Source organism: Pseudovibrio sp. WM33 (genome assembly GCF_001623165.1).
Taxonomy (GTDB): Bacteria; Pseudomonadota; Alphaproteobacteria; order Rhizobiales; family Stappiaceae; genus Pseudovibrio.
Window position 1 is genome coordinate 1 of sequence record NZ_LMCK01000013.1, and the last position, 57,671, is coordinate 57,671.

Consider the following 57,671-nt stretch of genomic DNA (forward strand, 5'->3'; position numbering starts at 1 on the left):
CCAATGCCGAAGAAACTAATTTACTTACAATGCGCAGGCACTGCCTGCTCGCCTTGCTCACTCCCGAACTTTCGGGAACCCATGCTTCAACACCGCCGGCAAAGCCGCGCGGTGCTAAAACCGCACCAGCTATGAGGAATTCTCAAGTCCACCTGAATAGAAACCCGCGTGGAACTCATATTCTTGCGCTAAGATAGCGGATAGCTTACTCAGAGTACGGTGTGTTCACACCATGCACGCATCAGACTCTAAATCTTTGTTTTAACGCGTACTCCTGCTCGAAAACCAAGATCTGTTTTCGAGAATGCGCTCTCATCTTTACAGAACTTAAAAATGCAGCAGGGTTGCGTTTTCACGCGTTTCCGAGACCCAGGCAGCTGCTCCCGCAAGGGGATACTATTATGGATAATATTCGCGGCAGCGCCTGGATGGTGCTTGCAATGCTGGGGTTTGCCATTGAGGATACGCTGCTTAAGACAGCGACGGCTTCAGTGCCCGTTGGGCAAACACTGATGTTGTTTGGTATCGGCGGCACATTCGGCTTTTTGCTGTTGACCTGGAGACGCGGTGAACGGGCTTTTACGCCGGAAGCGTTGAAGGCAACACTTTACACGCGTGCGGTTTTTGAAATTACGGGGCGGCTGTTTTTCCTGCTGTCACTGGCGCTGAACACACTTTCCAGCACCTCTGCTATTCTTCAGGCCACTCCAATTACAGTCACTCTGGGCGCTGCCGTGTTGTTTGGCGAGCGCGTGAACTGGCAGCGGTGGCTTGCGATTCTGATCGGCTTCATCGGCGTGCTGATGATCATCCAACCAAGTTCAGAGAGCTTTCAGGTGACCTCGATCCTTGCCATCATCGGTATGATTGGATTTGCCGGGCGTGATCTGGCAACGCGAGCGGCTCCCCCAGCCCTTTCCAACATGCAGCTTGGTGTTTACGGCTTTGCGGTGCTTATCCCAACTGGTGCAGCTTACTCATTCTGGTCTGGCGGGTTTGTCTGGCCTGATCTCTTCAGCGGATTGGTCATCGCTGCGGGCACTCTTGTCGGCATTGGCGCTTATTATTCGCTCACTGTTGCCATGCGCACCGGGCTGGTGTCCGTCGTCACCCCTTTCCGGTACTCCCGATTGCTTTTCGGCCTCCTGCTCGGCTTCCTGATTTTTGACGAGACCGCCGATGCCATGACACTGGCAGGCTCCGCGATTATCGTATTGAGCGGGCTGTATATTCTGGCCGGACACTCACGACTTAAGGCGCAGACCTCTAAGAGCGCAGCGGAGTGAGCTTGAAACAAGAAAAAGGCCGGTCCATTTCTGAACCGGCTTTTTTTTGAATTTAGCTAGAAAAGCTTAGTCTTTTGCAGGAGCTGGTGCAGCTTCTTCGCGAGGAATTTCCTTGCCAGTTTCCTGATCGACAACTTTCATGGAAAGGCGAACTTTACCGCGCTCATCAAAGCCCATCAGCTTAACGAAGACTTTGTCGCCTTCTTTGATCACGTCAGTTACTTTCGCAACTTTGCGTGGAGCCAGCTGGGAGATGTGAACCAGACCGTCGCGTGCGCCGAAGAAGTTTACGAATGCGCCGAAGTCAACAGTCTTAACAACTGTGCCTTCGTAGATTACGCCAACTTCTGGCTCAGCAGCGATGGAGTTGATCCAGTTGAGAGCAGCTTTAATCGCTTTACCGTCAGAAGAAGCCACCTTAACGGTGCCGTCGTCTTCGATGTTCACTTTCGCGCCGGTCTTTTCAACGATCTCGCGGATAACTTTACCGCCAGAACCGATCACTTCACGGATCTTGTCTACTGGGATCTTGATCACTTCGATGCGTGGAGCATGCTCACCCAGCTCAGAACGAGCTTCGGTGATTGCATTTGCCATCTCGTCAAGAATGTGAACGCGACCGCCTTTAGCCTGCTCCAGAGCGACTTTCATGATCTCTTCGGTGATACCGTCGATCTTGATGTCCATCTGCAGTGCAGTGATGCCGTTTGCAGAACCTGCAACTTTAAAGTCCATATCGCCGAGGTGATCTTCGTCGCCAAGGATATCGGAGAGAACTGCGAAGCGCTCGCCTTCCTTGATGAGACCCATTGCGATACCAGCCACAGGAGCCTTCAGAGGAACACCAGCGTCCATCAGGGACAGGGATGCACCACAAACGGAAGCCATGGAGGAAGAACCATTAGACTCAGTGATTTCGGAAACAACACGCAGGGTGTATGGGAAATCATGGTGTGCAGGCAGCATTGGGTTAACAGCGCGCCATGCCAGTTTACCGTGACCGATTTCACGACGTCCTGGGGAACCCATGCGACCAGCTTCACCTACAGAGTATGGAGGGAAGTTGTAGTGCAGCATGAATGCAGATTTGGTGGTGCCTTCGAGCTTGTCAACGAACTGCTCGTCTTCACCTGTACCCAGTGTTGCAACAACCATTGCCTGAGTTTCACCGCGTGTGAACAGGGCAGAACCGTGTGCACGTGGCAGCATGCCAACTTCAGAAACGATAGAGCGAACAGTGGAAAGGTCACGGCCATCGATACGGGAACCAGTATCCAGGATACGGCCACGAACGATTGCAGCTTCTGCCTTTTTGAACAGGTCGGAGATGACAGTCGCGTCAGGAGCGCCTTCTTCACCAGTTACAAGAGCTTCAACAACTTTCGCCTTCACAGCATCAACAGCGTTTTTACGCTCTGTTTTAACAGTGATGGAGTAAGCAGCGCCGAGTTCTTCAGCAGCCAGCTCCTGAACTTTACCGAACAGCTCAGAATGATCTGGCAGGTTCAGTTCACGTGGCTCTTTAGCAGCTTTTTCAGCCAGCTGAATGATAGCGTCGATCACTGGCTGGAAGCCTTTGTGACCGAACATCACAGCGCCGAGCATTACTTCTTCGGTCAGTTCCTGAGCTTCGGACTCAACCATCAGAACAGCGTCATTCGTACCTGCAACAATCAGGTCCAGATCGGTTTCTTCCATCTGGTCAACTGTTGGGTTCAGAACGTATTCGCCGTTGATGTAACCAACACGAGCGCCACCGATTGGGCCCATGAATGGAACGCCGGAGATGGTGAGTGCTGCGGATGCGCCAACCATTGCCAGAATGTCTGGAGCGTTCTCGAGGTCATGAGACAGAACAGTAAGAACAACCTGAGTTTCGTTCTTGTAACCATCTACGAACAACGGACGGATCGGACGGTCAATCAGACGGGATGTCAGGGTCTCGTGCTCGGAAGGACGGCCTTCGCGCTTGAAGAAGCCACCTGGAATGCGGCCAGCAGCGTATGCCTTTTCCTGATAATTTACGGTAAGTGGGAAGAAATCCTGACCTGGCTTTGCGGTCTTCGCGGACACGACTGTCGCGAGAACTTTTGTCTCGCCGTATGTTGCGATGACTGCGCCGTCTGCCTGACGGGCAACCTTGCCGGTTTCAAGGATGAGCGGACGTCCGCCCCAATCTACTTCCACGCGATGTATATCAAACATATCTTTATCCTAACGTTCGCCTCAGTGCCTGATGGTCGTCATCAAACTTGAGGCTGTCATTTGCCGGCAATGCGCGCACCAACTCCTTGAGTACCAAGGGCGCGATGCCTTTTCAGGTCGAACGATTGCAGGCAAGACAGCGAGAAGCTTTTGTTTGATTGTGCGTACCTTTGACCAAAAACCGGCCTCCACTTTTGGGAGATACGCTGTAAGCTTCTGGCAATCCTGCCAGGTCTTCATTCGCCTGCGTTCATTCTGGAAGAGAACGATCTGATCCAGAATATACCTCTCGCAATTTCCCGAAATACCTTGGAAATAGGAGAGGGTAAGGAAAACGCGGCGAGCTTTCGCTGCCGCGCTTTGAATTCTTCGTCTTAGCGACGAATGCCCAGACGCTCGATCAGGGACTGGTAACGAGCAACGTCTTTACCCTTAACGTAGTCAAGGAGCTTACGACGAAGTGCAACCATTTTAAGAAGACCACGACGTGAGTGGTTGTCTTTCTTATGACCCTTGAAGTGGTCAGTCAGAACTGTAATGCGGTGCGTAAGGATAGCAACCTGTACTTCCGGAGAGCCAGTGTCACCTTCTTTGATCGCAAATTCTTTGATCAGTTCAGCTTTTTTTTCAGGCGTAATCGACATCGATTTTTCCTTATCTAATGGCAGTCATACTGCCTCTTATTAAATGCCCATAAGGCATGCGCTCTTTTACAGAGCTATGTGTTGAGCTCGGGCCGTGCCAAGATGTCGTCTAGCAGGGTCAGGCCAACACATAATAACCGGGCAAGCAGTAGCTTCCCAGCGGCGGGACTATGACTGAAAAACTCTCAAAAAACCAGAAGAATCTTGAGAGGCTTGCAGCCATAAATCCCAATAGAACAGTTTGACTTTCAGCGACCGCGCCCCGCAATGATTTACATTCATGTGTGGAGCTTCACTTTCAAAAAGGCTTCAGAGATTGAAAACTCGTTTTGGCTTGAACTGGCCTTTTGAGACTTCACCAAAAGCAATCAGCTTACCTCCAGAAACCACATAGATTTCCTCGGGCCCAATCGGTGCATTTGCGCCACGTAGTAAAACAGGATTACCGCGCTTTACCTTCGCAGCAGCATCAGAGGTGATCGGCACCTCTGCAAACTGGTGGAGTGCGACTTCAACTGGCTTGATGTGTCCGATCAGTTCTGAATTTTCGTGAGGGTCGAAAACAGGTGGCTCTTCCCCTTCTTCAACTTCTACCGCCATAGTTTCTTTAGCAGCACGAAGTTCATCCAGAGTAACCATCTGTTCTTCACCGAATGGTCCTACCAACAACCGGCGCAAGTCAGTGACATAGCCACATGTACCAAGGCGTTCACCAAGGTCACGGGCCAGTGAGCGAACATAGGTTCCCTTGCCGCATTCAGCTTCAAAAACCGCACGGTTTTCATCTGGACACTCGACCAGATCCAAGCGATGCACCACAATCGTACGCGCGTCCAGCTTTACGTCTTCGCCTTCCCGGGCAAGATCGTAAGCGCGGTTTCCGTCAACTTTGATTGCAGAGAAGATTGGCGGAACCTGCTCAATGGCGCCACGGAACTCAGGCAGAACCTCGAGGATCTCATCTTGTGTTGGGCGCACATCGGAGGTCTTGACCGGTTCGCCTTCAGCATCATCAGAGGTGGTTTGCGTGCCCCAGGTCACCTCAAAGCGGTAAACCTTTCGTCCATCCATGATGTATGGAACCGTTTTAGTGGCCTCCCCAAAGGCGATAGGCAAGCAGCCGGTCGCAAGCGGATCAAGCGTTCCTGCGTGTCCAACTTTTTCAGGATGAAAAATCCTCTTCAACTGCCCCAATGCATCATTGGAGGTCAGGTTTAGAGGTTTATCCAACACAAGCCATCCGTTTACAGGGAAACGGGGTCTACGTCGCTGCTGTTTGCGCGCCATACTTCTCAGCTCTTAATTCTTTGCATGCGTTGCGCTTCTGAGCGCGTACTCTGGTCTGAAACCCACGACTTCTTCTTTGGCAATATGCTCTGTAAAGCTAGTCGCGGTTATCACCTTGATCATCATCGTCATCGATGCCGCCATCAGCAAAGTCCTTGCGGATGCTAGGCTCATGCAGCAGTCGAGTAATCAGATCATCATCATCAAAACGCGTATCGGCTACAAAACGTAGATCACAAGTGTATTTCATTGTGACGCGTCGAGCGACCTGCCCACGAAGGTACTTTGCATTGCGTTTAAGTGCGGTGAGGACAACATCGATATCGCGACCACCCATAGGCATGACGAGAACGTCAGCCCATCTTAGATCAGGCGACATGCGTACTTCCGGGACCGTGATAATAACACCATCTAAGTCAGGATCGGTGATCCGACCACGTGTCAAAATGTCTGACAGTTCTTTGCGGACAATCTCACCTACACGCAACTGGCGCTGAGACGGCTGACCTGCAAATTCATCGCGTGCTTTTGCCATTTTTATCTCTCAATTTGCTTTGAGTTTGGAACAACAGAGCGCCGACGGGGATAAATCCGCGCCGGCGCTGCTGAATGTTCATTTCGCTCGTTTAGCTCTCACTCTTTTAGAGGGAGCGAGCGATCTCTTCTACCTGGAAGCACTCGATGACATCACCGACGCGCATATCCTTGTAGTTTGTGAAGTTCATGCCGCATTCAACACCGGATTCAACTTCTTTGACTTCGTCTTTGAAGCGCTTAAGTGTACCCAGCTCACCTTCGTGGATGACGACGTTGTCACGCAGCAAGCGAACCTGTGCGCCACGCTGAACGACACCTTCGGTGACCAGACAACCTGCAACACGACCAATTTTGGTGATGTTGAAGATTTCTTTGATGTCTGCGTAACCAAGGAAGGTTTCGCGACGTTCTGGAGCAAGCATGCCAGACATAGTGGACTTCACATCGTCGATGAGGTCGTAAATCACGCTGTAGTAGCGGATCTCGACGCCTTCGCGACGCGCAGCTTCCTGAGCCTGTTTGTTTGCACGGACGTTGAACGCCATGATTGGTGCTTTGGACGCAATCGCCAGAGTGATGTCGCTCTCGGTGATACCACCAACGGAAGCTGCCACAACACGTGCGCCGACTTCGTCGTTGCCAAGTTCTTCAAGCGCACCCTGGATTGCTTCGGCGGAACCCTGCACATCGGATTTGATGATGAGCGGGAATTCTTTTTTGCCTTCTTCCTGCAAGCCCTTCATCATCGCTTCCAGAGAACCACGAGACCCAGCAATACGTGCTGCCATCTTGTCGCGCTTCTGGCGGTGACGATATTCGGAAATCTCGCGAGCACGGCCTTCGTTTTCTACAACTGCAACCATGTCACCAGCGGATGGTGTCGCCTGGAAGCCAAGAACTTCAACCGGTTTGGAAGGACCAGCTTCCTTAACTGGCTTGCCATTCTCATCAAGCATCGCACGAACACGACCCCATTCGGAACCAGCAATGACAACATCACCAACCCGGAGTGTACCCTTCTGAACCAGAACGGTAGCAACTGGACCGCGACCTACGTCAAGCTTAGCTTCGATAACGGTACCTTCAGCGGCACGGTTAGGGTTAGCTTTCAGCTCAAGAACCTCAGCCTGCAGCAGGATCATTTCGATCAGCTTATCTAGGTTAGTGCCTTCTTTAGCAGAGACCTCAACATCGATAACGTCACCACCCATGGTTTCTACAACTAGATCTTCACGAAGAAGGTCGTTGCGAACGCGGGAAGGGTCAGCGCCTGGCTTATCCATTTTGTTGATCGCGATGATGAGCGGAACGCCAGCAGCTTTTGCGTGAACAATAGCTTCTTTGGTTTGTGGCATCACACCATCATCAGCAGCAACCACGAGGATCACAACATCAGTGGACTTAGCACCACGTGCACGCATCTGAGTAAATGCTGCGTGACCAGGGGTATCGATGAAGGTGACCTTCTGGCCATTCTGCTCGACCTGGTATGCACCGATATGCTGTGTAATGCCGCCAGCTTCACCGGAAGCAACGTTTTCCTTGCGGAGCGCATCGAGAAGGGACGTCTTACCATGATCAACGTGACCCATGATTGTAACAACCGGTGGACGGTTGGACAGATCAGTGTCGTTGTCTTCAACGGTGAAGAGACCTTCTTCCACGTCAGCTTCAGACACACGTTTTACGGTGTGACCCATCTCTGCGGCGATCAGTTCAGCGGAATCAGCATCGATCACGTCGTTGATTTTCATCATCTGGCCCTGCTTCATCAGCAGCTTGATGACGTCAACAGCACGTTCAGACATACGCTGAGCAAGGTCCTGAATGGTGATCACTTCCGGAAGCACAACTTCACGCGCTACCTTCTCACGAACAACCTTTTGCCCCTTACGCTTTTCTTTCTCACGACGACGGCGCATGGATGCCAGTGAACGATTACGACTTTCATCACCACCAGTGGCGCGGGTAATCGTTAGTTTTGACTTACGGCGGTCATCGTTGCCTTTAGGTGTTGGCTTAGCAGCCACAACAGGCTTTTTAGGACGTAGCGCAGGCTTTAGAGCCTTTTTGCTCACTTCCTTACCAGTTTCCATGCTTTCTGCCGGAGCTGCAGAAATTCCACCTGGACGCCCGCCACCTGGACGAGGACCATTCAGGTTTGGCGGCTTGCCATCACGCATTGGTGGACGACCACCACGATCACCACCTGGACGAGGACCACGATCCCCTGCTGGGCGTGGACCACGGTCACCTGCCGGGCGTGGACCACGGTCACCACCTGGACGAGGACCACGGTCACCTGCCGGGCGTGGACCACGGTCACCTGCTGGGCGAGGACCACGGTCGCCACCTGGACGAGGGCCACGATCACCACTGCGCTGAGGGCGATCACCAGAACGTGCCGGACGCTCTTCGCGTTGTGCTGGCTTTGGAGCTTCAGCAGCTTTTGCAGCCGCTTCAGCTTCACGCTTTGCTTTCGCTTCAGCTTCGGCCTTAGCACGTACAGCAGCTTCTTCAGCTTCACGCTTAGCGCGAGCTTCGTCTTCTACACGTTGTTTTTCTGCTTCTACAGCGCGCTGTGCAGCCAAGATTTCCTGACGCTTTGCTTCTTCAGCGCGGCGTTTAGCATCTTCGACTTCGCGAACCTTAGCCATTTTAAGCGCTGCGAGACGTGCGTCTGCTTCACCCTTGGTCAAGGTTTTCAGAACGGCACCACCGCCCTGACCGCCACCACCACCGCGACGCTGACCGCCACGCTGGTTGTTATTGTTGTTACGGTTGCCACCGCGACCGCCGCCTTCACCGCGCTTCTGAGCATCACCCGCACCACGGCGAGCTTGCTGAGGACCGCGCTCTTGCTGCTGTCCCTGACGCTTTTCCGGGCGTGACTGGGAGGCTGCAGGAGTTGAAGAGGAAGCTGCAGCAGGTGCAGGTGCCGCGGAGCCTTCCTGGCCCGGCACAACTACACGGCGCTTCTTCTTTTCCACGACGACTGCCTTGGAGCGGCCGTGGGAGAAGCTCTGCTTAACAGTGCCCTTCTCAACACTGCCTCCGCGTTTGAGGCCCAGCGTTTTCTTTTCCCCGCCGGTGGGATTGTCGTGGTTGTCTTTGGTATCGCTCATATTGCCTTCAGTCCTGCGCCACTGCACCCTTTGTACCGTCGTCGTCAGCCATGACAGAAACTTCCCGGAATTGCGCAAGGCGTTGCGCGTGCTTCACGAAGTTTCTGCCTGCCTCGCCGGCCAGCAGTACAGCATGTATAACGTTATCCCGATCCAGATGCGTACTCATCTGTTCCGAGTTAAACAGGCGGATCACGCTGAGACGATCCACCTTGCCAAATCTAGAAGCGGCTAGGGCCGCCAACTTACGCACACCATCTTCAGAGGCTTCAGTGGCGTGCACCAGAGCAAGAACACTCTCCTTTTTGAGAGCTGCCTCGACTTTCGAAAAGCCAACATGTAGGTTGCCAGCTTTTCGGCTCATGGACAGTGCGCCCAGAGCTGCCTGCTCCAGCAGTTTGTCGGTGTGGTCGGCCAAACCGTCTTCAGCGTTTACCTGCTCCTTAAAGCCTCTCGAGAAAGCGCGCCTTTTTATCGCTTCCTGCAAAACAGACTTCTTTGCCGACACCCAAACCCCACGTCCCGGGAGGGTGCCTTTCACATCAACTACAACAGTTTTGTCAGGAGCCATAACGAATCTGAGAAGGTCTGTCACCGGTAGAACTTCACGCGTGACCGCGCAGGTTCGTTCTGTCGGCTCATTTTTTCTCGGCACTTCGTATTCCCAACCCTACTATTGTTGTTATTTTTCATTCAGTTACGGGGATGTAGAAACCCGCAGCCTTTTGCTGCAACTTCAACACACCCCCGTATAAAACTTTTTTCTGCAGTCAAGCGGCTACAGATTATTCAGAGGACTGCTCGCCTTTTGCGTCTTCTGCACCGCTCTCTTGCGCCAATTCCTCGTCGGCGTCAACCACAGTCTCTTCAAATGTTTCGCCTTCGAAGTCTTCTTCTTCGACTTCCAGCTCTTCTTCAGAGACTTCCACAAGGTCTTCCGCAGAGATCCATCCAGCAGCAACACGCGCTGACATCACGACAGCTTCCGCATCAGCACGAGACAGATCGAAACTGCTCAGAGTACCTTCCACGCGAATGGTTTCTTTATCCTTGCGTTCCGTCCAGCCAACAAGATCGTCAGCTGCACAGCCTGCGAGGTCTTCCATGGTTTTGATTTCGTCTTTACCCAATGCAACAAGCATTGCGGATGTAAGACCTGGGACCTGAACCAGCTCATCGGAAACACCAAGCTGACGACGCTCTTCTGCGAGTTTCGCTTCCTGCTCTTCCAGGTACTCACGTGCACGAGCTTGGATTTCGTCGGCTGTTTCTTCGTCGAAGCCTTCAATGGACGAGATTTCGTCGAGGTCAACGTACGCGACTTCTTCTACAGAAGTAAAGCCTTCTGATGCGAGGAGCTGAGAAACCATCTCGTCAACATTCAAGGTATTCTGGAAGAGATCGGAACGAACCTGGAATTCCTTCTGACGACGCTCGGACTCTTCCGCTTCCGTCATAATGTCGATGCCCCAGCCGGTGAGCTGAGAAGCAAGACGTACGTTTTGACCGCGGCGACCAATTGCCAGAGACAGCTGATCGTTAGGAACAACAACTTCGATGCGCTCGGAGTCTTCATCGAGGACAACCTTAGCAACTTCAGCAGGTTGAAGTGCATTTACGATGAAGGTTGCCGCATCATCATTCCAAGGAATGATGTCGATTTTCTCACCCTGAAGCTCACCAACAACAGCCTGAACACGAGAACCACGCATACCAACACACGCGCCAACCGGATCAATAGAACTGTCGTTAGACAGGACTGCGATTTTAGCGCGGGAGCCTGGATCACGGGCAACAGCCTTGATCTCGATAACGCCGTCATAGATTTCCGGCACTTCCTGCGCGAACAGTTTTGCCATGAACTGAGGATGTGTACGAGACAGGAAGACCTGTGGACCACGCTGTTCGCGGCGCACATCAAAGATCAGCGCACGAATACGATCACCATTGCGGAAGATTTCGCGCGGGATCAGTTCGTCACGACGAACGATTGCTTCACCCTTACCGGTGTCGACAACAACATTGCCATATTCAACGCGCTTCACAACAGCGTTGAGCACTTCACCAATACGGTCTTTAAACTCATCGTACTGCTGATCACGCTCAGCTTCGCGGACCTTCTGAACGATGACCTGCTTAGCGGACTGAGCAGCAATACGTCCAAAGTCGAGCGGCGGCAATGGATCTGCCATGAAATCGCCGACTGTTGCATCCGGGTTGCGCTCCTGCGCATCAACCAGAGCAATTTCAGTTGAGATGTTCTCGACAACATCAACGACCTGCAGCAAACGCTGAAGGCGGATTTCACCGGTTTTCGGATTAATCTCGGCACGAACTTCAGTCTCGGTGCCATAACGGGAGCGAGCGGCTTTTTGGATTGCATCCTCAAGAGCAGCAATCACAATGCTACGGTCGATCGACTTTTCGCGGGCGACCGCTTCAGCGATCTGCAGCAGCTCCAAACGGTTTGCGCTGATAGCCATTCCTCGTCAACTCCTTCCACGCCCTGCCTTCCTTCACACCAGCAGGAACATCAAAACAAAAGGGTGGCTCTTTAAAACCGGAACCGCCCATAACCCATTGCGCAACAAGAACAGCTAATCAGTGATTGAGGTAACTGTCGTCGTCCGTAGGCTCCCCACGGGCTGCTTTTGCGGCTTTATCGGCTTTCAATGCCGCATCGACCAGTTCATCAGTCAAAACCAATACGGCTGACCCAATCTCATCCAACGGAAGACGAGCTGCCTCATCCTGACCTTCCTGTACATCGGTCATTCTGATAAGCGCGCATCCATCTTCCACACCGATGATGTGTCCACGATATCTCTTACGCCCAGCTTGCGGCACAGACATTTCGATTTTCGCAACATGTCCGGTCCAGCGCTCGAAGTCGCCTGCGCGAACGAGCGGGCGGTCAATACCTGGAGATGAAATTTCGAGATGGTAGGCACCAGAGATTGGATCGTCCACATCCAGCGCCGGGGAAACTGCGTGGCTGATTTCTTCACAATCTTCAACAGCCATCGTCCCGTCCGGGCGCTCTGCCATGATTTGAAGGGTGCAGCCATTGTTTCCGTTTACACGGATGCGCACCAGCCGATAGCCCAGATCAGCAACGACCGGTTCGACAATTTCAGCTACGCGGGCTTCTAGGCCCTTTTCCTTTATAATCCGGGGATCGGTTTCGTCCACTTGGTACCTATCGTCTTAATGCAAAGACATGCTTAGTGTCTTTGGCAGTTATTTCGGATACCTGAATTTCGACAGTCAGGCATCACTACCGACTTAGCTAATAAAAAAGAGCGGGTCCTTTCGGGGCCCACTCCTCAATGCTCTTAACTGAGCCGATAGAGAACTCTTGCTCTGCAATATAGTCATTTGACCACTGTATGCAACAGAAAATCAAAGATGAGCGCAGACAAAAGCGAGTCCCCTTTAGGTTTTCGTCTCTTGAACCCGTAAAAATGTCAGGTAACGGCCAATTCTACCTTCACGGTGTGCCTTGCGTTCGTACCGCGTACCTGGCCAATTGTTCCATGGTGTACGCCAGTCAGAAGCACATTCGGCGCTCCACTCAAAAGCCGGGTGCCTGCGACAATGGGACAGCGTCCAATCCACATAGGTGTCGATATCGCTGGCAAATCGATATTCACAGCCCGGCTTCAGAGCACGTGCAATGCGCGTCAGATTGATCTGGTTCACAAAGCGACGCTTCCAGTGCTTCTTCTTTGGCCATGGATCTGGGTAAAGCTGATAAGCCATATCCAATGATGCAGCCAGAAGCCAGTCGAGCAACTTACCCGCGTCATCATCAAACAAACGGATATTCTTGAGACCGTGTTCTTCAATGCTGGAGACAGCCTTGATAATGCCAGAGCTAAATGGCTCACACCCGATAAATCCGATTTCAGGATTTTCTCTGGCGCGATGAATTAGGTGCTCAGATCCCCCAAAGCCAATTTCAAGACATACGCTCTTTACTGGGACGGGGAATAACTCTGCCAGATTTTCTGGAGGTGTTTGTGTCAGGTCCAACGCCACTTGTGGCATAACATCCTGAAGCAACTGCGATTGTCGCGGACTTGCTGGTTTTCCGACGCGGCGGCCGAAAAAAGAGCCTTTGTAGTGATCTACCATCGTTCTCATAAACACAAGCAGGCCAGAGGTTGCCCCGGCCAGCTGTTCATTCTCTAGCGTTAGAGGTTAAGCGTAGGCTTTCTCTACAGCATCACGCAGGTTATGGACAAGGTCGATTTTCTCCCAAGAGAAACCACCATCACCTTCAGCTTCGCGGCCAAAGTGGCCGTAGGCTGCTGTACGTGCGTAGATTGGCTTGTTCAAATTGAGGTGCTCGCGAATACCGCGTGGGGTCAAGCTCATGACTTCACGGATTGCAGCTTCAACACGTTCGCCATCAACACGACCTGTACCATGCAGGTTGACGAAGACTGATTGCGGTTCAGCGATACCAATCGCATAAGCCAGCTGAATGGTGCACTTGTCTGCCAAATCAGCGGCCACAACGTTTTTCGCGAGATAGCGAGCAGCGTATGCAGCAGAGCGGTCAACCTTCGTCGGATCTTTACCCGAGAACGCGCCGCCACCGTGTGGAGCTGCGCCGCCGTATGTATCCACGATGATCTTACGACCTGTGAGTCCACAATCGCCATCAGGACCACCGATAACGAACTTGCCGGTTGGGTTGATGTGCCAGATGGTGTTGCTGGTCACCCAATCACCCGGCAGTGCTGCGCGGATGTACGGTTCGACAACAGCACGCACATCATCAGATGTCATGGTTTCATCCAGATGCTGAGTGGACAGCACGATGGACGTTGCCTCTACCGGCTTACCATCCTCATAGCGAATGGAAACCTGGCTTTTCGCATCTGGACCAAGCATCGGCTCGTTGCCAGATTTGCGAGCATCTGCCAGCAAACGCAGGATCTTATGGGAGTATAAGATTGGAGCAGGCATCAGCTCTTCAGTTTCGCGACATGCGTAACCAAACATAATGCCCTGATCGCCGGCGCCTTCGTCCTTATTGTCAGCAGCGTCTACGCCCTGAGCAATATCAGCGGACTGGCCATGCAAAAGAACCTGAACATCCAGGTCCTTCCAATTAAAGCCGGCTTGCTCATACCCGATATCCTTTACAGCAAGGCGGGCAATGTGAGCCAAATATTCTTTTGTGAGAGAGGCCGGGCCGCGGGTCTCACCTGCAATAACAAGCTTATTTGTTGTTGCAAGCGTTTCACACGCTACACGGGCTTCTGGCATTTCCTTTAGAAATGCGTCTACGATCGTATCTGAAACGCGATCGCAGACTTTGTCGGGATGGCCTTCTGAAACCGATTCCGACGTGAACACGTAGTTCTGACGAGCCATTGGCAAACGTCCTTCTGGGAAGAAAAATATAATTGAAGCGACGGCATATCCGTCGCTTCTGGTGTTACATCAAACAAGGAATGTCGATTACGTCAAGAGATTTAGATCAAAATTGCCGGAGAATTGCGAAATTTTACGGATCACAAACTTAATCTTCATCCCCAGCAAGACTCTTGACGAGCTCTACAACCTTTTTGCGAACTTTCGGGTTTTCGATGCGAACGAAAGCCTTGTTGAGAGCTAAACCATCAGAAGATGACAAAAAGTCGACGACGTATGTGGTTTGTGGATTATCACCAACACCAGGCGTCTCATCCGGGGTTCCCGGAGCATCTTCGAAGAAAAAGGCGACAGGCACTTTCAGAATGGTCGCAATGTGCTGCAAGCGGCTTGCACCAATCCGGTTGGTCCCTTTTTCATACTTCTGGATTTGCTGGAATGTAATACCAAGGCTTTCGCCAAGTTTTTCCTGACTCATGCCAAGCATCATGCGGCGCAAACGTACACGGCTGCCGACATGAATATCGATAGGGTTTGGTGCTTTTTTGCTGGGCATTATCAAAGGCCCTCTTCTTTGGTTTTTTACGGTGCCTTACCGTGGGTTTTTATTTAAACGAGAGCGCATTTCAGCAACTCTCGCAAGAACGCAATTCATCAAACCTGCATTTCGACTATTGCCAAAACAACCTCTGACAGAGGCATCGGTGGCAGGCCCATAAGGTTTTTTTGAGGCCAAATCTGACGATCCAGACGAAAACCTTTACGTGTATTAGATGACGACATTTGCGTGCATTCGTCAATCTCTACGGGTAGGTAATAATTTCTCCATCACCAATAGGAGACTAACAACTACTAGAATAATTCCCCAAAAAATTGAATCACCCACCCTCACGTAAGGCGTGGGTCTTAGTATTTTAGGCAATTCACTATTGAAACTACCTTTTTTATTTAGAACAACTTCTGCGAGTATTCTACCATTGGAATCTACTAGACTGGAAATACCAGTATTTGCAGCTCGCACCAACGGCACGCCTTGTTCAACTGCTCTAACTCTTGCCTGTACCAAATGTTGGTACGGACCTGCTGTTTCGCCAAACCATCCGTCATTCGTTAGATTTACGAGCAAGTTAGGTCGCTCAGATACAGGCAGAACAGTTTGCGGGAAGATTGCCTCATAACAAATCAGGGGCTGGAAACTAAGTGAATTTTTTAAATCTATTTTTTTGTGCCGCGTCCCTGCAGTAAAATCTGCTGGAGCCGGAACGAGACGCTCCACACCAATGGATTGTAGAAGCCAGCGCTTTGGCAAATATTCCCCGAACGGAACCAGCCGCACTTTGTCATAGATATCTATGAGTGCACCTTCGTCCGACACAACAAAAGTACTGTTAAAAAAGAGATTCCCGTTCTCGGACAGTTCGCGGCGAATACCACCTGTAATCAACATAGTATTTTGGGGAAGCGTGGCTCCGATGGCCTCCAGAGCCCCTGGTTCCTCATCCAGCAGGAATGGAAAAGCTGATTCAGGCCAGAAGATGAGGGTCTCGGTATCCAGTTTCAGCTCGGAAAGCGCCTGCTGTGTTTGCTGAAGATAGAGCGGTAGAAGTCTTTGTCTGTTCTCGGGCTTCCACTTGTCCGCTTGAGGTACATTGGGTTGTATTACCAGCACCTGAAGCCCTTCAACCGTCTGTTGAGGAGCCTGCAACCTATTCGTTCCGTATGCAACCACGCCGGCCCATACCAGCACACACGCGGAGATATAGGCAGCGGCAGCCTTACGCCTCTGGTCAATCAGCACAACAGGCATCGAAAACAGGAACAACACAAGAAAACCGACACCGTAAATTCCCAAGGCAGAGAAGCTTTGCATCAGCGCCAGGTTTTCGGCAAAGGCATAGCCCCACACATTCCATGGAAAGCCTGTGAGCATGTGTCCACGCAGCCAGTTGGAAAGAGCTAAAGCAACCACAAAAAGCAGAATACGTGAGACCCCATGCGTCCAGAATAAGGACGCCCCGCCCAACACCAATGACGGGATCAATGCAAGACCACCGGGCAGTATGACCAGCGCGAAAGGGATCATCCAAGCGTAGCTCTTAGCGTCGACGAGAAACGCTTCGGCAATCCAGAACAATCCGATCAGGAAGAACCCGAAGAAAAACGTCCAGGAAACACGAAAGAACGCAAAAAAACGGGTTTTACGGTGATCTACGGTCTGACCCTTTGCTCCATCAAGCAGAAGGATCAGTAGTGGCAGCGTCACCCACAGGATGGGAAAGGCACCGTAGGGAGGGAACGCAAAGGCAGATGCTATTCCCCCTGCAAAAGCAAGAAGTCCGCGTCTCCACCCTGATAATTCCCGAAGACTGCTTATCAGAGTTCGAGACTTATCAATGGCAGAGACCATTCCCCACTCCCGAATGTCATAGGTAAAAATTCAATTTTGTGCTGCTTATTCTGCAGCTTCCGGCCTGCGTGGGCGTATTCTCTGAACTGCCGCGCGTTGATCAACCCGACGCTTGGAAATACGAAGGCGTTTGATGCGGCGCAAGTCAGCATCAATTACTTCGAACTCGAAAGCTGGCAAGGTCTTATCTATGATCAACTCACCACGAACCGGAACCCTGTCCAGAATAGAGAACAGCAGACCACCAAGCGTGTCCACCTCTTCCGTCTGCTCTTCGACGAGCTTGAAATCCGCTCCGAGCTCTTTCTGAAGGTCTTCCAGATCAATTCGAGGGTCAACTACCCAAACACCCGGGCTGACATTCATGATAAGTTCTTCTTCGTCCTTATCATGCTCATCTTCAATGTCGCCGACCACTGTCTCAACGATGTCCTCAAGTGACACGAGGCCGTCGGTTCCGCCGTATTCATCGATCACAAGCGCCATCTGCACACGGGTTACCTGCATCTTCTTCATCAAGTCAGAGGAAGACATGGATGGAGGCACAAAGTGCAGAGGCCGGATCAGGCCTGTTGCGTTCAACGGTGTTGAGAGATCAACACAAGACAAATCGAGCAGCGACTTTTCTTCTGTCGACTTCTCAGAGGAGTTCTTTTCTGGTTTCACCAAAGTCAAAGGCACATCAGTCTTCTTGGCTTTTACAGCCAACTCGACGAAGTAGGACATCAAGTCCTTGATGTGGACCATGCCTCGCGGATCATCCAGATTGTCGTGATAGACAGGCATGCGAGAGTGGCCGGATGCCCTGAACAAGGCCATCACCTGGCCGATTGTCGTTGTATCTTCCACGGCCTCAATATCGGCCCGTGGGATCATGACATCTTCAACTCGAGATTCGCGCATTTGGAGGATGTTTGTCAGCAACTCGCGCTCTTCCTTCGTGAAAGCAGCATCAGCACCTTCACTATCGCGGGCGAGTTCATCTTCCAAATCTTCGCGCAATGAAACAGCCGCGCTTCTTCGGAAACCTCTAAACGGGTTCAGTTTTGATTTCAGCCTGGTCAGGACACCAGGCTTCATCGCTTGTGGCTCAGAGGTATCTTCGGCAACAGCTGTGCCGGTACTACTTGCAGGCTCTACAGTTTCGGCCTGAGCGGAGGTGCTTGCACCTTCTGTACTTCGAGGTTCCGGGCTCATCTCTCTCTCGTTGTTCCCTGTACTCACCGTGAATACCAGGGGTTATTTATCTGCCGATAATGGCGCATCTTTGTATGGATCGGGGATTTGTAGGCTCGCCAAAATCAGGCGTTCTTCCGCTTCCATTTCTTCCGCTTCCTCATCTATCTGGTGATCATATCCAAAAAGATGAAGGGTTCCATGAACAATAAGGTGAATCAGATGGTGTTCAAATGGAATTTCAAGCTCTATAGCTTCGCGCTTTACCGTCTCTTTTGCAATAATAATATCACCTAATAGCGGGCCGAATGGCGGCTCTTCGCTATCATCTCCCGGAAAAGACAAGACGTTCGTTGGCTTGTCCTTCTCGCGCCACATCTTATTCAGTTCCTGAATATGGGCATCATCGGTGAAGACAAGAGAAACTTCTGTGTTTTCTATTACACTCAGCTCACTTGTTTCAAAAGCGGCGGCGATTGCTTTTTCAGCAATCGCTTCCAATAGTTCTTCACTCTCCCAATCGCCTGCTTCAATCAGCAGGTCAATGTGTACCGGGCAAGCTGTGTTCATTCCTGAGAGCCTTGCTCTTCGTTTGCCTTGGCAGCCTCTTCAGCTTGCCTGCGTTCTTTGGCTTCCAACCGGCGGCGGCTATCATTGTCGTAAGCGCCTACGATACGTGCCACCAGCTCATGACGAACAACATCGCTCTCTGTGAAATCCACGCGAGAGATACCTTCGACGCCACTCAGAATTTTCAAGGCTTCACGTAAGCCGGACATCTGGCCCGGAGGCAAGTCGACCTGACTCGGGTCTCCTGTCACGATCATCTTGGAGTTTTCACCCAAGCGCGTCAGGAACATCTTCATCTGCATCGTCGTCGTATTCTGGGCTTCATCGAGAATAACGATCGCGTTGGAGAGCGTACGACCACGCATGAATGCGAGGGGTGCGACTTCAATCATGCCGCTTTCCAAGCCGCGTTCCAGCTTTTCCGGTGCCATCATCTCGTTGAGGCCATCGTAAAGCGGGCGCAGATACGGATCGACCTTATCCTTCATGTCGCCCGGCAAGAAGCCGAGACGTTCGCCAGCTTCAACAGCTGGGCGAGACAGGATCATACGATCAATCTCACCACGCTCCAGCAATGCAGCTGCGTATGCAACCGCAAGGAAGGTTTTACCTGTACCAGCAGGGCCAACGCCAAAGGTAAGGTCAGAACGGTCCATTGCCCGGACATAAGCATCCTGAGCGGCTGTTCTGGCGACCAGTGTTTTGCGGCGCGTGGCGATCTGCGCAAATGCCATACGGGACTTGGGTTCCATCGTTGGCAGAGAAAGCTGCGCTTCAGCGACTTCTGCCAGACGGATTGCGCCATCAACATCACCAGGTGTGATGTCGTGACCACCCTGAAGACGCGTATAAAGCGACTCCAGAGCAAGCTTAGCCTGCTCTGTTGACGTTTTATTGCCGCGAATGGTGACCTGATTGCCGTGTGCAACTGCCTCAACCCCCAACCGCTGTTCAATCAGCGCAAGGTTCTGGTCGAACTGACCGAACAGATCGCTCACAAGCCTATTGTCTTCGAATGCCAATACCACATGCATCATATCTGATGCCGCAATGGGGCGCATGGCCGTCCTTGAAGCGGACGTTGTCTGGGCTCTGCCCTTCAAATAATGCCTCCGTTCGCTTTTACGCGAGAATCTGGGAGCATCATGCACCTAAACAAGGCGGCCTTCCAGACTATTTGCGCTGGCAGCGACAATTTCTACTGATCTGATTTCACCATACAGGTCCAACGGCGCATTTACATGAACTGGCTGGAGCCAAGGTGAACGACCTGCAAGTTGACCTTCTCTGCGGCCTTCCTTCTCAAACAGTACATCAATTGTTTTGCCAATCAATGACGCATTGAAGTCTTTTTGCTGGGTGCTGAGCAGATCTTGCAATTCTGCCAGACGCTCGGACTTCACCTGCTCGTCGATCTGCTCTTCCAGTGTTGCACCCGGAGTACCCGGACGCGGGCTGTATTTGAAGGAGAATGCAGAGCCATAGGTGACGCGGCGGATTAGATCCAGAGTGTCTTTGTGATCCTGATCAGTCTCACCCGGGAAACCAACGATAAAGTCGCCGGAGAGTGCGATATCATCACGCGCTTCGCGAATGCGGTCGATCAGACGGAAGTAGTCATCACGGGTGTGTTTGCGGTTCATTGCCTTCAGGATCGCATCAGATCCAGACTGAACTGGCAAATGCAGATAAGGCATCAGAATATCAAGATCGCGATGAGCTGCAATCAGGCTGTCTTCCATATCCCTTGGGTGGGACGTGGTGTAGCGCAGGCGCTCAATGCCGTCGATCTTTGCCAAGCGGAACAGAAGTTCACCAAGGCCCCATTCACGGCCATCCGGACCTTCACCGTGCCATGCGTTGACGTTCTGGCCGAGTAAGGTCACTTCACGGACACCAGCTGCTGCCAAGCGCTCGGTTTCCATGACAATCTGCTCTACCTTACGGGAGACTTCAGCACCGCGGGTGTATGGCACCACACAGAAGGTGCAGAACTTATCGCAGCCTTCCTGAACGGTCACAAATGCTGTGACACCACGCTTGCGGACTGCTTCCTTGGAAGGTGTCGCGAGGTGCTTGAATTTTTCCTGAATATCAAACTCTGTCTCAACGACCTTTGATCCGTTGGAGGCACGGTTCAGCAGCTCTGGAAGGCGGTGGTAAGACTGCGGGCCAACAACAAGGTCAACAATAGGCGCTCGGCGGGAAATCTCCGCACCTTCAGCCTGAGCGACACAACCAGCGACAGACACCATCATCTGCTTGCCGTCTTTGGCTTTCGCTTCCTTCAGCTTACGAATACGGCCAAGTTCAGAGTAGACCTTTTCTGCCGCCTTCTCACGAATGTGGCAGGTGTTCAGGATAACCAGATCCGCATCATCCGGATTTTCTGTTTTAACGTAACCATCGTTGCTCAGCGCGTCGTTCATACGATCGGAGTCGTAGACGTTCATCTGACAGCCATAGGTCTTGATGAAAACCTTACGGGTCGCTTCGGTTTTGTCGAGCGCCTCCGCAGTGTTTTCGGATTGGCTCTGGTTTTCGTTTTCTACTAGGTTATCCATTAAATCCTCAAGTGGATCTGCTGCCGGAGTATCTTCTTTTTCTAATGCCCAGCAATTCGAGCGCACCTGCCTATTTCATCAGCAACGTCAGCTCGTCATTTTTAGAATTTCGGAGAGCTTTACTCTGTTTTACGCTGAAAGAGAAGCCTTGTCTTGTTCAGGTTTGAGCCTGCTCTTCTTGTTTGGGACCATTTCCCTGCAATGCTTCTATGGTCATCCCTCTGACCTGCTCTTCCAAATCGCGCGTTAAGCGTTTGCGATTAGTTGCTTTTTCGATAGGAACGGGAGTTCCCCATGTCAAATCAACATCTAATCCGCCTTCTTTAATGACAGACCAGAGATGGCCAGCGAGTACCATGTCGCCGTACCAGGCAACATGCGCGCGCCAGAAACGTCCCATTGGCATGCCTTGCAGGCGCGTATAGGCAATTGAGAGAGGCTGCACATAAGCAACATCTTTTTCACCGACATTCATTGCGTGATGAACAGCCCCCACCAGTGCAGATCTGAATGGCAGTACTTCATTGCCATTGCTGGATGTGCCTTCGGCAAACAACACCATCGCATCGCCTTGAGCCATGCGCTTAGCGACTTCCTGAGCGACACGACCGGTATCAGTTCTGCGCTGTCGATTGACAAAGACTGTCCGTTGGAGCTTAGCAAACTGACCAAATATCGGCCATCCAGCAACTTCAGACTTAGCGATAAAGCTCAGTGGCTTGGTGCATCCGATAACGACAATATCCAGCCAGGAGCAATGATTGGACGTTACGAGAAGAGGGCGTTCCAACGCCATTTCCCCATGCTGCTGGATGCGCAGCCCAATCAGACGAGACGCTATTTTGTGCCAAAGCAGAGGAATTTGCCGCTGAATGCGCCAACCTAGCTTCATTGCGACCCACTGAGGGGGAACGAGGGTTAGCGTTAAGAGTGTTAGTGCGGCAAGTATGCAAACTGCCCTGACAGTTGCCATGCACGGCCCCTATTTTTCGGCTAACGGAATACCGTAGAGCTCCAGGCGATGATCAACCAGTTTGAAGCCCAGCTTACGCGCGACTTCTTCCTGCATTTTTTCGATTTCTTCGCTGCGGAACTCAATCACGTCGCCTGTGCGCAAATCGATCAGGTGATCGTGGTGTTCATCAGAAACGGTTTCGTATCTGGAGCGGCCATCGCGGAAATCGTGACGTTCAATAATACCGGAATCTTCGAAAAGCTTCACTGTGCGGTAAACAGTTGAGATAGAGATCTTTGGATCGATCTTGGAGGCTCTTCTGTAAAGCTCTTCCACATCTGGGTGGTCTTCAGCAGACTGAATTACATCAGCAATCACGCGGCGCTGTTCTGTCATCCGCATACCCTTATGAGCACACATTTCAATCAGCGTCATTTTTTCTTCTGCCGTCATTTGCCCCAATTCCTCAAAATCACACAGGCACCACAGTTCCAGTCTGCGTTGGTATCCTAGCCCTCAAAACTGTGAGAGAAAAGAACCAGTTTCACTGTAACGCGGTTTGAGCGTGAGCTAAAAGCCTCATCTCACATGCGTAGTGTCGCTTAAACGAGATCGCAACGCATAACAAGCGCTGTTCCACTGCCTTCGCTAGCCGCATAATACGCTTTTCTTTCTCCAACCTGCTTGAAGCCCAAGTTTTTATAAAGCTTCAGCGCGGAGCTGTTCGTGTCATCCACTTCCAAGAACAGTGCTTCGGAACGATCAGAGTAAAGCTGGAAGATGGCGGCTTCCATAAGTTTCCGCCCTATCCCCTTTTTTTGATGCTTCGGGGAGACTGCAATAGTCAAGACTTCGGCCTCTCCTGCAATCGAACGGATCACGACAAAGCCCAGATCGGCTTTTCCAGTCACACCAGATGTGCGGGCAGACAGGAAGAAAACGCCTTTTTGCTCAAAGATTGCGGCAAGTTCTGCTGTACCCCAATCCTGCTTGAAGCACTCGGCATGAAGTTTCGCCAGTTTAGGCAGGTCGTCTTTCTCAGCACGCTCGATAACCGGCGGCTTTTCTGATGTCCACCAGGACTTCATTGACGACGAACCTTTCCTTTCTCACCCGGAATAGCATCAGGAGCCCGAAGGTAGAGTGGCATCGGAGCTTTATCCTGACGCTTTGCACCTTTACCGAGCTTTGCGATGTAGTCAATCGATGCAGCAGCGGCATCATTACAAACGCGAGACTTATCTACGCCTGTAGCATTGGCGACAGCCTGTGCAGCAGAGCCTGCCAGAATGGTCTCAGCATCGAGACTGTGTGCGAGGTCCTTGACGGTTGAAACGCGAGCCTCTCCAATCGGAGCACCAGTTTCATCAAAATTTTGACAGTAGACTTCATTACGGCGCGCATCGAGAACCACCAGAATTGGTTTTCTGACGGGAGCAGCGTCCAAAGATTCGTGTGCGATTGCGGCCAATGTTGTGACCGAAACAACAGGCTTTTCGAGAACGAGACCAAAGCCACGCGCAATGGAAAGGCCGACACGTAGACCTGTAAAACTGCCCGGACCAACATTCACAACAATGCGGTCCAGTGAGTTAAACGTTGTCGAGGAGTCCGTCATGACACTCGCAACCATGCCCATAATGCGTTCGGCATGACCTCGTCCGAGGTCTTCGCATTGGGAGACAATATCCGGCACTCCGCCTTCATCGGTTAAAACGGCGGCAGCACAGGTACTTAGTGCGGTATCAATAGCAAGCAGCTTCATAAGTTCGGCTTATCGTTAGGGCAGCTGGTTGTCGAGCAACCAATTCGTTTAACACCCGAAGTATTTTGGGGCCTTGCAGCAAAAAGGGCAGCTGGTGCTGCCCTGTTTCAGAAGATTTACATTAGCAAAAACTACATTTGTCTAACTTCTTGAACTTCTGGGATGAAATGCCGCATCAGGTTCTGAATACCATGACTAAGCGTTGCCGTTGAGGATGGGCAACCTGCACAGGCGCCGCGCATACTCAAATAAACGATACCCTCACGATATCCCCTGAATGTTATGTCGCCACCATCTTGAGCAACTGCAGGGCGTACGCGGGTTTCGAGCAGCTCCTTGATCATGTTTACAGTCTCTTCGTCTTCCGCATCGAAGAACTCTTCTCCTGTATCGCCATCACCAGCTTCCTCACCTTTCAGGATCGGGGTGTTGGCCATGAAGTTTTCCATGATCGCACCAAGAATGGCCGGGCGCATATGCTGCCAATCAGTCTCATCCTTGGTTACGGTGATAAAGTCATGGCCAAAGAAGATGCCAACAACGCCTGGAATAGTAAAAAGCTTCTCCGCCAGCGGTGATATTGTGGCTTCTCCTGCCGAGCGAAAATCGCGTGTGCCTTCCGACAAGACTACGCGGCCAGGCAAAAACTTGAGAGTTGCCGGATTTGGTGTCGCTTCGGTCTGAATGAACATGGTTTTGTTTCCGATTTTTATGCCAAAGAGCTTTCGCAAGCAGTCGCAGCACAGTTTACACTACTTAACGCTTCAGCAATGACTGTTTTCAAGTTCTATATGATAGGTAAACCTGATCAGGCAAGAGCATCTAGTGCATCATCGTCCAAATTACCTGGTACGATGGTTGTCGGAATCGGGAATGTTCCAGCCGATTTGCCCGCAATGGATGAAACAAGAGGCCCTGGGCCTTCTTTGCTGGTTCCTGCTGCCAATACAAGAATCGCAATATCTGCATCTTCTTCAATCAGGTCAATGATCTCATCTGACTGATGACCTTCGCGCACAACCAACTCTGGTTCTGTCCGTGCAGCAGCTCTCACTCTTTCGGCAGCTTTTGCCAAAATGGTGTCTGCGTTATCACGCGCTTCCTGACGCATGATGTCCTCAACCCCTAGCCAATGCTGGAAGTTTCCGGGTGCAATGACAAAGAGCAAGAGAACGACGCCGCCGGTACGGGCCGCACGCTTTGAGGCATAAACGATGGCTCGACCACATTCTGGAGTGTCATCGACTACAACCAGAAACTTTCGGTCGTGACCTTCTTCATTACTTTTGCGAATAGCTACCATGTCGGCATGCTGCCACTTGAGGTGGTATGCGGCAAGTATTTTTCCTTGCCACATTCCGTTAGGTTTTCTTTTTCCGACTGATTTTTTCGTCAGTTAGAGGATGAACTGAGACAAATCGACATTCTTGGCCAGTTCACTCACATTCGACTTCACGTAGGCTGCATCAATTGTGACCTGCTCACCAGACTTGTCTGGTGCGGCGAAGGAAATCTCATCCAGTACACGCTCCATCACAGTCTGCAGCCGGCGAGCACCTATGTTTTCGACCGTCGCATTCAAATCAACAGCAACTGTCGCGATCTCGTCGATTGCATCCTCGGTAAATTCGATACTCACGCTTTCCGTTGCCATCAATGCAACATACTGCTTGATCAGGCTGGCTTCGGTTTCTGTCAGGATCTTGACAAAATCTTCTTTCGTCAGCGCTTTCAGCTCAACACGGATCGGAAGACGGCCCTGAAGTTCAGGCAGAAGGTCTGATGGTTTTGAGACGTGGAATGCACCAGATGCGATGAACAGAATGTGGTCTGTTTTCACCGGGCCATGTTTTGTTGAAACAACAGTACCCTCGATCAATGGCAGCAAGTCACGTTGAACGCCTTCGCGGGAAACATCACCACCATTACGGCCATCTTTCCCGCAGATTTTATCGATCTCATCGAGGAAAACAATGCCGGAGTTTTCAACCAGCTCAATTGCCTCTTGAACAACCTTCTCTTCATCAAGAAGCTTGTCGGACTCCTCTGCCAGAAGCAGCTTGTGGCTATCTTTGACGTTTGTGCGTTTCGGCTTGGTCTGACCACCAAATGCTTTGCCCAGCATATCAGAGATATTCATGACACCGACGCTGCCCCCTGGCATGCCAGGAATATCGAAGCTTGGCATCTGTGGGTTGGCACGCACCTCAACTTCAATCTCTTTGTCGTCGAGGTCGCCTTCACGCAGCTTCTTGCGGAATGTATCACGGGTGGCCGGGCTAGCATTGTTGCCGACCAACGCATCCAGAACACGCTCTTCAGCAAGAACATGTGCTTTTGCTTCGACTTCTTTGCGGCTTTGCTCGCGCACAAGTGCAATGCTGGATTCGACCAGGTCACGCACGATCTGCTCTACATCACGGCCAACGTACCCCACCTCGGTAAACTTGGTTGCTTCAACTTTTGTGAAAGGAGCATTCGCAAGCTTTGCTAGGCGACGAGAGATCTCAGTCTTACCGACACCGGTCGGGCCGATCATGAGAATGTTCTTTGGTTGAACTTCTTCACGCAACTCATCATCGAGCTGCTGACGACGCCATCTGTTGCGCAGTGCAATCGCGACCGCGCGTTTCGCGTCATGCTGGCCGATGATGTAGCGATCAAGTTCACTAACGATTTCCCGAGGAGAGAAATTTGTCATTTTCTTACTTTCTAGTTCCGGATAGGTGGCAGATATGTAGTGAGTGTGGTTCCTGCAAGAGGGCGCATGACGATCCGTCGCGCCACGTTCCAGCCTGAACCGAGTAGCAAAACAAAACTCCCAAGCAATACAAGGGAGATAGCAGTTAGCTGCGATGCAGAAAAGTCGGCAGACTCCAGCAAATAGGCTAATGCAAAGCCTAGGTAACTCAGCGCTGCAACCAGCATTGCACGACGGTCGATGATGAGAGCAACCGCACCAAATGCCAAGACAACAGCAATGGAGACCAAGGCATAAGCTTCTGTCTGCTGTTCAAAGTACATTCCACTCAAGATGGAATGAACGATAAGCGGGGCAGCAAGCAGGTGAAGCCAAAAGGCCTTGTCTGTGTTGAGTGTTTCCCGCTTGGTGTCTTTGGTGTCAAAGTTCATCGCACAAGCGAATGCAAACAGACCGCAGACCAGCGAAACCCAGGACAGATAATCAAGAATTTTCGTGTCAGTTACCAGTGTCAATGCGCCTACGATCAAGCCCATGATCCCCGCAACAATGACGGTCAGTGTGATTGGCACCTTAAAGCGCCAGTAAAACAACGAAGCGCCCACTAAAGCGAAGATGGAACTCAGAATGACCTGAGTGGCCTCGGAGTCGTTGTTCAGAACATCTGGTGTGAACAGGCCAAATCCAACAAATGCAATTGAACCTCCAAACAATCCTGTCAGTAGAATTGAAGGAAGAGCGAGATTCTTAATCTTGGTGAACCATTCAGCCAGCACCCATGTGATGATGGCAGCAGCAACAGCAACAGCAGCTGTAGGAAGACCGCCTTGAGTGAGCGGCTCACCGAGCCCAATACCGTAGCCAGCAAAAAGAATTAGGATACCGAGGCTAATGAAAATGTCATGAAAGCCACGAGTAAACCGGACTTCTTCCGGGTCGTGAAGGCTCTCAGACGTTTGTTGGTTCTGAATGTTTTCTGCTTGAAGAGATAAATAGGAGACGAGCTTATCAGCTTGATCTGCGCTGATAATTCCTGCGGAGATGGCTCCGGTAAGAGATGCTCTTGATATCATCAGTTCCTCGTCAAATCAAAATGGAACAATAAAAGCTTCAAGTATCCTTGGCTTAGCAAATTAAGCTGATCTAAAAGTGTCTTGAACGCAGAACTGGAGATCGAAAATTATTGATCTCCAGTCGTATTTTTTCGCTATAGTTACTCTTCGTCGAGCACTTCAACGGTAACGTTGCTGTTTGTGTAGACGCAGATGTCTGCTGCGATTGTCATGGACTTGCGGCAAACCTCTTCTGCGGTCAGGTCCATATCAACCAGCGCACGTGCTGCGGACAGCGCGAAGTTGCCACCGGAACCGATGCCCATGACGCCGTTCTCTGGCTCAAGCACGTCGCCGGTACCTGTCAGCACCAGAGAGTGCTTTTTGTCGGCAACCAGCATCATGGCTTCCAGACGGCGAAGGTAGCGGTCTGTGCGCCAGTCTTTCGCCATCTCAACACATGCACGCATCAACTGGTCGGGATATTGCTCAAGCTTGGCTTCAAGGCGCTCAAACAGCGTGAACGCATCAGCAGTAGCGCCTGCAAAACCGGCAATAACCTTACCGCCTGCCAGTGGGCGGACCTTACGTGCTGTGCCTTTGATGACCGTTGATCCAAGAGACACCTGACCATCTCCAGCAATTACGACTTTGCCGCCTTTGCGCACAGTCAAGATGGTTGTGCCGTGCCACTGTTCAGGTTCACTCATTCATTTTTCTCCAGAGTTCTATCGGCAACGGAGCAAACTCCCGCGCAACTCAATTTCAAATTTGTGTCTGCGGTATTATGTATGTAGTCCTTGCCGCATTGCCAATGCGGCAAGCCAAAAAAACTCAGTTATCCTGTAGCTTTACGTGACTTGCCTCACTGACGAAGCGGTCAACAAGCTTATGCAATCGCTTGATCTGATGGTCTTTTGTGAGGTCGCCATTTTCATCAAAGGACTTGCCCGCAAAATTAATAGAGACCATTTCTGGCAGTACAAGGCATCCTAAAGACACTTCCATGATCGTTCTCAGGTGCATGAGGCCTCTCAAAGAGCCATGCGCACCGGGAGAAGCCCCGCCGACAGCATATATCGACTTGTGGAAGAGCTGAAGCGGTTCTTCCTCTGGCAACTGGATGCGACTGATCCAGTCCAATGTATTCTTCAGCAATGGGGTGATTGAGGAGTTGTATTCCGGGCTGGCTATGAAGATCCCATGATGGGCCTCAATGAGCTTCCTGAGCTTGAATGCGTTCTCAGGGATACCCGTATCATCTTCCAGGTCACCATCGTAAATAGGCAGAGGATAGTCGGCAAGGCTGATTGTGGTTACTTCTGCATTGGCAATCGTCAGGTGTTTCGCCATCAGCTCTGCCAACATTTTATTGTAGGACCCTTTGCGGGTTGAACCTGAAAAAACGAGTATCTTTGGCTTCATAGGGTTATCCTCACGACATGGCTCTGCATTCTCTTGTCCAAGAGCTGCATGATCTCAGGTAAAGTCGGCACGCAGAGTACCTCATACTGCCCGAGCGTAAGGTTTATGGAAGATATGTGTTTTTAAGTGACTGGCCGCTAAACGCCTGTCTTTGAGAAATCAAAAGGGCTTTCGGAATATCCAGACACGAGCTGGAGGAATATTCTTCACGATCCATCCGGTTTTCGACCAACTGAACATTTTGGATTTCAGAGATACCGGAGACGCTAGAGAATATGAGAACTGAATAAAAGGAGCACCAGGTCTCATAAGAGCGAAGGCATCACGAATGCACTTCAAACGAAATTCCATCGGCCTGGACACAAGCGGCAAGCTCGAAACCACAGCGCACAGCGAGTTTGGGGCAATATGCTCAAGGCTGGGACGCATGTTGTAAGCATCACCTTGAACCACATTCAGCCCCTCAAATTTGTCACTGAGATGCTCGCAAAAGTCTGTGCTGTACTCCAAACAGGTAAGGCGATCTTTTGAGATACCTGCTTCCAGAATAGCTTTTGTAACCGGGCCTGTGCCAGGTCCCAACTCTAAAACCGGATTATTCGACTGAACAGGTACAAATTCTGCCATTCTCTGAGCGAGAACAGGGCCTGATGGGGCAACCGCTCCGGTCGTGAGTGGTGCTTCCACCCACGCCCGAAGAAATTTGGAAGGCTCACGAAATTTGTTCAAGGCATTTTCTGCCCGTGACCTCGTTTCGTGAAACATTCAACTCTCCGTAGCATCAACAAAGGGTACTATTGAGATATTACTGATTGGTGGCAATTTAAAGAGCTATGCCTTGAAATTCTCCAAAAAATCTTTTGCCTTTGCAAAAAATCCCGTAGATTCTGGATGATTTTCTCCAGAGGATTCACCTTCAAATTCTGAAAGAAGCTCTTTCTGCCTCTTCGTAAGATTTGCTGGAGTCTCCACGGCAACCTGAATATACATGTCGCCCTTCTGGCTTGACCGCATAATCGGCATGCCTTTACCGCGCAGTCTAAACTGCTTTCCGGTCTGAGTGCTCTCAGGAACTTTCACGCGTGCTGTATTGCCATCCAAAGCCGGAACTTCGAATTGACCACCCAGAGCGGCAGTTGTCATTGAAATCGGCACGCGGCAGAAGATGTCAGCACCGTCACGCTGGAAGAACTCATGCGGACGAATGGACAGGAAGATGTAAAGATCGCCTGCGGGACCACCGCGAGCACCGGCTTCACCTTCGCCTGACAAGCGAATACGGGTGCCATCTTCGATGCCTGACGGAATATTCACGGAGAGCGTGCGCTCTTTCGTTGTCCGGCCAGTACCGCCACAGCTGTCACATGGATCTGTAATGATCTCGCCACGACCCTGACAAGTCGGACAAGTGCGTTCCATGGTGAAGAAGCCCTGAGCCGCTCTGACACGCCCAGCACCGCCACAGGTTGGACAGGTGGACGGACGAGTTCCGGACTTTGCACCGGAGCCACTGCACGGCTCACATGTTACTGAGGTTGGAACCTCGATCTCGACGGACTTACCTTCGTAAGCTTCTTCAAGAGAGACTTCCAAGTTGTAGCGTAGATCTGCGCCACGTTCACGGCCAGAACCACGACGGCTACCACCGCCGCCAAAGAACTCATCGAAGATGTCTGCCATGGAGGAAGCAAAGTCGCCTGGACCTGCTCCACCGCCACCACCAAAGCCGCCGTTTTCAAAGGCTGCATGGCCAAATCGATCGTAGGCAGCGCGCTTTTGCGGGTCTTTCAGGGTTTCGTAAGCTTCGCTTACTTCCTTAAAGTTTGCTTCCGCTTCATCATTACCAGGGTTTCGGTCAGGATGGAATTTCATCGCGAGTTTGCGATAAGCGCTCTTAAGTGCCTTTTCGTCGACCTCCCGTGCTACCCCCAGCACCTCATAGTAGTCGCGTTTAGACATTATGAAATAAGCTCCAAAGACGTGATGTCTATCTGCGTTTTGAAGCCTCAGGAGAACATCAGCTCAGTCTGAGGTCACTGTGGGCAGTCGAGTTTAATTCTTGCTTCGCAACGAACTCACTCGTGAACTGCACTCATCTTCAAAACAAAACTGTTTACTGTTCAGTCGGTGATTGAGGTGCAGCTTTAAGCGCAGCGCACACATTACCAACTACCCATATGTAGGAAGCAGCTCTCTCAAATGCAATTGCACCCAAAAGGTTCTCTTCGACTAAAATCTTCCATACAGTCGGGAAATACTTGAATAAAGTTTACCTCGCAAGCCCATAGGAGCTTGCGAGGTAAAAGTATTAGTTAGCTGGACTTTTTGTCGTCGTCGCGAACTTCTTCGAAGTCTGCGTCAACCACATCGTCAACTGGCTTTGGCTCACCATCGTCTTCAGCCCCCTCTCCGGCTTCTTCTGCCTGAGCGTCCTTGTACATAGCTTCGCCAAGTTTCATGGAAACTTCTGCAAGAGACTGGGTTTTCGCAGTGATATCTTCCAGATCTTCACCTTCCAGAGACACTTTCAATGCAGCCAAAGCGCCTTCAATTGCAGACTTGTCTTCGTCTGAAACCTTATCGCCGTACTCTTTGACGGATTTCTCTGTTGAATGGTGAAGTGCTTCACCCTGGTTTTTGGCTTCAACCAGATCCTTACGCTTCTTATCGTCTTCAGCGTGAGATTCTGCGTCTTTCACCATCTGCTCGATGTCAGCGTCGGACAGACCACCAGATGCCTGAATACGGATCTGCTGCTCTTTACCTGTGCCTTTATCGGTTGCAGACACGTTCACGATACCGTTGGCATCAATATCAAAGGCTACTTCAACCTGTGGGACGCCGCGAGGTGCTGGTGGGATGCCAACCAGATCGAACTGACCGAGGATCTTGTTGTCCGCAGCCATTTCACGCTCGCCCTGGAAGACACGGATGGTCACTGCAGTCTGATTGTCTTCTGCTGTAGAGAACACCTGGCCCTTCTTGGTTGGGATTGTGGTGTTACGGTCGATCAGACGTGTAAACACGCCACCAAGAGTTTCGATGCCGAGGGACAGCGGAGTAACGTCGAGAAGCAGAACGTCTTTAACATCACCCTGCAGAACGCCAGCCTGAATTGCTGCACCCATCGCAACAACTTCATCAGGGTTTACGCCCTTATGAGGTTCTTTGCCGAAGAATTGCTTAACAATTTCCTGAACCTTAGGCATGCGAGTCATGCCACCGACGAGAACAACCTCGTCGAGTTCACCAGCTGCAAGGCCTGCGTCTTTAAGAGCCGCTTTCATTGGAGCAACAGTACGCTGAACCAGATCGTCAACGAGTTGCTCAAACTTAGCGCGGGTCAGTTTAAGGGTAAGGTGCTTAGGACCAGAAGCATCTGCTGTGATGAACGGCAGGTTGATTTCGGTCTGGGATGCGGAGGACAGCTCAATTTTTGCTTTTTCAGCTGCTTCTTTCAAGCGCTGCAATGCGAGCTTGTCGTTCTTAAGGTCGATGCCCTGCTCTTTTTTGAACTCACTCGCAAGGTAGTCAACCAGACGCATGTCAAAATCTTCACCACCGAGGAAGGTGTCACCGTTGGTGGACTTCACTTCAAATACGCCATCGCCGATTTCCAGTACGGAAACGTCGAAGGTACCGCCGCCAAGATCGTAAACCGCAATGGTTTTACCGTCGTTCTTGTCCATGCCGTATGCAAGAGCAGCGGCGGTTGGTTCGTTGATGATACGCAGAACTTCAAGACCAGCGATCTTACCAGCATCTTTAGTTGCCTGACGCTGAGCATCGTTGAAGTATGCAGGTACCGTGATAACAGCCTGAGTAACAGTCTCACCCAAGAAGCTCTCAGCGGTTTCTTTCATCTTTTGCAGAATGAACGCGGAAACCTGAGATGGGGAGTACTTTTCACCTTCAGCCTCTACCCATGCGTCGCCGTTGTCAGCTTCAACAATCTCGTATGGAACCAGCTTTTTGTCTTTTGCGACTGTTGGATCATCAAAGCGACGACCAATGAGACGCTTAACAGCAAACAGGGTGTCTGTTGGGTTGGTTACAGCCTGGCGTTTCGCTGGCTGACCTACAAGCTTCTCACCATCGTCAGAAAACGCAACCATAGAAGGGGTAGTACGCGCACCTTCTGCGTTCTCGATTACTTTGGCGTCCTTGCCGTCCATTACAGATACGCACGAATTTGTCGTGCCGAGGTCGATACCGATGACCTTTGCCATGTTTTTAACTCTCCTTTCGGCAGACCGCCCGAACCCCAAAGGCCTTCGGATAATGTCGGATCAGCATCCGACCGGTCCCCAATACATTGCACTTGCGTGAGTTGTCGCAAACACGCAAGAAAACTTCAATTGGCTATATAAGAGGGGTCCCCTGCCCCTGCAAGGGACAGGACCCGATATATCGACACAAGATCTACCCGAAGCCATTTTCTGAGTTAAGAAATTGAACTTTTCTTTGGAAAACCACATAAAACACCTCCATTGCATCCCGGTTTTCTGCGTAACCCTCATTTCTAAGAGGGTGTTTGTGGATAGAGCTCTTCAAGAGAGACGGAGTGTCCACTTTCCTGGACGATGCGCACGTGCTCTCGTGAAAGCTGCCTTGCAGCATCGACCCCACACGCATGAGCAATCATATCAACCTCCATCCGCACGCTATGACAATAAGCAGCGACTCGGTGGCTCTTTTCTGTTGGGTCAAGACCAGTCTGAAGTGCTTTATTATGGGTGGTGATACCTGTCGGACAGGTATTTTTGTTACACCGCATTGCTTGGATACAGCCCAGTGCGAACATGAAGCCCCTAGCAGTTACTACAAAATCAGCCCCTGAACATAACACTAGGGCAACGGCGGACGGGATAATTCGCTTTCCAGAAACAATGATACGGATACGGTCACGCAGATCATGCTTTCGCAAGACATGATCGACAATTGGAAGTGCCTCAGAGATCCTTAGACCTACGTTGTCCATGAGAGGCATTGGCGCTGCACCCGTACCACCATCTGCCGAATCGATGGTGATAAAGTCAGGTGCATGCTCGATCCCACGATGGTTGATTTCACGACAGAGCTCTTCCACCCAAGCGCTTGAGCCGATCACTGTCTTGAAACCTACAGGCTTCTTGGCAATGCTGCGGACGCGGCTGATGAAGTCTAAGAGCTCACCCGTATTGCTGATCTCAGGATGACGATTTGGAGCGTGAGATGGTTGCCCGACTTTGAGCCCACGAATTTCTGCGATCTCAGGTGTCACCTTTCCACCAGGCAAGAGACCACCTTTTCCGGGTTTTGCGCCTTGAGCGAGTTTGATCTCGACCATTTTGACCTGAGCGTTGTCCGTTATTTTTTTCAGCTTGTCTTCATTGAGCGTGGAGTCATCATTCCGGCAACCATTTTTTGCTGTCCCCATTTGAAAGACAATGTCAGCACCACCTTCTAAATGGTACGGAGATAAGCCACCTTCTCCAGTATTCATCCAGCACTTTGCCATCTTCGCACCTCGTGAAAGAGCGAGGACCGCAGGTCGGGAAATGGCGCCGTAACTCATGCCAGAGATGTTAAAGTAACTGGGAGGCACATAGGGATTTTCGACGTAAGGACCGATGAGAAGCGGCTCAGGCTCATCGATTTCCTTCTCCAATTTTGCGAAGGGGGCATTCACGAACAGTGCCGTTCCGGGTAAGTTGAGGTTTTTTGTGGACCCGAACGCCATTGTATTACCTTCTGCCTTGGAAGCATGATCCACCCAGGTTCGCTCTGCCCGGTTGAACGGCATTTCCTCCCGATCCATAGCGAAGAAGTACTGACGGAAAAACTCACCTAAATGCGAGAAGAGCGCTCGGAATCGACCCACGACAGGGAAGTTATGCCGAATGGCATCTTTGTGTTGGCGTCGATCAACAACATAAAGAACGATAGCGGTAATAAGTGCGATCAAGATCAGGAGTGAAACAAACGCTGCAAAAATATTTAGTACAGTCGAAAGTAACGTAGGAAGAAGGTGCATTTGTGGATCTCCTTAACTGGGAGCCGTTATTTTGAAGATTATGGGTTAAATTCACTTTCGGCAAATCTCTCCAAATTTTCCGTTTTTGTAAGCGGTCTTTTCAGCAAATATGTCCAGATTAGAAGAGGTCTTGAGATGCAAATAAGCGATGACTTTCCTAAAGATTTCAAGTACCTGCCCGGATACTTCTCTTCTGAGGAGCAGAAGGAACTTGTCGATACGCTCAGATATCTCGTCAAAGAAGCTCCGTTGTTCACTCCCGTGATGCCGCGGACAGGAAAACCATTTTCTGTTCGGATGAGCAATCTTGGTGCATTGGGATGGGTGTCTGACAAGGGTGGCTATCGCTACCAACCTCTACATCCTGAGAGCGGCCAGGCTTGGCCTGATATCCCTGAGGTCCTGCAGGATCTTTGGAACAAGGTTGGTGACTGCTCGGCAGCGCCAGAAGCCTGCCTCGTGAACTACTATGCTTCAACAGCTAAAATGGGCATGCATCAAGACAGGGACGAAAAGACATTTGAAGCCCCTGTTGTTTCGGTTAGTCTCGGAGACACAGCAATTTTTCGGCTCGGCGGTGTGAAACGCGGAGGCCCGACGCAATCACTCAAGCTTAATTCAGGAGACGTTGTTGTACTCGGAGGAGAGTCGCGGCTTTGCTACCACGGCATTGACCGTATTCTTGGCGGGAGTTCGAGCCTCCTTAAGGACGGAGGCAGACTGAATCTGACTCTCCGCCGCATCTCGCCATTTTAGTCAGAGTATCAGGCCTCTTCGAGCGCGCCAGCCATAAAGAAGGCACGAATGCCGCTGGACACGAAACGAATAGTGCCTTCGACTATCTCGTCCTGATCCATTTCTTCATCGTAAGGGCCTTTGGAAGCTCCAGTCACAACGTAAAGCGCCTCTAACGTTGCGCTGTGCATGAGCATCATCAGCAACTGAGCACGAGGGCCCGTTGGAATGTCGCTCTTGGTGGCTTTCGCCAGAGCCTTCGTGATACGAAGGATAATTCTTGGTGGCTCCCATGAGTGCATGATCTTCTGGCCGGACTCCGGGTCGGAGAAAACCTGACGAATGAGAACAACAAACGGAACCAGCTTTCCAGTATCTCTTGAGATCCCTTGTACAATCAAGGGCTCCATGAATGCGCGGGTTATCTCTTCCAGGTCGGGCTCGCGCCCCCCAACTTCCAGCGCATCCAGACGCTGCATGCGCATATCGTCAATTTCGCGAAGGCGGCGCATAAAGACCGCTCTGACAAGATCATCTTTGCTGCCAAAGTGATAGTTGACTGCTGCAACATTAGCGTCGGCTTTTTCGGTGATCATTCTTACAGAAGTTTCCGCAAGACCATGTTCAGCGAGCAAGCGTTCTGCTGCATCAAGTAACCGTTCACGGGTCCCCAATTCAGAACTGTCTGGCACAGCGGCACCTCCAGGAAGATAGTTTACAATTGCTTTGAGCACTCTCTGAAGGTTTTGAGTAGACCCTTAGAAATCTCAAATACTTCTCTTAAGCTACCTTGCTTTTAGCACGTTTTAGTGAGCAACAACCCGCCTACAATTCATATCATCAATTGCAATGACTATATAAAACTTAGATAATTTTATGCAGTAACTTAGTATGATCCAATTATTTCTAGAATTTTCAGCTGTATCCGGCTAACCAATAAAAAACGGGAGCGTAACAACTCCCGTTTTTCATAGTTTCAACTCAGAATATCTTAGAGATAGATGCCGTAAGCAATTGCTGAAAGAGCGATTGCTATGACCCAAAGTGCGACACGTCCAGAACGGCTATGCTTCGCTTCCGATCTACCAATCGCATCTGCGGTTGCCTCATCGAATCTCAGGCCGTTGTTTGCCATCGCTTCCAGCTGATTGGAAAACTTGCTCGCACGGTCAGCAATAATCGGTAAATCACTTGCCAGACGCCCCAAAACAGTCACGCCTGTTGCTAGGTCTGTGATGCGTCCCATAGGGCCAAGATTTCTCTGAATCCAACCGGTTACAACAGGATCAGCCGTATTCCACATATCCAGATGTGGGTTCAGCGAGCGGGCTACACCTTCTGCCAGAACCATATTTTTCTGCAGTAAGATCAACTGAGGCTGAGTGTGCATGTTGAACATCTCGGTCACTTCAAACAGCTGTGTCAGCAAACGCGCCATTGAGATTTCACTGGCATCATGCCCATGGATCGGCTCACCAATCGCTCGAATTGCTTGCGCGAATATATTCACGTCCTGATCGGCAGGCACATACCCAGCTTCAAAATGAACTTCGGCAACTCGCAGGTAATTGCGAGTTATGAAGCCATAGAGAATTTCTGCCAGAAAACGACGTTCAGACAGTCCCAGACGTCCTGTGATCCCTAAATCGACTGCGACCAGTGTCCCGTCCGGTTCAATGAAGAGATTGCCTTGATGCATATCCGCGTGGAAAAAACCGTCACGTACGGCATGGCGCAAGAAAGTCTGGATCACATTATTGCCCAGCTCCGCCAGGTCATGACCTACTTCCTCGATACCTTCAAGATTGGAAAGCTTTACACCGTCAATCCATTCCATGGTGAGTACGGAACGAGAGGTCCGTGGCCAATCCACACTGGGAACGCGAAAATCTTTATCTTCCTTGCTGTTTTCACCCATTTCAGAGAGAGCTGCGGCTTCCATGCGCAGGTCCATTTCCAAAATGACAGCGTGCTCATACGTCTCAACCATCATGAGAGGACGAAGGCGACGGCTTGCAGGACTAAAGCGCTCTGCAAGACGCGCAGCAAGGTAAAAGCTCTTCAGGTCGCGCTTAAACCCGCGCTCAACCCCCGGACGCAGTACTTTAACGGCTACTTTTTCCAGTTCGCCATCGCGGTTTCGGAAGTACGCAGGGTGTACCTGTGCAATCGATGCAGCAGCGACTGGTTCACCAAACTCTTCAAAGTGATCTTCGACTGTTTTACCGAGCTGTTCTTCGACTGTTTTGCGTGCGTACTGCGTTAGAAATGGCGGAACATTGTCCTGAAGTGCAGACAGCTCCTTTGCGGCTTCCTTACCAACCACATCCGGGCGTGTCGCAAGAAACTGCCCCAACTTAATGTAGGAGGGACCAAGGCGGTTCAGCGCATCTGTGAGGCGTGCTGCTGCGTCTTTTTTCTCAATGCCGCGGCGCTCAACCATACGTGCGACGCTAATAGCCAAGCGCGGTCCGGGAGGGAGATCTGGCAGAGAAACGAGTCCGAACACACCTTCGCGGGCCATAACATAACCCGCGAAAACCAGACGCATAAATGGCACAATATTTGCGATCATAACTGGTTAGATTTTCCAGCCGGAGTGAAGTGCAGCGATACCGCCGGTGTAGTTTCGATAGGTGACACGCTCAAAACCTGCATCACGTATCATCTGCGCAAAACGTTCCTGATTTGGAAACTTGCGTATAGATTCTACGAGATAACTGTATGGATCTCCATCACCTGTCACAGCCTGTCCGATTTTTGGAATGGCGTGGAAGGAAAACAGATCATAAACCTTATCGAGTGCTGGCACGTCTACCTGTGAGAACTCAAGGCACATGAAGCGACCGCCGCGTTTAAGCACACGGTGAGCCTCTTGCAGTGCTTTTTCGATTTGCGGGACGTTACGGATACCGAATGCAATGGTATAGGCATCGAAGTGTTTGTCCGGGAAAGGCAGCTCTTCTGCGTTCCCCTGAATGAACTCAATGTTTTCAGAAAGACCAGCTGCGCTTGCGCGATCTTTGCCAACGCCTAGCATCGATCCGTTGATATCGCAGACGGTTGATTTGATTGTCCGGTTAGAACGCTCAACAACGCGGGTTGCTATGTCTCCAGTCCCACCAGCCACATCCAGATGTCGCCATTCACGGGCGCCATTCTTTGGTGGGTTCATGCTGGAAACCATCGCATCTTTCCAGAGACGATGCATTCCACCAGACATGAGGTCGTTCATCAGGTCATAGCGGGACGCCACTTTGTGGAAAACATCATCCACCAGATCCTGCTTTTCACCTTCGCGAACTGTGCGAAACCCGAAGCTAGTTGCCATTTCAGTCGGGTCTGTTACGGATGCCTGCTCAGGGGTTGAGAACTCACGCGCCATAATCAAATCACTCCATTTCGCGGGCGAACATAGTACAGCTTGTTACAAAGCGCTATTGTTGAACGTAATCTTTGCCCAGCAGCAAACCACTGTACCAACGGATATCTTATGCCTGAATTACCGGAGGTTGAAACAGTCCGTCGCGGACTAGCACCTTTTTTTGACAATGCAACAATTTGCAGAATTGAACAACGCCGACCTGATCTTCGTTTTCCTTTTGGCGATGATTTCGTAGATCGCCTGGAAAGTCGCAGAGTTGTTTCCTTCAGCCGCCGTGCTAAATATCTGCTGCTTGATCTGGACAGCGGAGATGTATTGGTGATGCACCTTGGCATGTCGGGTTCGTTCCGCTGGATCGAGACTGATGATCAAGAACCAACACAAACCGTTGAAATGTATCATGCAAAAGGTAAACACCCTCAGCATGACCATGTCATCTTCCATGTTCGGCCTTCTGATCAGGAAACGATCGTAAAGATCATTTACAATGATCCGCGTCGGTTTGGATTTATGGTGCTCATTCCTCGCAGCGAGCTGACGACACACCCAATGTTTGTCGATATGGGGATCGAACCACTCGGCAATGAGCTGGATGGAGCCTACCTCGCCAAGCTGTTTGAGAACCGGAAGACCTCTCTTAAAGCAGCTTTGCTCAATCAGAAGTTCATTGCAGGACTGGGTAACATTTATGTGTGTGAAGCACTCTGGAGAACGGGGTTAAGTCCCTTCAACAGCGCATCCACACTTGCAAGCAAATCCGGTAAGCCGCTCAAAAAGGCCGATGAGCTTTCCAAGCACATTCGGGAAGTCCTGCAGGAAGCGATAAAATCCGGCGGTTCTTCGCTGAAGGATCACCGACAAGCGGATGGTTCTCTCGGATATTTCCAGCACAACTTCTCTGTCTATGATCGCGAGGGGGAAGCTTGCCGAACACCTAAGTGTGCTGGCGTCATTGAGCGGAAGGTCCAAAATGGGCGTTCAACATTCTTTTGTCCAAGATGCCAGAAGTAAGCATGCGAGCTGATATGTCACGCTTGAGGGAATTGCATTCCCTAAAGCAACTGTCTAGGAGACAGGCATAATATTAAAAAGCCAGCAGGATGCCTTGTAGACTGCGAGAAAAGGATGGCCCTATGAAAATCGGTGTAGTTGGTGTTGGCGCTGTTGGAAGTACTGCAGCCTACGCCATGGCCATGAACGGTGTGGGCAATGAAATTGTACTCGTCGATTACAATCCGAAACTCGCTATTGCTCAGGCAGAAGACATTCTTCACGCAACCCCGTTTGCGCGCCCGATGAGTGTTATTGGTGGCGATTACAGTGACTTGAAGGATGCAGCAGTCGTCGTGATTGCAGCTGGTGTCAACCAGCAACCGGGTGAGACCCGGATTGAGCTGTTGGCACGCAATGCTGGCGTGTTTGCAAAAGTCATTCCTGAGGTGCTGAAATATGCACCAAATGCGATCCTGATCATCGCAACCAATCCGGTTGATATCATGACTCAGGTTGCGACTGAAATTTCTGGCTTGCCGCGCAATCGCGTTATCGGCTCAGGTACAATTCTGGATACTGCGCGTTTCCGTACTTTATTGGGTAAACATCTGGGCATTACGCCAACCTCTGTGCATGCAGATGTACTTGGTGAGCACGGTGATAGTGAAGTGCTTATCTGGTCTGGCGCGAAGGCAGGCAACACGCCGTTGTTTACTTTTGCCGAGCAGATCAACAAGCCAATCACTCAAGATGTTCGTGACCGCATTGACCATGGTGTTCGTTACGCTGCCTATTCGATCATCGAAGGCAAAGGGGCAACCAACTACGGCATTGGCGCAGGGCTCTCCCGCATTGTGAAGGCTATTGTGACAAATGAACATGCTGTCATCAGCCTTTCCATCGTCAATGAAGAGATCGTTGGCGTGAGGGATACAGCCCTTTCGGTACCGCGGGTGCTGGGTGCTGATGGTATTGAAGCTACCCTCTTCCCTAGTATGGATGAGTTGGAACGTAGTCAGCTGCAAGCGTCCGCAGTGGCGTTGGAAACAGCGGCAAAAGAAGTACTTTCCAAGCACCTGAAATAGTGTAGATCCCGCGAAAGCTTTATTTCGGCAGTTTTATTAGGCTTTTGCGGAATTTTCTTATTCTCACCTTGGCAAAAACCTGTTTTTCACCTATGCCACAGACCTAGTTTCTGATGCACAAGCGCATACAATCGCCAAGTTAGCTATTGGATTAGGTTTGTTGCGCGCGTCTGTGCACCACTTGCAGCGCGGAGAGTATTGATGACACAGGCGGATATCGGCCTTGTTGGACTAGGCGTCATGGGAGCCAATCTGGCTCTTAATATCGCAGACAATGGCTACAAAGTAGCGGTGTTCAACCGTACTGCAGAGGGAACCCAAGCTTTCATGGAGAAGGCTGGACACCTCAAAGACATGTTTATTCCCTGCTACAGCACAGAAGAGCTGGTAGCGAACATCAAAGCCCCTCGTCCTATCATTTTGATGGTTCCGGCAGGCGAGCCAGTTGATCAGCAAATTTCTGTTCTGAAAGACCACCTGAAAGACGGTGACATTCTGATTGATGCAGGCAACAGCGACTTCCACGACAGTAATCGCCGCTACAAAGAACTGGCCGACACGCCATTCACCTTTGTTGGCATGGGCGTTTCTGGTGGTGCAGAAGGCGCTCGCTTCGGTCCATCCATCATGGTTGGTGCTTCTGAAGCCGCTTACGGGCGTATCGAGCCTATCCTGAAAGCGATCTCAGCAAAGCACAATGACGAACCTTGCGTTGCTTTGATGGGCGCTGAAGGCGCTGGCCACTTTGTGAAAACCCTGCACAACGGCATTGAGTATGCCGACATGCAGATGATTGCTGAAGTGCACGAAGTTCTCACCGAGACCCTTCACCTGAGCATTCAGGAACAAGCCGAGATCTTCTCCAAGTGGAATGAAGGCCCGTTGGCGTCTTACCTCATTGAGATCACCGCAAACGTTATGGGTGTGATTGATGAAGAGAGCGGCAAGCCAATTTTGGATGTTATTCTGGATACTGCTGGTCAAAAAGGCACCGGTCGCTGGTCTGCTGTCGAAGCGCATCTGCTTGGCGTTCCGGCAACTGGTATCGATGCAGCTGTTGCAGCTCGCTGCATGTCTGCAAGTCGCGCACTCCGTCAGGAAGTTGCAGAACTATACCCGCAGTCTGATGCAGTGCTGACTTGGGAACTCAAGCAGGAAGGCATTGATGCCTGTGAACGCGCTCTGATTGCCGGTAAAATTGCAGCCTACGCTGAAGGCTTTGCTGTGCTGGCTGCTGGCGGCAAGGAAAACGGCTGGGATCTGCCAATGGGTGACATCGCTCGCATCTGGCGTCAGGGTTGCATTATCCGCTCACGCTTCCTGGATGAGATTGCGCAGGCATATGATGAAAATCCTGACCTGAAATCTCTCTATCTGGCTCCTGCTATTGCTGAACGTATGAAAGATGCTGTTCCTGGTCTGCGCGATATGCTGAGCCTGAGCATCACCAACGGCGTGCCTACACCTGCTCTTTCAGCAGCGCTTGGTTCGTTTGACATGATCCGTCAGAAGCGGACTGCGGCCTACGTCATTCAAGGTCAGCGGGACTTTTTCGGTCAGCATGGTTTTGAACGTACGGACAAAGAAGGTTCCGGCTTCCATGGCCCTTGGCCTGCTGGTGGCGCGTAAGCCAGATACAACTTGGGCATGCTAGTTATTAACTAGGCTGTGCTATACCTGATTGAAATTTGATACAGAAACTGGCAGGACCCCTATGTGGCCCTGCCCGTCTTTAAGAAGGCTGGCATGTAGAAGCTACAAACTAAGCCTTTACTAATCCCGGGAATAAGATGTGACTGCCAATTCACCCAATGGAGCTGAGATTTACCGCCGTCTCATTAAAGCGATTGAAAGCCGTGAGCTGAAACCCGGCAGTCGCTTGAGAGAAGCTGAACTGGCAGAGAAATTCGGCGTCAGTCGCACACCTATCCGAGAAGGCCTGAAGCGCCTTGAAGCGCAAGGGCTTGCTGTTCATGAACCAAACCGCGGCATGGTCATTCCTAGTCTGGACCACAACCAGATCAGCGAACTGTACTATCTGCGCGAAGTCCTAGAAGGAACTGCTGGTCGACTTGCTGCGCAGCACGCCTCAAGCGCTGAGATCGAAATTCTGCAGGAAATGGTCGAATCCGACATGCAGAACCTTGCGGATGCAGAGCGCCTGATCAAGACCAACCGTGAGTTCCATCGCCGCTTCTATCTCGCTTCCCACAACCGCTATCTGGTTGAGCAAATTGATCATATGCGCCTATCTTTGCTGCTGCTGGCAGGCACAACCTTGACCGATGATGATCGTCGTCGTCTGGCGATTGAAGAGCATGCAGAGATTGTGGATGCAATTTCCAAGCGGGATTGTGACCGTGCTGACAAAGCTGCACGTCACCACATCGCAGAAGCCCATAAGGCTCGCTTAAAATTCTTTACTCAACTCACCTGAGTCTTGTCAAAATCTGGATGATTTGAAGCGCGTTCTGCTAACAGGGCGCGCTTTTTTGTTTAAGTGAGTCGGTATAAGTACCTAGAAAACCAGCCAAAACAAGCTTCACTTTTATTAGTCTGAGATATCACATAAGTTTCATATGAACATTGTAGACGTTCATATGAACAGCATTTTTGCAGATTGAAGCAGACTTTTGTGATGGAAACAGCGCTCAGTACAAGACAATCAGAGATCATCTCTCTCGTGCGGTCCAATGGTTTCGCGAGCGTAGACTCGTTGTCGGAGCAGTTTACGGTTACCACCCAGACGATCCGCCGAGACATAAACCGCTTGAGCGAACTGGGGCTTTTGAGACGGGTTCATGGTGGCGTCGAGGTTCCGGCAAACCGGGGCAACATCACCTACAAAGCCCGAAAGATCCTCAATTTTGAAGCAAAGAACGCGATTGGGAACTCTGTTGCGGAGTACATCGACGATGGTGCAACACTTGCTTTTTCCATCGGCACGACACCTGAGATTGTTGCAGAAGCACTTGATACCCATGAGGGACTGAAGATCTTCACAAACAACATGAACGTAGCCATTGCAGCGCTACGGAACACTTCCAGCGAAGTTACGATTGCAGGAGGCCGATTGCGTCATGGCGATCTGGACGTTCTTGGTTCAAGCGCAGAAGGTTTTTTCAAAAACTACAAGTTCGACGTCGGCATCTTCGGCGTTGCTGGCGTGGATAGCGATGGCACCCTTCTGGACTTCAACGAGGATGAAGCCACTGCCCGTCAGGCTATTTTGGCGAACTGCCGTCAATCGTTTCTTGTTCTGGACCATTCCAAGTTCGGTCGCCTCGCCCATGTTCGCGCTGGCTTCCTGACTGATGTTTCGAAGATCTTTTGCGAAGAAACCCCGCCAGCTTCAATCCTTTCAATAATTGAGAAGTCATCTGCAGAGCTCGTGATCTGCAAACAGGAGCCTACTTTATGAGCAACCTGAACCATCCAGCTCGCCTAGAACTTTCAAATCTGACCAAGTCCTGGGGAGATTCAACGGCAGTCAACAATGTCAACCTGTCCGTGGATGGTGGAAGTTTTACGGTTTTGTTGGGGCCCAGTGGATGCGGCAAATCCACGACGTTGCGCTTGATTGCCGGGTTGGAAGAAGCGACTTCCGGGCAAATTACAATAGGCGGGAGAGATGTGACGTACCATTCCCCCGCCCAGCGCGATATCTCTATGGTGTTTCAAAACTATGCGCTCTTTCCGCATATCTCTGTGGCTGAAAACATTCTGTTTGGGCTCAAAGTGCGCAAAGTAGGCAGAGCGGAGCGGGATGAGCGGCTGAAGACTGCAGCTGATCTTCTCGGGATTTCTCAGTTGTTGGACCGGAAGCCATCCCAGCTCTCTGGAGGGCAGCAACAACGGGTTGCTCTAGGTCGCGCCATCGTTTCTCAAAAGCCTGTTTGCCTGATGGATGAGCCCCTCTCCAACCTTGATGCAAAGCTTCGTCAGGAGATGCGCGTAGAGTTGAGAGCACTACAGCAGCAGCTTGGGCTGACAATGGTTTATGTAACCCATGACCAGACAGAAGCCATCACCATGGCCGATCAGGTAGTGCTGATGAACAAAGGTGAGGTTGAGCAGGTTGCAACGCCAAAAGTAATCTATGAGCGCCCTGCCAGCGTGTTTACAGCACGCTTCATTGGTACTCCGCCGATGAACATTGTGGAGCTGGACAAGGTTCGTTCTGTCACCCCTGTCACAGCTCAATCCCTGCTGCCTGACGCACCAAAAGGATGTTTGCTGGGCCTGCGCCCGGAAGACATCAGATTAACTGGTGAAAACGGCGTTCCGGCCCAGGTGATAAGCCTTGAATACATGGGGGCAGATACGCTGGCTAATTGTTCTGTTGGCGGTGAAAAGCTGCTTGTTCGCGTGAAAGGCAGCACCGAATTGAGCCCAGGGCAGAACATTGGCCTAGCCTGGGATGATAAAATTCCCGCAAGCTTTCAGAGAGATACCGGCAAGCGCCGGGAAGAATTCAAGCCGGTCGAGGTGCAATTCGAGCCGGCTTGAAAAACGCGCATCAGCGCATTGGAGTGCCCCAATTACTAGGGCAATTTGAGGATATAAACCTATGAAATCCATTTTCAAGTCTTTAGGTCTGGCAGCTTCTGTTGCTGCTCTATCCCTTGGTACTGCGATCAGCGCTCATGCGGTTGATCTGCAATTCTATTTTCCTGTGGCTGTTGGCGGTACAGCCGCGACAACAATTGAAGAACTGACAGCAGAATATGCGGCTGCTCATCCTGACGTGAATATCGATGCTGTTTATGCCGGTTCTTATCAGGATACTGTTTCCAAAGCTTTGACCGCAGCGCGTGGCGGCAACCCTCCGCAGCTCTCTGTAATTCTGTCAGTCGACATGTTCACTTTGATCGATGAAGACGTGATCATTGCGTTTGATGATGTGGCAAACTCTGACGAAGACAAGACGTGGTTGAATAGCTTCTATCCTGCCTTCATGGAAAATTCGCAGACTGGTGGGAAGACTTACGGTATTCCATTCCAGCGCTCGACACCAGTTCTCTACTGGAACAAGGAAGCCTTTAAAGCGGCGGGGCTGGATCCTGAAAAAGCACCTGCAACATGGGAAGAAATGGTTTCTATGAGCCAGAAGCTGATCAAGAAAGACGCTTCCGGCAACGTGACCCAGTGGGGCGTGCGCATTCCTTCCTCTGGTTTCCCATACTGGCTGTTCCAGGGCCTGACCACCGAGAATGACGCTATTCTGGCGAACGCTGAAGGGAACAAGACCAACTTTGACGATCCAAAGGTTGTTGAAGCTCTGCAGTACCTTGTCGACCTTTCTGGCAAGCATGGTGTGATGGCTCCAGGCATCATCGAGTGGGGTGCTACTCCGAAGGCCTTCTTTGAAGGTAATACCGCTATGATGTGGACCTCGACTGGTAACCTGACCAACGTGCGCAACAACGCTCCGTTCGATTTCGGCGTTGCTATGTTGCCGGCAAACAAGCGTCGCGGCGCACCGACCGGTGGCGGTAACTTCTACATCTTCAAAGATTCCAGCGATGAGCAGAAAAAAGCCTCTGTAGACTTCGTGAAGTGGATCACTGCTCCGAAACAGGCTGCAAAGTGGTCTATGGCGACTGGCTACGTTGCGCCATCTCCAGCAGCTTGGGAGACTGACGAGATGAAGGCTTATGCAGCTGACTTCCCGCCAGCACTCGTTGCTCGTGAGCAGCTGAAGCACGCCGTTGCAGAACTCTCCACGTACCAGAACCAGCGCGTGACCCGTGTCTTCAACGACGCCCTGCATGCTGCAATCACCGGCAAGAAAACACCGGAAGAAGCACTGAAAAGTGCGCAGGCAGAAGCGGACCGTATTCTTTCTGAATACCGCTAAGCCTTTTTAATTTCACGTGATCTGGCGAGGCGCAGCTGCTGTGTGCCTCGCTCCAGCATTTTCCAAGAGGTTGCCCGATGACCAGACGTATGCAGTGGATTTACGCGTGGCTGTTGCTCACTCCAGCAATGGTGATGTTGTTCGCGTTTACCCACTTCCCGGCCATCACCACTATAATCAATAGCTTCTTCTCCACTCCGCGTGGGCGCAGGCCAGCCAAGTTTGTTGGATTGCAGAACTATGAGGAGTTGATGGCGGACCCAACCTTCTGGAAAGTGCTGGTCAATAACCTTTGGTACGCGATGGCAACCATTCCAGCTTCTATCGGTATCTCTCTGCTGATGGCCATCTGGGTGAATGACAAGCTCAAGGGACGTAGCCTTGTACGCATGTCGTTCTTTGCACCGACTGTGTTACCTTTGATCGCGGTCGCAAATATCTGGCTGTTCTTTTATACGCCGGGCTTTGGGCTGATCGATCAGATCCGCATGGGCGTCTTCGGGCTCCCCGAGAACTCATGGCTGGGCCAGCAGGAAACAGTGCTGATTTGCATGATGGTTGTAACTATCTGGAAAGAAGCCGGGTTCTTCATGATCTTCTATCTGGCAGCACTACAAGCCATTCCACCCTCCTACAAAGAAGCTGCTGATATTGAAGGGGCGAGCCGTTGGACCTTCTTCTGGAAAATCACATGGCCTTTGCTTATGCCAACAACTTTGTTCGTATCTATCAATGCTGTTATCAATTCTTTCCGCCTGGTGGACCACATCTTCACCATGACAGGCGGAGGGCCAGATAACGCTTCGTCTTTGCTGCTCTTTTATATTTATGAGGTCGCCTTCAAGTACTGGCAAACCTCTTATGCCGCCACGCTGACTGTCGTGATGCTGGCACTTCTTTCGATCATTGCGATCGGTCAATTCTTCTTTATGGATCGTCGGGTGCACTACAGATGAGCGACTTATCTCTTTCCAACACTGTTGAACCAGCCCGTCCACGCCAGTTCGATTTTGATCGTGCTCTCAATACGTTCGGGGCGTGGACACTGGCGATCTTATGGGCCCTGCCTCTGCTCTATGCGATCTGGACTGCATTCCATCCTGCGGCTTATGAAGCCAATTTCGAGTTGTTTGCACCGCTCACTTTGGAGAACTTCACCAAAGCCTGGTCAGCAGCTCCATTTGCTCAGTACTTCCTGAACACGATCATGCTGGTGACGATCATTTTGATTGCACAGTTTGTCTTGGGCACTCTGGCAGCTTATGCCTTTGCACGCTTTGAGTTCCCCGGCTCGAGCATCCTGTTCACTCTGGTGCTTTTACAGCTGCTTGTGATGCCGGATATCCTGATTGTCGAGAATTACAAGATGATCCGAAACCTTGGCCTGATAGACACCATCGTCGCGATTGGCTTGCCCTATATGGCATCTGGGTTCGGAATCTTTCTTCTGCGACAGACATTTAAGACTATTCCGCGAGAGTTGGATGAAGCCGCATGCGTTGAGGGTGCCGGACCTTTACTGGTGCTCTGGAAGGTTTACGTGCCGCTGGCAATTCCGACCTACCTCGCTTACGGGCTTGTTTCAGTCAGCCACCACTGGAACAATTTCCTTTGGCCTCTGATTATCACCAACTCGGTAGAGACACGTCCTGTCACTGTTGGGCTTTCTATCTTTGCTGCGGTTGATGGTGGTGTGGAGTGGAGCGTTATCAACGCAGCAACGCTCATGACATCAGGTCCACTGTTGATCGCGTTCCTGCTGTTTCAGAGACAATTTGTGCAGAGCTTCATGCGCGCAGGGATTAAGTAGGGAAATCGTAATTCTTACCCCTCAAATTTAAATGAAATGGGTGACCTTTGAGGAGGTTCACGACAGTTTTTTGAGGGGAATGAATGAAACTTACCGCGATAACAGCCAGTATCTTTGCAGTATTACTCGGAATTTCTGGGTGTGCCGTGGTTTCAGTCGGGGGAGCTGCGGTCTCTGTTGCTACAACTGCAGTAACAACAACTGCAAAGGTTGGAACAAGTGTCGTAGGAGGAGCGGTGGATCTTGCTATTCCGGACGATAACGAAGACGACGAGTAATAGGCCTGTTACTTCAAATGGATAGCGTAGTATTTAAATCAATCTACGCTAACGGTCTCAGTGCTCGCCAAAACCACTTCTATTGCGCGGTGCAACTCGGACATTTGGTCTTCGTCGAGGACTTCAACAAGTTCACTGCGCGTTTCTACATCCAGCTGCTCAAGTGTAAATTTCTCTGCAGGAAGCTCTACGAGAGGTTCAGAACTGGCAGAAATCGGCAGAATTGGGCTATCCAGGCGCTCTGCTTTGACGCGAGCATCTTCCAAAATGACATGCACGAGGCCGCGGCGGTCGTCGGGGAGATTAACCTCAGCAACGATCGCATTGACAGTGTCGCGGTCTCCCAGCAGCAATACTGGCGGCTTGGAAGTCGCAGAATTGGTCATCGAGAGGGCAGTCAGCAACGCGCCCATAAACACTACTAGAAGATACGGCATATACTAGATTCTTACGGTCTAAGTGTCAGTTCAAGCTCAGATTATACAGGACAGAAGTATGAAGTAATAACCGCTCGAACTGGTTCATTTCTTTATATTCTTCCAGGGTGTTACGCGCCAGTGCAGGATCATCCGTGATAATTCCATCTACGCCCATGGAGATGTAGCGCAACATTGTAGACGGATTGTTAACCGTCCAGACAAAAACCTGCTTATTGGTCTCTTGTGTCCTTCTTATGAAGTTCAAAGAGGCGGAGGCGGAGGAGACGGCTACGAAGTTTCCTTTGAGTTCGGAGAAATTACCGATAGATGTGGCGGTAAGAAGGCCGATGTTCCAATTTGGTTCTAATTTTCGCATTCTTGAGAGGGCTGATCGCTCTAACGACATGATTGCTATGTCGTTTTCCATGTTAGCCTGCGTGATGATGCGGGCGACCTCATTTTCGAGGTGTTCGTTGCGGCTGCGGGGATAATATTTGAGCTCGATGAGGAGAACTGCCTTCCCCCTCACAATCTCAAGCGCCTCGCGAAGCGTTGGAACGCGTTCCCCCTGGAACTCCATTCCAAACCATCCGCCCACATCGAGAGACTGGATTTCTTCCAGTGTCAGATCCCAGACATTGGCTGGCTTGCTGATGAGGCGCATGAAGTCGCTGTCGTGGGCGATGACCACGGAGCCGTCTGCGGCTTCCTGAACATCGACCTCAATCCAGTCGGCTTTATCCTCAATTGCTCGCTCCAACGAGGCTATGGTGTTTTCCGGCGCGTGGGCGGAGGCCCCGCGGTGGGCGATGATCAGGACATCTTTTTGCGGCAGATCGGCTGAGACCCAATACGTCCCTGTCAGCACCACGATGGTTCCGACCACTCCAATGAGAGCGGCAAGGCGCATAGGTGTCAGTGGGTTGGCCCACTTACTCTCCAGCTTTGGCGTATGCGGCACCTCAGAAAACGTGTGCCCTTTTCCATCGGCAACGAACAAAGCTGCCTTGAAAAGCAACGCCATAGTGCCAGACATCACGCCACTGATCAGCGTGTTGCCCACCAACAGAAGCACGACGAGGCTGCCCAGGATCGCTGCCAATGTCTCGGGGGAATTCTCCCCAAACGAAATGGCGTAGGAGCCGATCAGTTCCAGCGAGATCAGGAAGAACGCATGGATGAGGATATCCAGAAGCAACCACAGCGAGACGGCACCTGCAAAGACAGGACGGAGGCCCCGTGAGAGGAACCGGGCCCGCGAAAAGGCGGAGCCAACAGGGTGATCTCTCAGTACCACGAGCGGCAAAGACAGTCCCCAGACGAGGATCGCGTAGAGTGGCATAACGATAACCAGTGCCACCCCAATTCCGATGAAGAAGGCAGCCATCCAGAACTCAACGGGTTGAAACTGGAGGTAGTAGCTGAAGTCATGCTCTTGCAAAAAGATTAGTATACTCAGTGCGATAATGACAAGACCTGGGATCATTGCCATCACTAAGCGTTGTGTCAGCCGCCATGTAAACATACCAAGGCGGGGGAACATGCTGAGCGTTGAAAACAAGGCATTACGTGCAGCAGGGAACGCGCTTTCCTGCCTGTCCAGCACCGCGAGCAGAGCGACCTGCTCAAGCAGTGCCATGGCGATGAAGACGACGACAAAGAAGAACGCACCGAGCAGTCCAATCGGCGACAAGAAGAAAGACGCAATCTCATAATCGGCCAGCACTGCATTGCCGGAAAGGCCAATAACGAAGTTGCCGATACCAGCAACAATAGGTGTGATTGCAACTGCACCGAGAAAAACAAAGGCATAGTGAACCAGCAGCAAGCGAAATGCGTTTGCTTTCCAGCCACGAAGTATCAATTGAGCAAGCGTGTTTAATCGAGCTGCCATACCCTGTTCTTATCGTTGTTGGTGCAGACAGACTGGCTGATTGATGCCAATTAAATGCAATGTACCTGAAGAAGGTTCCGTAAGAGCGCATAGGTGCTGCGAAGTCAAGATATGCCAAACAAACGGTAACAGTTGAGCGGGGGATTCGCGTATTTTCCCAATATTATCCCATTTATTTATGCGAATGATTTGCAACTGCAAAAGTGCGGAAAAGCTTTTAATGACAATAAGTTGCAACTGAAACTCATATTTAGAAATACTCTAAACTACTGAAAGTGCACGTTTTTAAACTTGACAACAATAGTCAGGAATATGAAATAGCCGCAGTTTTCTCACGCTTTAGGGCGTGACAACATTTGGCAAACTGAATTCGTGCAGCCCGGATTTTCCGCTCGCAGCGCGAGGCGAATTCACTGCACATTTAAGGGGATTACAATGAGCTTTATCCGTGGCGCTTTGCTCGGCACTGTAGCACTCGGCAGCCTTTCTACTGTTGCTGTCGCTGCAACTCCTTCTGACGTTCTTGCAACCTACGGCGACATCGCCCAGGCAGCGTTTGAAGACTCTCTGACAACTGCGAAGACCCTTCAGGGTGCAGTGGACGCGCTTGTCGCAGAGCCAACTGAAGACAACCTGAAGGCCGCACGCCGCGCATGGATTGCAGCTCGTAACCCATACCAGCAGACAGAAGTTTACCGCTTTGGTAACGCGATCGTTGATGACTGGGAAGGCAAGGTCAACGCCTGGCCGCTTGACGAGGGTCTGATCGACTACGTTGATGGTGCTTACGGCAATGAGTCCGAAGAGAACCCGTTTTACGCAGCGAACATCATTGCAAACACTAAATTGACTGTCGCTGGCGAAGAAATCGACGCCACCGAAATCACCCCTGCGCTGCTTGCTGAACAGCTTCAGGAAGCTGGTGAAGTGGAAGCAAACGTTGCGACCGGTTACCACGCAATTGAATTCCTGCTGTGGGGACAAGATTTGAACGGAACGGGGAAAGGTGCTGGCAACCGTCCTGCTTCTGACTTCGACACTGCAAATTGCACCGGCGGCAACTGTGAGCGCCGTGCAGACTACCTTCAGGCTGCAACAAAGCTGCTTATCACCGATCTGGAAGAGATGGTTGCAGCATGGAAAGCCGACGGCGCAGCACGTAAAGAGCTGGCTGACAAAGGCGAAGCTGCAGGCATCGCAACCATCCTGACCGGCATGGGTTCCCTGTCTTACGGTGAACTGGCTGGTGAGCGCATGAAGCTCGGCCTGATGCTGAACGATCCTGAAGAAGAGCATGACTGCTTCTCTGACAACACCCACATGTCCCACTACAACGACGTGGTTGGCATCAACAACGTATTCCAGGGTAAATACACCCGCGTTGACGGTTCTGTTGTTGAAGGCGCTTCCCTTAAGGACTTGCTTGCAAAGGCAGATTCCGCTGTTTCAACTGAGCTGGAAGGCAAGCTGAATGCTTCCCTTGGCACCTTTACAGCCATGAAAACCCGCGCTGAAACCACTGAATCCTACGACCAGATGATTGGTGAAGGAAACACAGAGGGTAACGCAGTGGTACAGGCTGCTATCGATAGCCTGGTTGACCAGACATCTTCCATTCAGCGTGCTGTTCAGGTGCTGAAGCTGGAAAATATTGCATTCGAAGGCTCCGACAGCCTCGACAACCCTTCTGCAGTATTCGAATAAGATATCCAGTCCCGCACGAGACACTTCGTGCGGGACTTATCCCCCTCGCCTTTTGTTTGCGTTGTTATGTGCGTTCATTTGCGTGTTTTAGCGTTTTTGCGAAGGCCTATGTAAATACAGGCACCCGTTATGCCAGGAATGGTTCCAGCCACACTTCGCCGTCGTGCAGGAGTGATAGCCACTACCGCCGCTTTTACCAGCTTCCTCATTCCCGCCGCTTCTGCTGTTGATCTGAACCAGCGAACCGATCTCAGTGACGGGGATAAAGCGAAAGTCAGCCGGGTTTTGAAGGCACCGACTGATTTCTCCAAAGCTGAAAATTTTGAGTTGATGCAAGCGGGAAAAACAACGACCCGGAAGCCTCTCAATCGCGCTGTCTTTACCTACCCAAGTGCCAACCTCCCTTTCGAGCAGCATCAGGACTTCCGTTTGGGTGAGAGCCTGTTCCAGAAATTCTGGGTATCGACCCCAAGTTCTACGCGTGCCTCTGACGGTCTCGGTCCGTTGTTTAATGCCCGCGCCTGCGAAAGCTGTCACCCGAAAGCAGGGCGTGGTCGCCCACCGATTGATGACGAACGCCCAGTTTCCATCTTCATGCGCCTCTCAGTTGCCCCTTCCACGCCGGAAGAGCGGGCTCTGATTGAGAGCGGTGAAGTGCCTCTCCTTCCCGAGCCGACCTATGGTGGCCAGCTGCAGAACTTTGGCGTGCCTGGCGTTCCCGGAGAAGGTGAGATGAAGATCACCTATGAAGAGATCAAGATTGATCTTTCTGAAGGTGAGACTGCCTCTTTACGCAAGCCAACCTACACCATTGAAAATCTGGCTTATGGACCGATGTCTGAGCATGCGCTGATTTCGGCTCGTGTTGCGCCGCCAATGATTGGCCTTGGCTTGCTGGAAGCGATTGCAGACACTGACATCACCTCTCAGGCTGATCCCGAGGATGCTGACGGTGATGGCATTTCTGGCCGTGTAAGCTGGGTGAACCCTGCTGACCCTGACACCAAGCAGGTTGGCCGCTTTGGCTGGAAAGCCCTGAACGCGACCGTGCAATCTCAATCTGCTGGCGCATTTGCAGGCGATATCGGCATTTCGACACCGTATGACCTGCGCAATTATGGAGACTGCACCGAAGCCCAGACTGCGTGCTTTGAGCAAGCACATGGCGAGCAGGCGCATCTTGGTGTTTCTGAGGCGCCTGACCCGGTTCTGGACCTTGTGGTGTTCTATTCTCAAAACCTTGCCGTGCCAGCGCGTCGTGATGCGAATGACGCCCAAGTGCTTGCTGGTAAAAAGGTATTTTACGAGACAGGCTGTGCAAGCTGCCATACGCCCAAATATGTCACCAGCCGCACAGCTGAAAACCCGGAGCATCAGTTCCAGCTGATCTGGCCTTATACAGACCTGCTGTTGCACGATATGGGCGAAGGTTTGTCTGATGGTCGTCCAACAGGTTCTGCCAGCGGAAATGAATGGAAAACACCGCCGCTTTGGGGTATTGGACTGACAGAAACTGTCAATAATCACAGGTTCTTCCTGCACGATGGACGTGCACGTGGCCTGCTGGAAGCTGTGCTGTGGCATGGCGGTGAAGCAGAAGCTGCCAAAACCCGTGTAGTTGAAATGCCTGCTAAGGATCGAGCTAATCTGATCCGGTTCCTGGAGTCTCTTTGATGCAGTTTAAGCATGCTGTCACTCTCAGCCTGGCCATTGCCTCGGCAATTGTTGTCTCTACGCCCTCTTTTGCGGCAGATACCACTGACTATGCTCAGTTCCCGCGCTCCAGCGTAGAGCAGTATATTCGCCCGGCGACCAAACAGCTTGTCAGCGCGTTGACCGATCTTGAGAAACGGACTGGTGATTTGTGCACCAGTTCCACGACTGAAACCACCACTGCCTTTAATGAGGCTTTCAGCAAATCCGTTGCTGCACTCGCTGGCGTTGACTTTTTACGCTATGGGCCAATGGCGCAGGACAACCTTGCTCAGCGCCTCGCCTTTTTGCCGGACAGTCGCGGTGTGGTTCGCCGCCAGATCAATAAGGTGGTTGCCAAGCAGGACCCTACTGTTCGCGACCCCGCTTCCCTTTCTGTCAAAAGCGTTGCCTTGCAAGGGCTGACTGCTCTTGAACGCATCTCTTACGCCAGTGATGGCACGTTGACGCTTGGTTCTGGCAAGGACGCTGTTTACCTTTGCGATTATGCCGAGAGCATCAGCATCAATCTGGTTGGTGCCGGATTGGAACTTGAAGCCGAATGGTCTGATCCTAACGGTTTTTCCAAGGTGCTTCTGGAGCCAACCAAAGGTGGCGGTGTGGTGCACACCCACAAAGAAGCTGCGGAGATGGTGTTCAATGCCATCACCACGGGTCTGATTGTCGACAAAGACCAGTATCTGCTTGTTGTGCTTGGCAAGACTGATAAGAAAGCCAATCCAAAGAAGGCTCCCTTTGCCCGCAGCGGTAATGCTGTCACCTACCTTTCAGCCAGCCTTGTGGGTTTGCAAGGCGCTTTGAATGCAGGTGGCTACGCAAAGGTGCTGGAAGACGAGCAGGACTGGGTGGAAAGCTCGCTGAACTTTGAATTTTCCAATGCGCAGCGTGTGCTTGCTAACCTGCCAAAACCACTTCAGGACACTGGCAAAGAGCCAGAGGTGCGCGAGCAACTGCGTTATCTGATCACCATTATCGATGGCATCAAAGTGGTGATGGCAGAAGACCTTGCTGGCTATGTTGGCCTTGCAGGAGGCTTTAATGCGCTTGATGGCGACTAAGCCCCTTGCTCTGAGCAGACGGCAGTTTTTAACCGGCCTTGCGGCATCTGGTGTTGCCTTAAGTGCAAGCAGTTCTCTGGCCTTTGCCAATGGCCTGCCTTTTACTGAGGCCGCAGACCTGCAACTGTTCGCCAGTGCTTTGCGTACACCAACGGGCAGTTATGCTCTGGCGGTGTTTAGCGAAGATGGCGAGGTGCTGTTCCAGACAGCGTTGCCGGATCGCGGGCATGCCATTTCCTTTGACCGCAACTCCATGCGCCTGCTGTCTTTCGCGCGGCGGCCCGAGACCTTTGCGGTACTTGCGGACCTGACGGGTGCGCGAGAGCCGGTTGTTTTCACATCTCCAGAAGATCGCCACTTCTATGGCCATGGTGTTTTCGCACCTGATGGCCGTCTCGCCTATGCGCCGGAAAATGACTTTGCAAACGTGCGCGGTGTGATCGGCGTCTACGATGTTTCTGGTGACCAACCCAAACGGATTGGCGAGTTCGAGAGCTATGGCGTTGGTCCGCATGATTTGCTGATGTCTCCGGACGGCTCGCAGCTTGTTGTTGCCAATGGCGGGATTGAAACTCATCCTGACATGGGGCGCGAGAAGCTGAACCTGGACACGATGAAGCCCACTGTGGCTTTCATTGACACCGCAACGGGTGATCTGCGTGCCAAGCAGGCCTTGAGTTCTGACTTGCACCAGCTCTCCCTGCGCCACATGAGCTTTGACGGCAATGGTGATGTGTGGGTTGGCGGGCAGTTTCAGGGTGCGAAGGATGCAACGCCTCCGCTGATGGTGCATCTGGGGCTTGATAAGGCCGCTACAGCTCTGGAGATGCCACTGGAGCTTACCAAGGGCCTGCAGAACTATGTTGGCAGCGTGGAGATGAACCGTTCCGGCGACGTGATTGCAGCTTCTTGTCCGCGTGGCGGTAAAATCCTGTACTGGGATGTGGCGCAGCGGTCCTTCATCGGTTTCCACCAGGTTGCAGATGGCTGTGGTGTGGCTCCGCTGGACGAGGAAAGCTTTGCGATTACTGACGGAAACGGCGCAATGAGCTTTGGCGGAACCGAGGATGGTGTGGCTCAAATTATCAGCCAGAGCGCTGGCGTCAGCTGGGATAACCACCTGACACCATTGGGTATCTTGCGGGAGGGTTAGGCTCTCCCCGCGCCTTTCCACATTTTCGAGGGTTGTTGTAATTGGCGCATTGCAGCGCGGCTTAGGATCGGGTAAAGACTACAACACCTCAAGGGCACCTACGCCCGACACAGGCACCCGTAGCTCAGTTGGATAGAGCGCTGCCCTCCGAAGGCAGAGGCCACAGGTTCGAATCCTGTCGGGTGCACCATATTTCTCTGCAATATCAATAATTTACATCATATATCGATTTCTACTAAAATCGATAATGCAGCTTTTTGCATGCTGTTTGCAGGCTTTTGTACCGATATCTCGTACAAATACCGTACAGCATCAATTTAAGACTGGGGCTCGTCAGTACCCTGCACATCTTTCGAGTGGAGGTGTTCTATGAGCCTCACTCACATTCACAACGGTTTGCTAGACAGTTTTACGCGGGCACTCCTCCTCACTCTCATAGACAAGTTCGGCCCAGCAGCTGGCCTTAGTGCCACTGACATCA

53 protein-coding genes and 1 tRNA gene (1 of these 54 running past the window's edge) are annotated in these 57,671 nt (G+C 51.3%); 19 read left to right on the forward strand and 35 right to left on the reverse strand.

Annotated elements, in window-relative coordinates:
* Both PsWM33_RS27635 and PsWM33_RS02850 read left to right on the forward strand, forming a co-directional pair.
* Positions 1-197: hypothetical protein (locus PsWM33_RS27635; protein ID WP_206598973.1), on the forward strand; the 197-nt coding region annotated here is incomplete at its 5' end.
* 204 nt (positions 198-401) lie between these two features.
* The gene (locus PsWM33_RS02850) at positions 402-1,286 is read left to right on the forward strand and encodes a DMT family transporter (protein ID WP_063286352.1); all 885 of its coding nucleotides are present in this window, start codon (positions 402-404) and stop codon (positions 1,284-1,286) included.
* Positions 1,287-1,352: 66 nt separating this feature from the next.
* Here the strand turns inward: PsWM33_RS02850 and pnp are convergent, their stop codons facing one another.
* From pnp to PsWM33_RS03000, 30 genes are all read right to left on the reverse strand, one after another.
* A complete protein-coding gene (gene pnp / locus PsWM33_RS02855; RefSeq protein ID WP_063294302.1) occupies positions 1,353-3,491 on the reverse strand; it encodes a polyribonucleotide nucleotidyltransferase in 2,139 nt (712 codons plus the stop codon).
* Between the two features lie 374 nt (positions 3,492-3,865).
* Positions 3,866-4,135, reverse strand: coding sequence for a 30S ribosomal protein S15 (gene rpsO, locus PsWM33_RS02860; protein WP_057463067.1), 270 nt, complete (start codon positions 4,133-4,135; stop codon positions 3,866-3,868).
* Positions 4,136-4,444: 309 nt separating this feature from the next.
* Positions 4,445-5,422 (reverse strand): tRNA pseudouridine(55) synthase TruB, encoded by a 978-nt coding sequence (gene truB / locus PsWM33_RS02865; RefSeq protein ID WP_063299156.1) that lies wholly within the window; start codon positions 5,420-5,422, stop codon positions 4,445-4,447.
* A 97-nt stretch (positions 5,423-5,519) separates the two neighbouring features.
* The gene (gene rbfA, locus PsWM33_RS02870) at positions 5,520-5,957 is read right to left on the reverse strand and encodes a 30S ribosome-binding factor RbfA (protein ID WP_057463069.1); all 438 of its coding nucleotides are present in this window, start codon (positions 5,955-5,957) and stop codon (positions 5,520-5,522) included.
* Between the two features lie 106 nt (positions 5,958-6,063).
* Positions 6,064-9,084, reverse strand: a complete 3,021-nt coding sequence (gene infB, locus PsWM33_RS02875; protein ID WP_063286348.1) for a translation initiation factor IF-2 — start codon at positions 9,082-9,084, stop codon at positions 6,064-6,066.
* Between the two features lie 7 nt (positions 9,085-9,091).
* Complete coding sequence (locus tag PsWM33_RS02880; protein WP_082596804.1) at positions 9,092-9,739, reverse strand: RNA-binding protein; 648 nt, start codon at positions 9,737-9,739, stop codon at positions 9,092-9,094.
* Positions 9,740-9,869: 130 nt separating this feature from the next.
* Positions 9,870-11,567, reverse strand: a complete 1,698-nt coding sequence (gene nusA / locus PsWM33_RS02885; protein WP_057463071.1) for a transcription termination factor NusA — start codon at positions 11,565-11,567, stop codon at positions 9,870-9,872.
* 118 nt (positions 11,568-11,685) lie between these two features.
* Entirely contained in the window at positions 11,686-12,276 is a 591-nt protein-coding gene (rimP, locus tag PsWM33_RS02890) for a ribosome maturation factor RimP (RefSeq protein WP_063294780.1), read from the reverse strand.
* Between the two features lie 243 nt (positions 12,277-12,519).
* The gene (gene trmB, locus PsWM33_RS02895) at positions 12,520-13,221 is read right to left on the reverse strand and encodes a tRNA (guanosine(46)-N7)-methyltransferase TrmB (RefSeq protein WP_063294779.1); all 702 of its coding nucleotides are present in this window, start codon (positions 13,219-13,221) and stop codon (positions 12,520-12,522) included.
* A 66-nt stretch (positions 13,222-13,287) separates the two neighbouring features.
* Positions 13,288-14,472 carry a methionine adenosyltransferase gene (gene metK / locus PsWM33_RS02900; protein ID WP_063294778.1) on the reverse strand — a complete coding sequence of 395 codons (1,185 nt, stop codon included), beginning with the start codon at positions 14,470-14,472 and terminating at the stop codon, positions 13,288-13,290.
* Positions 14,473-14,620: 148 nt separating this feature from the next.
* A complete protein-coding gene (locus PsWM33_RS02905) occupies positions 14,621-15,028 on the reverse strand; it encodes a helix-turn-helix domain-containing protein (protein WP_082596806.1) in 408 nt (135 codons plus the stop codon).
* A gap of 240 nt (positions 15,029-15,268) precedes the next feature.
* A complete protein-coding gene (gene lnt / locus PsWM33_RS02910) occupies positions 15,269-16,879 on the reverse strand; it encodes an apolipoprotein N-acyltransferase (protein WP_063299157.1) in 1,611 nt (536 codons plus the stop codon).
* 45 nt (positions 16,880-16,924) lie between these two features.
* Positions 16,925-18,076: a hemolysin family protein gene (locus PsWM33_RS02915; protein ID WP_208994363.1), complete on the reverse strand. Its 1,152-nt coding sequence runs from the start codon at positions 18,074-18,076 to the stop codon at positions 16,925-16,927.
* Positions 18,077-18,118: 42 nt separating this feature from the next.
* A complete protein-coding gene (gene ybeY / locus PsWM33_RS02920) occupies positions 18,119-18,625 on the reverse strand; it encodes an rRNA maturation RNase YbeY (protein ID WP_063294309.1) in 507 nt (168 codons plus the stop codon).
* Positions 18,622-19,686 (reverse strand): PhoH family protein, encoded by a 1,065-nt coding sequence (locus PsWM33_RS02925; protein ID WP_193775895.1) that lies wholly within the window; start codon positions 19,684-19,686, stop codon positions 18,622-18,624. Before PsWM33_RS02925 ends, ybeY begins: the two co-directional genes overlap by 4 nt.
* Positions 19,687-19,776: 90 nt before the next feature.
* Positions 19,777-21,189 (reverse strand): tRNA (N6-isopentenyl adenosine(37)-C2)-methylthiotransferase MiaB, encoded by a 1,413-nt coding sequence (gene miaB, locus PsWM33_RS02930; protein WP_063294310.1) that lies wholly within the window; start codon positions 21,187-21,189, stop codon positions 19,777-19,779.
* A 157-nt stretch (positions 21,190-21,346) separates the two neighbouring features.
* Positions 21,347-22,162, reverse strand: coding sequence for a lysophospholipid acyltransferase family protein (locus PsWM33_RS02935; protein WP_063294773.1), 816 nt, complete (start codon positions 22,160-22,162; stop codon positions 21,347-21,349).
* 9 nt (positions 22,163-22,171) lie between these two features.
* Positions 22,172-22,597, reverse strand: a complete 426-nt coding sequence (locus tag PsWM33_RS02940; protein WP_063294772.1) for a Fur family transcriptional regulator — start codon at positions 22,595-22,597, stop codon at positions 22,172-22,174.
* A 149-nt stretch (positions 22,598-22,746) separates the two neighbouring features.
* Positions 22,747-23,232 (reverse strand): ribosomal protein S18-alanine N-acetyltransferase, encoded by a 486-nt coding sequence (rimI, locus tag PsWM33_RS02945; protein WP_063299159.1) that lies wholly within the window; start codon positions 23,230-23,232, stop codon positions 22,747-22,749.
* Positions 23,229-23,909, reverse strand: coding sequence for a tRNA (adenosine(37)-N6)-threonylcarbamoyltransferase complex dimerization subunit type 1 TsaB (gene tsaB, locus PsWM33_RS02950; RefSeq protein WP_063294770.1), 681 nt, complete (start codon positions 23,907-23,909; stop codon positions 23,229-23,231). The genes rimI and tsaB overlap by 4 nt, the downstream gene beginning before the upstream one ends.
* Before the next feature lie 131 nt (positions 23,910-24,040).
* A complete protein-coding gene (locus PsWM33_RS02955; RefSeq protein WP_063294769.1) occupies positions 24,041-24,601 on the reverse strand; it encodes a NifU family protein in 561 nt (186 codons plus the stop codon).
* A 116-nt stretch (positions 24,602-24,717) separates the two neighbouring features.
* Positions 24,718-25,212, reverse strand: a complete 495-nt coding sequence (locus tag PsWM33_RS02960) for a universal stress protein (protein ID WP_063294958.1) — start codon at positions 25,210-25,212, stop codon at positions 24,718-24,720.
* Between the two features lie 93 nt (positions 25,213-25,305).
* Positions 25,306-26,610 (reverse strand): ATP-dependent protease ATPase subunit HslU, encoded by a 1,305-nt coding sequence (gene hslU, locus PsWM33_RS02965; protein WP_063294768.1) that lies wholly within the window; start codon positions 26,608-26,610, stop codon positions 25,306-25,308.
* Positions 26,611-26,621: 11 nt separating this feature from the next.
* Positions 26,622-27,683, reverse strand: a complete 1,062-nt coding sequence (locus PsWM33_RS02970; RefSeq protein ID WP_063294767.1) for a hypothetical protein — start codon at positions 27,681-27,683, stop codon at positions 26,622-26,624.
* A 140-nt stretch (positions 27,684-27,823) separates the two neighbouring features.
* Positions 27,824-28,372 (reverse strand): ATP-dependent protease subunit HslV, encoded by a 549-nt coding sequence (gene hslV / locus PsWM33_RS02975; RefSeq protein WP_057463084.1) that lies wholly within the window; start codon positions 28,370-28,372, stop codon positions 27,824-27,826.
* A 124-nt stretch (positions 28,373-28,496) separates the two neighbouring features.
* Entirely contained in the window at positions 28,497-29,087 is a 591-nt protein-coding gene (locus tag PsWM33_RS02980) for an NADPH-dependent FMN reductase (protein WP_063294766.1), read from the reverse strand.
* A 159-nt stretch (positions 29,088-29,246) separates the two neighbouring features.
* Complete coding sequence (locus PsWM33_RS02985; RefSeq protein ID WP_208860003.1) at positions 29,247-29,852, reverse strand: class I SAM-dependent methyltransferase; 606 nt, start codon at positions 29,850-29,852, stop codon at positions 29,247-29,249.
* Between the two features lie 66 nt (positions 29,853-29,918).
* On the reverse strand, positions 29,919-31,046 hold the full coding sequence (gene dnaJ, locus PsWM33_RS02990) for a molecular chaperone DnaJ (RefSeq protein ID WP_063294765.1): 1,128 nt from the start codon (positions 31,044-31,046) through the stop codon (positions 29,919-29,921).
* A 353-nt stretch (positions 31,047-31,399) separates the two neighbouring features.
* Positions 31,400-33,355, reverse strand: coding sequence for a molecular chaperone DnaK (dnaK, locus tag PsWM33_RS02995; RefSeq protein ID WP_275078085.1), 1,956 nt, complete (start codon positions 33,353-33,355; stop codon positions 31,400-31,402).
* A gap of 254 nt (positions 33,356-33,609) precedes the next feature.
* Positions 33,610-35,103, reverse strand: coding sequence for an FMN-binding glutamate synthase family protein (locus PsWM33_RS03000; protein WP_063299160.1), 1,494 nt, complete (start codon positions 35,101-35,103; stop codon positions 33,610-33,612).
* Between the two features lie 135 nt (positions 35,104-35,238).
* Between PsWM33_RS03000 and PsWM33_RS03005 the strand changes: the two genes are divergently transcribed.
* Entirely contained in the window at positions 35,239-35,859 is a 621-nt protein-coding gene (locus tag PsWM33_RS03005) for an alpha-ketoglutarate-dependent dioxygenase AlkB family protein (RefSeq protein ID WP_063299172.1), read from the forward strand.
* Between the two features lie 8 nt (positions 35,860-35,867).
* Here PsWM33_RS03005 and PsWM33_RS03010 read toward each other — a convergent pair whose 3' ends face one another.
* From PsWM33_RS03010 to ubiE, 3 genes are all read right to left on the reverse strand, one after another.
* A complete protein-coding gene (locus PsWM33_RS03010) occupies positions 35,868-36,530 on the reverse strand; it encodes a TetR/AcrR family transcriptional regulator (protein ID WP_057463089.1) in 663 nt (220 codons plus the stop codon).
* Positions 36,531-36,829: 299 nt separating this feature from the next.
* The gene (ubiB, locus tag PsWM33_RS03015) at positions 36,830-38,413 is read right to left on the reverse strand and encodes a 2-polyprenylphenol 6-hydroxylase (protein WP_063299161.1); all 1,584 of its coding nucleotides are present in this window, start codon (positions 38,411-38,413) and stop codon (positions 36,830-36,832) included.
* 6 nt (positions 38,414-38,419) lie between these two features.
* Positions 38,420-39,223: a bifunctional demethylmenaquinone methyltransferase/2-methoxy-6-polyprenyl-1,4-benzoquinol methylase UbiE gene (gene ubiE / locus PsWM33_RS03020; RefSeq protein ID WP_057463091.1), complete on the reverse strand. Its 804-nt coding sequence runs from the start codon at positions 39,221-39,223 to the stop codon at positions 38,420-38,422.
* A gap of 108 nt (positions 39,224-39,331) precedes the next feature.
* On the opposite strand from ubiE, the gene mutM reads away from it, so the two are divergent.
* The 10 genes from mutM (at position 39,332) to PsWM33_RS03070 (ending at position 49,249) form a co-directional block, all read left to right on the forward strand.
* On the forward strand, positions 39,332-40,234 hold the full coding sequence (gene mutM, locus PsWM33_RS03025; RefSeq protein ID WP_063299162.1) for a bifunctional DNA-formamidopyrimidine glycosylase/DNA-(apurinic or apyrimidinic site) lyase: 903 nt from the start codon (positions 39,332-39,334) through the stop codon (positions 40,232-40,234).
* 122 nt (positions 40,235-40,356) lie between these two features.
* The gene (locus PsWM33_RS03030; protein ID WP_063294760.1) at positions 40,357-41,301 is read left to right on the forward strand and encodes an L-lactate dehydrogenase; all 945 of its coding nucleotides are present in this window, start codon (positions 40,357-40,359) and stop codon (positions 41,299-41,301) included.
* Positions 41,302-41,502: 201 nt separating this feature from the next.
* Positions 41,503-42,930 (forward strand): NADP-dependent phosphogluconate dehydrogenase, encoded by a 1,428-nt coding sequence (gene gndA / locus PsWM33_RS03035; RefSeq protein WP_063299163.1) that lies wholly within the window; start codon positions 41,503-41,505, stop codon positions 42,928-42,930.
* 163 nt (positions 42,931-43,093) lie between these two features.
* Positions 43,094-43,738, forward strand: coding sequence for a GntR family transcriptional regulator (locus PsWM33_RS03040; RefSeq protein ID WP_057463095.1), 645 nt, complete (start codon positions 43,094-43,096; stop codon positions 43,736-43,738).
* Between the two features lie 201 nt (positions 43,739-43,939).
* Positions 43,940-44,722: a DeoR/GlpR family DNA-binding transcription regulator gene (locus PsWM33_RS03045; RefSeq protein ID WP_063294758.1), complete on the forward strand. Its 783-nt coding sequence runs from the start codon at positions 43,940-43,942 to the stop codon at positions 44,720-44,722.
* The gene (locus tag PsWM33_RS03050; protein WP_063294757.1) at positions 44,719-45,810 is read left to right on the forward strand and encodes an ABC transporter ATP-binding protein; all 1,092 of its coding nucleotides are present in this window, start codon (positions 44,719-44,721) and stop codon (positions 45,808-45,810) included. The genes PsWM33_RS03045 and PsWM33_RS03050 overlap by 4 nt, the downstream gene beginning before the upstream one ends.
* Before the next feature lie 61 nt (positions 45,811-45,871).
* On the forward strand, positions 45,872-47,161 hold the full coding sequence (locus PsWM33_RS03055; protein ID WP_063299164.1) for an ABC transporter substrate-binding protein: 1,290 nt from the start codon (positions 45,872-45,874) through the stop codon (positions 47,159-47,161).
* 77 nt (positions 47,162-47,238) lie between these two features.
* Positions 47,239-48,117 carry a carbohydrate ABC transporter permease gene (locus PsWM33_RS03060; RefSeq protein ID WP_057463099.1) on the forward strand — a complete coding sequence of 293 codons (879 nt, stop codon included), beginning with the start codon at positions 47,239-47,241 and terminating at the stop codon, positions 48,115-48,117.
* A complete protein-coding gene (locus PsWM33_RS03065) occupies positions 48,114-48,971 on the forward strand; it encodes a carbohydrate ABC transporter permease (RefSeq protein WP_063299165.1) in 858 nt (285 codons plus the stop codon). The genes PsWM33_RS03060 and PsWM33_RS03065 overlap by 4 nt, the downstream gene beginning before the upstream one ends.
* 83 nt (positions 48,972-49,054) lie before the next feature.
* On the forward strand, positions 49,055-49,249 hold the full coding sequence (locus PsWM33_RS03070; protein WP_057463101.1) for a hypothetical protein: 195 nt from the start codon (positions 49,055-49,057) through the stop codon (positions 49,247-49,249).
* A 38-nt stretch (positions 49,250-49,287) separates the two neighbouring features.
* Here PsWM33_RS03070 and PsWM33_RS03075 read toward each other — a convergent pair whose 3' ends face one another.
* Positions 49,288-49,686, reverse strand: coding sequence for a hypothetical protein (locus tag PsWM33_RS03075; protein ID WP_057463102.1), 399 nt, complete (start codon positions 49,684-49,686; stop codon positions 49,288-49,290).
* Positions 49,687-49,711: 25 nt separating this feature from the next.
* On the reverse strand, positions 49,712-51,562 hold the full coding sequence (locus PsWM33_RS03080; protein WP_063299166.1) for a glycerophosphodiester phosphodiesterase: 1,851 nt from the start codon (positions 51,560-51,562) through the stop codon (positions 49,712-49,714).
* A 435-nt stretch (positions 51,563-51,997) separates the two neighbouring features.
* Between PsWM33_RS03080 and PsWM33_RS03085 the strand changes: the two genes are divergently transcribed.
* The 6 genes from PsWM33_RS03085 to PsWM33_RS03110 form a co-directional block, all read left to right on the forward strand.
* Positions 51,998-53,266 (forward strand): imelysin family protein, encoded by a 1,269-nt coding sequence (locus PsWM33_RS03085; protein WP_063294327.1) that lies wholly within the window; start codon positions 51,998-52,000, stop codon positions 53,264-53,266.
* A gap of 129 nt (positions 53,267-53,395) precedes the next feature.
* Positions 53,396-54,940, forward strand: a complete 1,545-nt coding sequence (locus tag PsWM33_RS03090) for a di-heme oxidoreductase family protein (protein ID WP_082826851.1) — start codon at positions 53,396-53,398, stop codon at positions 54,938-54,940.
* Entirely contained in the window at positions 54,940-56,037 is a 1,098-nt protein-coding gene (locus PsWM33_RS03095) for an imelysin family protein (RefSeq protein ID WP_063299167.1), read from the forward strand. Before PsWM33_RS03090 ends, PsWM33_RS03095 begins: the two co-directional genes overlap by 1 nt.
* The gene (locus tag PsWM33_RS03100) at positions 56,018-57,190 is read left to right on the forward strand and encodes a DUF1513 domain-containing protein (protein WP_244276647.1); all 1,173 of its coding nucleotides are present in this window, start codon (positions 56,018-56,020) and stop codon (positions 57,188-57,190) included. Before PsWM33_RS03095 ends, PsWM33_RS03100 begins: the two co-directional genes overlap by 20 nt.
* Positions 57,191-57,303: 113 nt before the next feature.
* A tRNA-Arg gene (locus PsWM33_RS03105) sits at positions 57,304-57,380 on the forward strand.
* Between the two features lie 179 nt (positions 57,381-57,559).
* A protein-coding gene (locus tag PsWM33_RS03110; RefSeq protein ID WP_063299168.1) for a helix-turn-helix domain-containing protein crosses the window boundary here: on the forward strand, positions 57,560-57,671 show its start. 986 nt of this gene lie beyond the right edge of the window; the window shows 112 of its 1,098 coding nt (coding positions 1-112); its start codon is at positions 57,560-57,562; the stop codon falls past the right edge of the window.

Bases quoted from the DNA above. Each gene is read 5' to 3' on its own strand.
- PsWM33_RS02850 (WP_063286352.1), top strand. From the start codon at position 402: ATGGATAATATTCGCGGCAGCGCCTGGATGGTGCTTGCAATGCTGGGG.
- pnp (WP_063294302.1), bottom strand. From the start codon at position 3,491: ATGTTTGATATACATCGCGTGGAAGTAGATTGGGGCGGACGTCCGCTC.
- rpsO (WP_057463067.1), bottom strand. From the start codon at position 4,135: ATGTCGATTACGCCTGAAAAAAAAGCTGAACTGATCAAAGAATTTGCG.
- truB (WP_063299156.1), bottom strand. From the start codon at position 5,422: ATGGCGCGCAAACAGCAGCGACGTAGACCCCGTTTCCCTGTAAACGGA.
- rbfA (WP_057463069.1), bottom strand. From the start codon at position 5,957: ATGGCAAAAGCACGCGATGAATTTGCAGGTCAGCCGTCTCAGCGCCAG.
- infB (WP_063286348.1), bottom strand. From the start codon at position 9,084: ATGAGCGATACCAAAGACAACCACGACAATCCCACCGGCGGGGAAAAG.
- nusA (WP_057463071.1), bottom strand. From the start codon at position 11,567: ATGGCTATCAGCGCAAACCGTTTGGAGCTGCTGCAGATCGCTGAAGCG.
- trmB (WP_063294779.1), bottom strand. From the start codon at position 13,221: ATGGTAGATCACTACAAAGGCTCTTTTTTCGGCCGCCGCGTCGGAAAA.
- metK (WP_063294778.1), bottom strand. From the start codon at position 14,472: ATGGCTCGTCAGAACTACGTGTTCACGTCGGAATCGGTTTCAGAAGGC.
- PsWM33_RS02905 (WP_082596806.1), bottom strand. From the start codon at position 15,028: ATGCCCAGCAAAAAAGCACCAAACCCTATCGATATTCATGTCGGCAGC.
- lnt (WP_063299157.1), bottom strand. From the start codon at position 16,879: ATGGTCTCTGCCATTGATAAGTCTCGAACTCTGATAAGCAGTCTTCGG.
- PsWM33_RS02915 (WP_208994363.1), bottom strand. From the start codon at position 18,076: ATGAGCCCGGAACCTCGAAGTACAGAAGGTGCAAGCACCTCCGCTCAG.
- ybeY (WP_063294309.1), bottom strand. From the start codon at position 18,625: ATGAACACAGCTTGCCCGGTACACATTGACCTGCTGATTGAAGCAGGC.
- PsWM33_RS02925 (WP_193775895.1), bottom strand. From the start codon at position 19,686: ATGCGCCCCATTGCGGCATCAGATATGATGCATGTGGTATTGGCATTC.
- miaB (WP_063294310.1), bottom strand. From the start codon at position 21,189: ATGGATAACCTAGTAGAAAACGAAAACCAGAGCCAATCCGAAAACACT.
- PsWM33_RS02935 (WP_063294773.1), bottom strand. From the start codon at position 22,162: ATGGCAACTGTCAGGGCAGTTTGCATACTTGCCGCACTAACACTCTTA.
- PsWM33_RS02940 (WP_063294772.1), bottom strand. From the start codon at position 22,597: ATGACGGCAGAAGAAAAAATGACGCTGATTGAAATGTGTGCTCATAAG.
- rimI (WP_063299159.1), bottom strand. From the start codon at position 23,232: ATGAAGTCCTGGTGGACATCAGAAAAGCCGCCGGTTATCGAGCGTGCT.
- tsaB (WP_063294770.1), bottom strand. From the start codon at position 23,909: ATGAAGCTGCTTGCTATTGATACCGCACTAAGTACCTGTGCTGCCGCC.
- PsWM33_RS02955 (WP_063294769.1), bottom strand. From the start codon at position 24,601: ATGTTCATTCAGACCGAAGCGACACCAAATCCGGCAACTCTCAAGTTT.
- PsWM33_RS02960 (WP_063294958.1), bottom strand. From the start codon at position 25,212: ATGGTAGCTATTCGCAAAAGTAATGAAGAAGGTCACGACCGAAAGTTT.
- hslU (WP_063294768.1), bottom strand. From the start codon at position 26,610: ATGACAAATTTCTCTCCTCGGGAAATCGTTAGTGAACTTGATCGCTAC.
- PsWM33_RS02970 (WP_063294767.1), bottom strand. From the start codon at position 27,683: ATGATATCAAGAGCATCTCTTACCGGAGCCATCTCCGCAGGAATTATC.
- hslV (WP_057463084.1), bottom strand. From the start codon at position 28,372: ATGAGTGAACCTGAACAGTGGCACGGCACAACCATCTTGACTGTGCGC.
- PsWM33_RS02980 (WP_063294766.1), bottom strand. From the start codon at position 29,087: ATGAAGCCAAAGATACTCGTTTTTTCAGGTTCAACCCGCAAAGGGTCC.
- PsWM33_RS02985 (WP_208860003.1), bottom strand. From the start codon at position 29,852: ATGTTTCACGAAACGAGGTCACGGGCAGAAAATGCCTTGAACAAATTT.
- dnaJ (WP_063294765.1), bottom strand. From the start codon at position 31,046: ATGTCTAAACGCGACTACTATGAGGTGCTGGGGGTAGCACGGGAGGTC.
- PsWM33_RS03000 (WP_063299160.1), bottom strand. From the start codon at position 35,103: ATGCACCTTCTTCCTACGTTACTTTCGACTGTACTAAATATTTTTGCA.
- PsWM33_RS03005 (WP_063299172.1), top strand. From the start codon at position 35,239: ATGCAAATAAGCGATGACTTTCCTAAAGATTTCAAGTACCTGCCCGGA.
- ubiB (WP_063299161.1), bottom strand. From the start codon at position 38,413: ATGATCGCAAATATTGTGCCATTTATGCGTCTGGTTTTCGCGGGTTAT.
- ubiE (WP_057463091.1), bottom strand. From the start codon at position 39,223: ATGGCGCGTGAGTTCTCAACCCCTGAGCAGGCATCCGTAACAGACCCG.
- mutM (WP_063299162.1), top strand. From the start codon at position 39,332: ATGCCTGAATTACCGGAGGTTGAAACAGTCCGTCGCGGACTAGCACCT.
- PsWM33_RS03030 (WP_063294760.1), top strand. From the start codon at position 40,357: ATGAAAATCGGTGTAGTTGGTGTTGGCGCTGTTGGAAGTACTGCAGCC.
- gndA (WP_063299163.1), top strand. From the start codon at position 41,503: ATGACACAGGCGGATATCGGCCTTGTTGGACTAGGCGTCATGGGAGCC.
- PsWM33_RS03045 (WP_063294758.1), top strand. From the start codon at position 43,940: ATGGAAACAGCGCTCAGTACAAGACAATCAGAGATCATCTCTCTCGTG.
- PsWM33_RS03050 (WP_063294757.1), top strand. From the start codon at position 44,719: ATGAGCAACCTGAACCATCCAGCTCGCCTAGAACTTTCAAATCTGACC.
- PsWM33_RS03055 (WP_063299164.1), top strand. From the start codon at position 45,872: ATGAAATCCATTTTCAAGTCTTTAGGTCTGGCAGCTTCTGTTGCTGCT.
- PsWM33_RS03060 (WP_057463099.1), top strand. From the start codon at position 47,239: ATGACCAGACGTATGCAGTGGATTTACGCGTGGCTGTTGCTCACTCCA.
- PsWM33_RS03065 (WP_063299165.1), top strand. From the start codon at position 48,114: ATGAGCGACTTATCTCTTTCCAACACTGTTGAACCAGCCCGTCCACGC.
- PsWM33_RS03070 (WP_057463101.1), top strand. From the start codon at position 49,055: ATGAAACTTACCGCGATAACAGCCAGTATCTTTGCAGTATTACTCGGA.
- PsWM33_RS03075 (WP_057463102.1), bottom strand. From the start codon at position 49,686: ATGCCGTATCTTCTAGTAGTGTTTATGGGCGCGTTGCTGACTGCCCTC.
- PsWM33_RS03080 (WP_063299166.1), bottom strand. From the start codon at position 51,562: ATGGCAGCTCGATTAAACACGCTTGCTCAATTGATACTTCGTGGCTGG.
- PsWM33_RS03085 (WP_063294327.1), top strand. From the start codon at position 51,998: ATGAGCTTTATCCGTGGCGCTTTGCTCGGCACTGTAGCACTCGGCAGC.
- PsWM33_RS03090 (WP_082826851.1), top strand. From the start codon at position 53,396: ATGCCAGGAATGGTTCCAGCCACACTTCGCCGTCGTGCAGGAGTGATA.
- PsWM33_RS03095 (WP_063299167.1), top strand. From the start codon at position 54,940: ATGCAGTTTAAGCATGCTGTCACTCTCAGCCTGGCCATTGCCTCGGCA.
- PsWM33_RS03100 (WP_244276647.1), top strand. From the start codon at position 56,018: ATGCGCTTGATGGCGACTAAGCCCCTTGCTCTGAGCAGACGGCAGTTT.